Annotated in this window: 42 protein-coding genes; 24 read left to right on the plus strand and 18 right to left on the minus strand. The window is 70.8% G+C overall.

The genetic code is table 11. The annotated features are described in order from the left end of the window. Positions 1–110: 110 nt before the first annotated feature. Positions 111–1088: an SDR family oxidoreductase gene (locus ACFVH5_RS24650; protein WP_385835898.1), complete on the minus strand. Its 978-nt coding sequence runs from the start codon at positions 1086–1088 to the stop codon at positions 111–113. Between the two features lie 122 nt (positions 1089–1210). Here ACFVH5_RS24650 and ACFVH5_RS24655 point away from each other — a divergent pair, with 122 nt between their 5' ends. Further along, entirely contained in the window at positions 1211–1729 is a 519-nt protein-coding gene (locus ACFVH5_RS24655; protein ID WP_385835948.1) for a DUF4240 domain-containing protein, read from the plus strand. On the opposite strand, the gene ACFVH5_RS24660 is transcribed toward ACFVH5_RS24655, so the two are convergent. After that, positions 1679–1921 (minus strand): hypothetical protein, encoded by a 243-nt coding sequence (locus ACFVH5_RS24660; RefSeq protein WP_384811451.1) that lies wholly within the window; start codon positions 1919–1921, stop codon positions 1679–1681. The two genes, ACFVH5_RS24655 and ACFVH5_RS24660, sit on opposite strands and share 51 nt — an antisense overlap. 220 nt (positions 1922–2141) lie before the next feature. Beyond that, positions 2142–2960: a peptidoglycan recognition protein gene (locus tag ACFVH5_RS24665; RefSeq protein ID WP_385835899.1), complete on the minus strand. Its 819-nt coding sequence runs from the start codon at positions 2958–2960 to the stop codon at positions 2142–2144. A gap of 188 nt (positions 2961–3148) precedes the next feature. Between ACFVH5_RS24665 and ACFVH5_RS24670 the strand changes: the two genes are divergently transcribed. Next, positions 3149–4333 carry a MarP family serine protease gene (locus ACFVH5_RS24670; protein WP_385835900.1) on the plus strand — a complete coding sequence of 395 codons (1185 nt, stop codon included), beginning with the start codon at positions 3149–3151 and terminating at the stop codon, positions 4331–4333. 78 nt (positions 4334–4411) lie between these two features. Here ACFVH5_RS24670 and ACFVH5_RS24675 read toward each other — a convergent pair whose 3' ends face one another. Further along, on the minus strand, positions 4412–4900 hold the full coding sequence (locus tag ACFVH5_RS24675) for a GNAT family N-acetyltransferase (RefSeq protein WP_385835902.1): 489 nt from the start codon (positions 4898–4900) through the stop codon (positions 4412–4414). Positions 4901–4993: 93 nt separating this feature from the next. Here ACFVH5_RS24675 and ACFVH5_RS24680 point away from each other — a divergent pair, with 93 nt between their 5' ends. Both ACFVH5_RS24680 and ACFVH5_RS24685 read left to right on the plus strand, forming a co-directional pair. Next, positions 4994–5893, plus strand: a complete 900-nt coding sequence (locus ACFVH5_RS24680; protein ID WP_385835903.1) for a TIGR01777 family oxidoreductase — start codon at positions 4994–4996, stop codon at positions 5891–5893. 207 nt (positions 5894–6100) lie between these two features. Next, positions 6101–7474 (plus strand): NAD(P)/FAD-dependent oxidoreductase, encoded by a 1374-nt coding sequence (locus ACFVH5_RS24685; protein WP_385835906.1) that lies wholly within the window; start codon positions 6101–6103, stop codon positions 7472–7474. Positions 7475–7742: 268 nt separating this feature from the next. Here the strand turns inward: ACFVH5_RS24685 and ACFVH5_RS24690 are convergent, their stop codons facing one another. Continuing rightward, on the minus strand, positions 7743–9224 hold the full coding sequence (locus tag ACFVH5_RS24690) for a regulator (RefSeq protein ID WP_384811437.1): 1482 nt from the start codon (positions 9222–9224) through the stop codon (positions 7743–7745). Between the two features lie 282 nt (positions 9225–9506). Here ACFVH5_RS24690 and lipB point away from each other — a divergent pair, with 282 nt between their 5' ends. The 4 genes from lipB to ACFVH5_RS24710 all read left to right on the plus strand — a co-directional run bounded on the left by lipB (position 9507) and on the right by ACFVH5_RS24710 (position 12929). Beyond that, entirely contained in the window at positions 9507–10304 is a 798-nt protein-coding gene (gene lipB, locus ACFVH5_RS24695; RefSeq protein ID WP_385835908.1) for a lipoyl(octanoyl) transferase LipB, read from the plus strand. A 344-nt stretch (positions 10305–10648) separates the two neighbouring features. Further along, complete coding sequence (gene lipA / locus ACFVH5_RS24700) at positions 10649–11614, plus strand: lipoyl synthase (RefSeq protein ID WP_384811431.1); 966 nt, start codon at positions 10649–10651, stop codon at positions 11612–11614. A 289-nt stretch (positions 11615–11903) separates the two neighbouring features. Next, entirely contained in the window at positions 11904–12104 is a 201-nt protein-coding gene (locus tag ACFVH5_RS24705; RefSeq protein WP_384811428.1) for a hypothetical protein, read from the plus strand. A 126-nt stretch (positions 12105–12230) separates the two neighbouring features. After that, positions 12231–12929 (plus strand): DUF4191 domain-containing protein, encoded by a 699-nt coding sequence (locus ACFVH5_RS24710; RefSeq protein WP_189776609.1) that lies wholly within the window; start codon positions 12231–12233, stop codon positions 12927–12929. Positions 12930–13056: 127 nt separating this feature from the next. Here the strand turns inward: ACFVH5_RS24710 and ACFVH5_RS24715 are convergent, their stop codons facing one another. Then, a complete protein-coding gene (locus ACFVH5_RS24715; protein ID WP_385835910.1) occupies positions 13057–13524 on the minus strand; it encodes an RDD family protein in 468 nt (155 codons plus the stop codon). A gap of 199 nt (positions 13525–13723) precedes the next feature. On the opposite strand from ACFVH5_RS24715, the gene glnA reads away from it, so the two are divergent. Next, positions 13724–15133 (plus strand): type I glutamate--ammonia ligase, encoded by a 1410-nt coding sequence (gene glnA / locus ACFVH5_RS24720; RefSeq protein ID WP_107018291.1) that lies wholly within the window; start codon positions 13724–13726, stop codon positions 15131–15133. 82 nt (positions 15134–15215) lie between these two features. On the opposite strand, the gene ACFVH5_RS24725 is transcribed toward glnA, so the two are convergent. Continuing rightward, on the minus strand, positions 15216–15509 hold the full coding sequence (locus ACFVH5_RS24725) for a hypothetical protein (protein ID WP_385835913.1): 294 nt from the start codon (positions 15507–15509) through the stop codon (positions 15216–15218). 359 nt (positions 15510–15868) lie between these two features. Here ACFVH5_RS24725 and ACFVH5_RS24730 point away from each other — a divergent pair, with 359 nt between their 5' ends. Further along, positions 15869–17068, plus strand: a complete 1200-nt coding sequence (locus tag ACFVH5_RS24730) for a winged helix DNA-binding domain-containing protein (protein WP_385835915.1) — start codon at positions 15869–15871, stop codon at positions 17066–17068. Between the two features lie 92 nt (positions 17069–17160). On the opposite strand, the gene ACFVH5_RS24735 is transcribed toward ACFVH5_RS24730, so the two are convergent. Beyond that, positions 17161–17469, minus strand: a complete 309-nt coding sequence (locus tag ACFVH5_RS24735) for a hypothetical protein (RefSeq protein ID WP_384811382.1) — start codon at positions 17467–17469, stop codon at positions 17161–17163. 165 nt (positions 17470–17634) lie between these two features. Between ACFVH5_RS24735 and ACFVH5_RS24740 the strand changes: the two genes are divergently transcribed. From ACFVH5_RS24740 to ACFVH5_RS24775, 8 genes are all read left to right on the plus strand, one after another. Beyond that, entirely contained in the window at positions 17635–18003 is a 369-nt protein-coding gene (locus ACFVH5_RS24740; RefSeq protein ID WP_385835916.1) for an arsenate reductase family protein, read from the plus strand. A gap of 122 nt (positions 18004–18125) precedes the next feature. Beyond that, a complete protein-coding gene (locus tag ACFVH5_RS24745; RefSeq protein ID WP_385835917.1) occupies positions 18126–18839 on the plus strand; it encodes a hypothetical protein in 714 nt (237 codons plus the stop codon). A 274-nt stretch (positions 18840–19113) separates the two neighbouring features. Continuing rightward, the gene (gene glnII, locus ACFVH5_RS24750; RefSeq protein WP_384811374.1) at positions 19114–20142 is read left to right on the plus strand and encodes a glutamine synthetase; all 1029 of its coding nucleotides are present in this window, start codon (positions 19114–19116) and stop codon (positions 20140–20142) included. 541 nt (positions 20143–20683) lie between these two features. Next, positions 20684–21268 carry a winged helix-turn-helix domain-containing protein gene (locus ACFVH5_RS24755; RefSeq protein ID WP_385835918.1) on the plus strand — a complete coding sequence of 195 codons (585 nt, stop codon included), beginning with the start codon at positions 20684–20686 and terminating at the stop codon, positions 21266–21268. Between the two features lie 78 nt (positions 21269–21346). After that, entirely contained in the window at positions 21347–22360 is a 1014-nt protein-coding gene (locus ACFVH5_RS24760; RefSeq protein WP_385835921.1) for an NAD-dependent epimerase/dehydratase family protein, read from the plus strand. Between the two features lie 97 nt (positions 22361–22457). After that, on the plus strand, positions 22458–23768 hold the full coding sequence (locus ACFVH5_RS24765; RefSeq protein ID WP_385835923.1) for a sensor histidine kinase: 1311 nt from the start codon (positions 22458–22460) through the stop codon (positions 23766–23768). Beyond that, complete coding sequence (locus ACFVH5_RS24770; RefSeq protein WP_384811363.1) at positions 23753–24406, plus strand: LuxR C-terminal-related transcriptional regulator; 654 nt, start codon at positions 23753–23755, stop codon at positions 24404–24406. Before ACFVH5_RS24765 ends, ACFVH5_RS24770 begins: the two co-directional genes overlap by 16 nt. 260 nt (positions 24407–24666) lie before the next feature. After that, positions 24667–26238, plus strand: coding sequence for a DUF1996 domain-containing protein (locus ACFVH5_RS24775; RefSeq protein WP_385835925.1), 1572 nt, complete (start codon positions 24667–24669; stop codon positions 26236–26238). Between the two features lie 148 nt (positions 26239–26386). On the opposite strand, the gene ACFVH5_RS24780 is transcribed toward ACFVH5_RS24775, so the two are convergent. Continuing rightward, positions 26387–26842 carry a hypothetical protein gene (locus ACFVH5_RS24780; RefSeq protein ID WP_385835927.1) on the minus strand — a complete coding sequence of 152 codons (456 nt, stop codon included), beginning with the start codon at positions 26840–26842 and terminating at the stop codon, positions 26387–26389. A gap of 322 nt (positions 26843–27164) precedes the next feature. On the opposite strand from ACFVH5_RS24780, the gene ACFVH5_RS24785 reads away from it, so the two are divergent. The 3 genes from ACFVH5_RS24785 to ACFVH5_RS24795 all read left to right on the plus strand — a co-directional run bounded on the left by ACFVH5_RS24785 (position 27165) and on the right by ACFVH5_RS24795 (position 30464). After that, positions 27165–27641: a tetratricopeptide repeat protein gene (locus tag ACFVH5_RS24785; protein WP_385835951.1), complete on the plus strand. Its 477-nt coding sequence runs from the start codon at positions 27165–27167 to the stop codon at positions 27639–27641. A 73-nt stretch (positions 27642–27714) separates the two neighbouring features. Then, positions 27715–29688: a hypothetical protein gene (locus tag ACFVH5_RS24790; protein ID WP_385835930.1), complete on the plus strand. Its 1974-nt coding sequence runs from the start codon at positions 27715–27717 to the stop codon at positions 29686–29688. 86 nt (positions 29689–29774) lie between these two features. Next, on the plus strand, positions 29775–30464 hold the full coding sequence (locus tag ACFVH5_RS24795) for a TetR/AcrR family transcriptional regulator (protein WP_385835932.1): 690 nt from the start codon (positions 29775–29777) through the stop codon (positions 30462–30464). Between the two features lie 141 nt (positions 30465–30605). On the opposite strand, the gene ACFVH5_RS24800 is transcribed toward ACFVH5_RS24795, so the two are convergent. The 8 genes from ACFVH5_RS24800 to ACFVH5_RS24835 all read right to left on the minus strand — a co-directional run bounded on the left by ACFVH5_RS24800 (position 30606) and on the right by ACFVH5_RS24835 (position 45187). Next, positions 30606–30962: a 5-carboxymethyl-2-hydroxymuconate Delta-isomerase gene (locus ACFVH5_RS24800; RefSeq protein WP_384816508.1), complete on the minus strand. Its 357-nt coding sequence runs from the start codon at positions 30960–30962 to the stop codon at positions 30606–30608. 30 nt (positions 30963–30992) lie between these two features. Continuing rightward, the gene (locus tag ACFVH5_RS24805) at positions 30993–32612 is read right to left on the minus strand and encodes a SpoIIE family protein phosphatase (RefSeq protein WP_385835952.1); all 1620 of its coding nucleotides are present in this window, start codon (positions 32610–32612) and stop codon (positions 30993–30995) included. Positions 32613–32683: 71 nt separating this feature from the next. Beyond that, a complete protein-coding gene (gene pulA / locus ACFVH5_RS24810; protein WP_385835933.1) occupies positions 32684–38083 on the minus strand; it encodes a pullulanase-type alpha-1,6-glucosidase in 5400 nt (1799 codons plus the stop codon). 397 nt (positions 38084–38480) lie between these two features. Further along, complete coding sequence (locus ACFVH5_RS24815) at positions 38481–39863, minus strand: alpha-amylase family protein (protein WP_385835935.1); 1383 nt, start codon at positions 39861–39863, stop codon at positions 38481–38483. Between the two features lie 150 nt (positions 39864–40013). After that, complete coding sequence (locus ACFVH5_RS24820; protein WP_385835937.1) at positions 40014–41696, minus strand: glycoside hydrolase family 13 protein; 1683 nt, start codon at positions 41694–41696, stop codon at positions 40014–40016. Positions 41697–41840: 144 nt separating this feature from the next. Beyond that, positions 41841–42752: a sugar ABC transporter permease gene (locus tag ACFVH5_RS24825; RefSeq protein WP_385835938.1), complete on the minus strand. Its 912-nt coding sequence runs from the start codon at positions 42750–42752 to the stop codon at positions 41841–41843. A 13-nt stretch (positions 42753–42765) separates the two neighbouring features. Then, a complete protein-coding gene (locus ACFVH5_RS24830; RefSeq protein WP_385835941.1) occupies positions 42766–43770 on the minus strand; it encodes a carbohydrate ABC transporter permease in 1005 nt (334 codons plus the stop codon). A gap of 142 nt (positions 43771–43912) precedes the next feature. Next, positions 43913–45187, minus strand: a complete 1275-nt coding sequence (locus ACFVH5_RS24835) for an extracellular solute-binding protein (protein WP_385835943.1) — start codon at positions 45185–45187, stop codon at positions 43913–43915. Positions 45188–45683: 496 nt separating this feature from the next. On the opposite strand from ACFVH5_RS24835, the gene ACFVH5_RS24840 reads away from it, so the two are divergent. Beyond that, on the plus strand, positions 45684–46718 hold the full coding sequence (locus ACFVH5_RS24840) for a LacI family DNA-binding transcriptional regulator (RefSeq protein WP_384815146.1): 1035 nt from the start codon (positions 45684–45686) through the stop codon (positions 46716–46718). 189 nt (positions 46719–46907) lie between these two features. After that, the gene (locus ACFVH5_RS24845) at positions 46908–47762 is read left to right on the plus strand and encodes a phosphatase PAP2 family protein (RefSeq protein WP_385835945.1); all 855 of its coding nucleotides are present in this window, start codon (positions 46908–46910) and stop codon (positions 47760–47762) included. Positions 47763–47777: 15 nt separating this feature from the next. On the opposite strand, the gene ACFVH5_RS24850 is transcribed toward ACFVH5_RS24845, so the two are convergent. After that, entirely contained in the window at positions 47778–48680 is a 903-nt protein-coding gene (locus ACFVH5_RS24850) for a LysR family transcriptional regulator (RefSeq protein ID WP_385835946.1), read from the minus strand. Positions 48681–48751: 71 nt separating this feature from the next. Here ACFVH5_RS24850 and ACFVH5_RS24855 point away from each other — a divergent pair, with 71 nt between their 5' ends. Beyond that, on the plus strand, positions 48752–49681 hold the full coding sequence (locus ACFVH5_RS24855) for a DMT family transporter (protein WP_385835947.1): 930 nt from the start codon (positions 48752–48754) through the stop codon (positions 49679–49681). The last annotated feature ends 30 nt before the right edge of the window (positions 49682–49711 follow it).

Consider the following 49711-nt stretch of genomic DNA (forward strand, 5'->3'; position numbering starts at 1 on the left):
GGCCGGGGGGGGGCGGATGTGGCGCCGCCCCTCATATTAAACGTTTTCGGCGCCGCGGCGGCCGGGGGCGCCCCGTATTACATCGACGCGGCGACCCGGGCCGACAAGGACTAGCGGTAGCCCGTCACGTCCGCCGGCTTGCCCTGCGACTCCACCTCCAGCAGATAGCGCCACGCGTCGGGCGCCGAGCCGTCGACGTCGGTGAAGCCGTACTCCTGGGCGAGCCCGCCGCTGGACAGCGACTGCCCGTTCCACCGGGCCACGTCCGGGTCGGCGGCCAGGGCGACCAGGGCCCGCCCGACGTACGTGGGCGACTCGGAGATCGCGAAGTGCGGTACGTGCTCGCAGGCGTCCCGCCAGTTCTCCTCGGTGACCTTGAACGCGGTGTCGAGCATCGCCTCGGAGCGCAGCCAGCCCGGGGTGACGCAGACCGCCGTACAGCCGTACTCCTTCAGCTCCTCCCCCAGGTCGTACGCCATCCGGATCGGGGCCGTCTTGGCGAGGTCGTAGAACAGGGGCTTGCGGTAGCGGCGGTTGTACTCCTCGGTGCCGTCCGTGACCTCGACGAGCAGCCCGCCGGGGTTGCGGATGAGCAGGGGCGCCGCGATGTGGCTGGTCACGAGGTGCGACTCGATGCCCAGGCGCATGATCCGCAGCCCCTTGCCGAGATCCATGTCCCACATGTCGGGCTGCTTCTCGGCCGTGAAGTCGAGATGGACGTCACCGCCCCAGATGTCGTTGACGAGGATGTCGAGGCGGCCCTGCTCCCGGTCGATGCGCTCGACCAGCGTGCGTACCTGCTCCGGTTCCAGGTGGTCCGTGGGTACGGCGATCCCCCGGCCCGCGGTACCGGCGGCGCGGGCGGCCTCGTCGACCAGTTCGGCCGTCCCCTCGATCGTCTCGGTGGTCCGGCCGACCTCGCTGACCCGATCACGGGTCGTGCGTCCCGTCACGTACACCGTGGCCCCCGCGCGCCCCAGCTCGACCGCCATGGCCCGGCCGGCACCGCGCGTGGCACCCGCGACCAGCGCGATCCTGCCGTCGAGCGGTCCCGTGTTCTCCTGTAATGCCTGCTCTGCTCTCTCCATGTGCCGAGCATCGCGCCGAATGCCGACACCTGCTGTCGGATTTTCCGGCGGCATGTGCGCGCATAACGATCCGCCTGTCCCCGGGTGCGCGGGCCGGGTCCAGGCCCGATGCTTGTCCCGTGATGGACGAGACGGAGTTCTGGGAGCTGGTGGACGCGACCCGCGAGGCCGCCGAGGGCGACCCCGAGGAGCAGGCCGACCTGCTCGTCGAGCGGCTGCTCCGGCTGGACCCCGAGATGGTCCTCGACTTCGCCCGTCACTTCGAGGCCCGCTACAACCGCGCGTACACCTGGGATCTGTGGGGCGCGGCCTGGATCCTGCTCGACGGGGCCAGCGACGACGCCTTCGACTTCTTCCGCTGCTGGCTGATCGGCCAGGGCCGGGAGACGTACGAGGGTGCCGTGCACGATCCGGACAAACTGGCCGACCTCCTCACGGACTTCGACGACGAGGTCGACGGGGACGCCGAGGAGCTGGGTTACGCGGCGGACGAGGCGTACGAGCAGCTCACCGGCGCGGTCGCCCCCGACCTGGGGATCCCGGCGGCCCCGCCCGAGCCGCTGGGCACCCCGCTCGACCTGGAGAACAACTCACTCCTTGAGGAACGCCTGCCCCGCCTGTGGGACCGCTTCGCGGACTGACGCCCGCGGGGCGCTGTGCGGGGGCGCCGCGTTGGCCCGGTCCAGGGCGGACGCGGTGGCGGCGGAGGGACCCACCACGACCGCGGCCACCACGCAGGCGACGGTCCAGGGGCTGCGCGCGACCCGCCCCCACAGGGACGTACGTCCGGGCTGCTGCTGCTCGCGACCGCTCGTACTCGTGCGACTGTTCATGATCCCCACCTCCGGTCAGTGCGTACCCCGACGCTAGAAGGCGCAGCTCGGCGTGATCCATGCCTCCGCTGTGGCCCACCTGTGAGGCAGGGCTGCACACCGGCGCCCCGAAGAGGCACGCGGCACACCGGCGCCCTGAAGGGGCGCGGGGAACTGCGCGACCAGCCCCCACCGGGCCGCAGCCGAAGCACAACCTTTCCAGCCCGGCCCAGCCCAGCGCTCAGCGCCGCCCCTGCAACCGCGCGGCCTCCTGCCGGATCGAGGGCAGACGGGCCATGAGCGCCGCCCCCGGGCACGCGGTCCAGTACCCGTCGGTGTGCCCGGACACCGCCGTGAACGTGCCCCGCGTACCCGCCCGGTACTTGCTCAGGCTGTTGGTCGACACGAGCCGCACGGAGGCGCGCGGATCGGTGCCCGTGAGCCCCAGCTTCCACGCGGCCACGGCCGCGATCGCGTCGGTCATCGCCTTGGGAACGGGCACGCCCGCGGTGAACGTACCGAGTGCGGCGATGCCCGCCGTGCCCACGTTGAAGCCCTGGGTGTGGGCGCCGACGACGGCCCGCTCGACGCCGCCCGCCCGGCCCTCGTAGACGGTGCCGCAGCGGTCGACGAGGAAGTTGTAGCCGATGTCGTCCCAGTGCCGGACCCCGGCCTGCCCGGTGTACAGGTACTGGATGATGCGGGGCGCGTCGGCGCAGTCGTAGCCGTTGGGCGAGTCGGTGTGATGCACGAAGACGGCCGACACCCGGTCGGCGTACCGGGTCGGCGGCTGGGTGGACGCGGCGTCGCCCAGCCAGCGTTCCCTCGGCACGATGGGCGGTTTCGGGGCCCGGTGCCCGACGGCGGCGCGGGCCGCGACGGCCCGTTCGCCGTCACCCGGCGTCCGGTCGACGCCCACGGCGCAGAGCACCAGCGCGGCGACGGCCGCGAGGCCGGGTACGCAGGCCAGCGCGGCGCGCGCGGGCCGGGGCAGCCGGTCCGGCGCGAGGCGCGGGAGGCGGGGTATGCGGGCCGTGAGCGGGCTCCGGTGGGCGCACATGCGACCCACTCTCCGGGACGCCGGGAGGGTCCGCGATGTGTGGTGTGCCACCCGGTGGAACCAACGCCCCGGTCCGGGACGTTTCTACAGGTCCACGCACGTGTGCCGGCCGGCCGGTCCCCCACGCGCGTACCTGATCACTGGGCCCTCCCGGCGCGTACTAGGGGGCCCAAGAGAAAGGGAGCTCCGTGGACCTGCTCGACATCCTGCTGTTGCTGGTCATTCTCGGCTACGCGGCGTCCGGCTACCGGCGCGGACTGGTCGCGGGCTGTGTCTCGCTGGCCGGCTTCGTGGGCGGTGCCGTCATCGGCGTATGGGTGCTGCCCTGGGTGATGGACCTGGTGGAGGCGGGGACCACGGCCGCGACGGTCACGGCGGTGCTCACCGTGCTGCTGCCCGCCGCGGTGGGCCACGAGCTGGCGGGGCGGCTGGGGCTGAAGCTGCGCCGCGAGCTGGACCAGGGCCCCCTGCGCGTGGTCGACGGGGTGGGCGGCGCCGCGGCGAACACGGTCTCCGTGCTGCTCGTGGCCTGGGTGGCCGCGAGTGTCCTCGGCGCCTCGGCCTCGCCCGTCGTCACGTCCTCGATCCGGGACTCCGCGCTGCTCGGCGCGGTACAGGACACCATGCCGGAGACGACCCCGGCCTGGTTCTCCCGGGCCACCTCGGCACTCACGGAGGCCGGTTTCCCGCAGGTCTTCAACCCCTTCGAGAACGAGCCGACGGCGTCGGTGGCCAAGCCCTCCGGGGACAGCGTCACCGCTGCCGCCACGCGGGCCTCCCAGCGCTCCACGGTGAAGGTCGAGGGCGCCGTCGGCACCCAGGGCCGTGAGGGCAGCGGCTTCGTGTTCGCCCCGGAGCACGTGATGACCAACGCGCACGTGGTGGCGGGCATCGACGACCCGACCGTGCGGGTGGGCGGCACGGGCCGGGCGTACGAGGCGAAGGTCGTCCTCTTCGACCCGCAGAAGGACGTGGCCGTGCTGGACGTGCCGGGGCTCGAGGCACCCGTGCTGTCCTTCGACACGAGTGCGAAGCGCGACGACGCGGCCGTGGTCGCGGGCTACCCGCAGGACGGCGGGCTCGACCTCCAGGCGGCCACCGTCGCGAACAAGATCAACGCCCAGGGCCGGAACATCTACGGCTCCGCCCAGGTCACCCGCGAGATCTACTCGATCCGCTCCACGGTCCGCCCCGGCAACTCCGGCGGCCCCCTGCTGACCACCGACGGCAAGGTCTACGGCGTCGTCTTCGCCCGCTCCACGAGCGACGCCGAGACGGGTTACGTACTGACGGCCGACGAGGTCGCGGACGACGCGGCACGGGCGGCGAAGGCGACGACGCCGGTGGACACGGGGGATCTCGTCACGTCGTGACCGGCGTCCCGAGCGGGTGACCGTGCCGGCCGGGTCGCTGTCCCGCGGGCCGGCCGCGCGGGCCCCGCCGTCGGCCGGTCAGAGCCTGCGGCCCATGAGGACGTCGTCCACGTACTGGCCGGCCAGGCGGAACTCCTCCGGCTGGACGCCCTCGACCGCGAAGCCCTCCGACTCGTACAGCCTGCGTGCGGGCGTGTTGTGGCCCAGGACGCGCAGCGTGATCCGGCGTGCGCCCTGGCGGCGGGCCTCCTCGACGGCGGCGCGGATCAGTGAGCGGCCCACTCCGTTGCCGCGGACCGCGTCGGCGACGGCGAGGCCCTGGATCTGCCGTACGTGCGCGTTGGACGCGAGCGGGGTGGGGAATCCGAGCCGTACGTAGCCGACGAGCCGCCCGCCCAGTTCGGCGACCAGATGGTCGCGGGGCCCGAAGCGGTCGTTGAAGAACGGCTCGTACGGCGGCTGCTCCCGGGGTCTGACGGCGTGCTGGTAGGACCAGACCGCGCGGTCGAGACGGCCCAGCGCCTCTTCGTCCTCGGGCACGGCGGTGCGTACGTACGGCTCCGGCATGGACGTCACTGTAGAACGGGCGCGCCGGGCGCCATCCCCGGCCGTGGGCCCCTCGGCGCGGTGCTCGCCGGGAGACTGACGCAGGATGGGGGCATGGAAGCTTCGCGAATCGCCGTGGCCGGCGCGTCCGGCCTCATCGGTACGGCCCTGGTGCGCTCACTGACCGCCGACGGGCACGAGGTGGTGCGGCTGGTACGCCGTACGCCCCGGTCGGACGACGAGGTCGAGTGGGACCCCGAGCGGAGTTACGTGGACGCCGTGGGCCTCTCCGGCTGCGACGCCGTGGTGAACCTCGCGGGCGCCGGGATCGCCGACCGCCGCTGGTCCGACGCGTACAAGCGGACGATCCGCGACAGCCGGCTCCTCGGCACCGCCACGCTCGCGGAGGCCACCGCCTCCCTCGACCGGCCGCCGAGGGTCTTCCTCAACGGCAGCGCCATGGGCTTCTACGGCGACACCGGCACACGGGCCGTGGACGAGAGCGCGCCGCCCGGGGACGGGTTCCTGCCCTCGCTGTGCGTGGAGTGGGAGGAGGCTGCGGCGCCCGCGCAGGAGGCGGGCGTACGGACCGTCTTCGCCCGCACCGGACTGGTGGTGGCCCCCGAGGGCGGCGCCTGGGGGCGGCTGTTCCCGCTGTTCAAGGCGGGGCTCGGCGGGAAGATGGGCGACGGGCGGCAGTACTGGAGCTATATCGCGCTGCACGACCACGTGGCCGCGCTGCGGTTCCTGATCGATTCCGATTCGCTGTCAGGACCCTTCAACCTGACGGCTCCGGAGCCGCTCACCAACGGCGAGATCACGGCCGCCATGGGGCGCGTCCTGCACCGCCCCACACTGTTCTCGGTGCCCGCGCCCGTCCTGAAGGCAGCGCTCGGCGAGATGGCCCAGGAGGTGCTGGGCAGCCAACGCGTCCTTCCCACCCGGCTGCTGGAGTCGGGCTTCACCTTCGCGTTCCCGGGCATCGAGGAGACCATCAGGGCGGCTCAGAGCTAGGTACGCCCCCAGCGCAGGGGCCCGCTCCCCCAGGCGAGCACGCCGGTCGTACGCCGACCCCATGCGACCGGCGTGCGACCGTGCCCTGTTCATGCGCGAGTTCCTCCGGCCGGTCGCGGCCCTACGCTCGTCCCGAAGTCGGGTATTCCGGATACCCGTTGGGGGCGGGACGCCTCCAAGCAGCCGCGCGACCTCTAGGAGGGGCACGTGCTTGAGCCCGCTTGCCAGGCGGACGTCGTCATCGTGGGGGCCGGGGTCTCGGGACTCTCGGCCGCCCAACGGCTGAACAGCGCAGGTGTGTCGACCGTCGTCCTGGAGGCCGCCCCCCATGTGGGCGGCCGGATGGCGACCGAGAAGATCGACGGTTTCCGTCTGGACCACGTCGGACGGCTCCTCTCCACGTCGTACCCCGAACTGCGCCTGACGCCGGGCCTCGACGCCCTCGTCCTGCGCCCGTTCGCCGCCGGCGTCCTCGTCCACGCCGAGGGCCGTGTGCACCGGGCGGGTGAGCCCGCGAGCGCCGGGGGCGCAAGGGGCGCACTCGACGCGGCGCGCGCCTTTGTGAGCCCCCCTCGCAGGCTCCGGCAACTGCCCCCGGCCAGCGTGCCGCCCATGTCGCGGGCGTACCCCCCGCTCGGAGGCGCACTCGACCAGGCCCGGCTGGCCGCGGCCCTCGGCCGGATCGCGACGGTCCCCGTGGAACGGCTGCTGGCCCGGCCCGAGCGGCCCGCCGGGCAGGCACTCGCGGCCCGCGGCATGCCCGCGCGTACGGTCGAGGGTTTTCTGCGCCCCCTCCTGGCCGCGCTGCTCTGCGACCCGGACCTGACGACGTCCAGCCGGTGCGCCGACCTCGCGCTCCGGGCCTTCGCCTCCGGGCGGCTGTGCCTGCCGGAGGGCGGGGCCGACACCCTGCCGGAGCTGCTCGCCGGGACCCTGCCCCCGGGGACGGTCCGTACCGGGGTGCGGGCCACCTCCGTCTCGACGACGTCCGTGACGACGGCCGAGCACGGTGAACTCCGCTGCCGGGCCGTCCTGGTGGCGACCGGCGCCCGTGCCGCGGCGGAGCTGCTGCCCGGTCTGCGGGTGCCGCCGTGCCACCCCGTGACGGTGGTGCACCACACGGCGGACGAGCCGCCCCTGACGGACGCGGCGCTGCTCCTGGACGCGGACCGGCGCGGGCCCGTGGCCCACACGGCGGTCATCAGCCAGGTCGACCCGTCGCGGGCGCCCGTGGGCCGTGCCCTGATCTCGTCGACGGTGCTGGGCGCACCGCCCGCGGACACGGACCGGGTCGTACGCGCGCATCTGGCGGCCCTCTACGGCACCGCCACGCACCGCTGGGAGCTGCTGGCGGTCCGCCACACGCCCGACGCCGTGCCGGCGATGCCGGCGCCGCACGACCTGCGCCGTCCGGTGCGGCTGCTGGCGGGCCTGTACGTGTGCGGCGACCACCGGGACACGAGCACGGTGCAGGGTGCTCTGCACTCGGGGCGGCGGGTGGCGCGGGCCCTGCTGAAGGAACTGGGCGCCGCGCCCACGGCGGTGGCTGCGGCGCCGTTACCCACCACCACAGCCGCGTAGCCCCTCCGGGGGGTCGTGTTCCGGCTGCGGGTCCGTGGGGGCTGGCCGCGCAGTTCCCCGCGCCCCTAAAGACAACCCCCCTCGCCAAGCCGGAGTGGAGGCCCCGACGCGGGGCGGGACCTCCACTCCCACCAGCGACGAGGGCCCCTTTCAGGGGCGCTTTCAGGGGCGCGGGGAACGGCGCAGTCTTTCGCCTTTCAGGGGGCGCGGGGAACGGCGCGGCCAGCCACGGCCGGCCCGCAGCCGAACCGCGCCCCCGGAACCACGCTCAGCCAAGCGCAGCGACCTTGTCGCGGTACCCCCTCACCGGCGCAGCGTCCCGATACGGTTCCAGCCGCCGCTCGAAGTCCCGCACATACTCCAGCGCCCGAACGGACCGCATCTCGGACGCCTGCGTCGCCGCCTCGGCCCCCAGCTGGCACGCCTGGTCCAGTTCCCCCAGACCGAGCCGCGCGGAAGCCAGCACCACCCGGCAGAAGAGCCGGCTGCGCGCGTACCCGGGCGCGCGCAACTGCAGTGACCGCTCGGCGTGCTGAGCCGCCGCCCGGTACTGCTGCAGATCCCGGTGGCAGTGCCCGAACTCGTCCGCGAGCTGCGCTTCGTCGAAGAACCGTGCCCAGTAAGGGACTTCGTCCCCCGGCCGGGCGATCTCCAGCGCCCGCTCGGCCCGTACGAGCGAGGCCGTGGCCGCCCGCACCTCGCCGAGCACGCCGTGCCCGCGCGCCTCGACCGCGTACAGCAGCGCCTGGACGACGGGCGGCGCGGACGATCCCACGCCCTGCTGGGCGACCCGGGCCAGTTGCACGGCCTCGCGCCCGTGCCCGAGGTAGACGGCCTGCCGGCTCATCGTGACGAGCACGTAGGACCCGTACGCCCGGTCGGCCGCCGCCTGCGAGAGCCGCAGCGCCTGCACGAAGTACCGCTGCGCGAGCCCGTGCGCGGCGATGTCGTACGACGTCCAGCCCGCCAGCCGGGTCAGATCGGCCGCCGCGGCGAACAGCCGGCGCCCCGTCTGCTCGCCGTACGTGCCGCGGAGCATCGGTTCCAGTTCGTGCTCCAGGTACCGCACGAGGGCCTGCCGGGCGTGCCCTCCGCCGTACGCGTTGTCGAGCGAGCGGAAGAGTTCGCCGACCGAGCGCAGGGCCGCGATGTCCCCCGCGGTCACCCGCTGTCCGGGCCCGCGTTCGGTCCCCGCACGCTGCCGGAACGGCGGCCTGACCGGTTCCGGCACGGCCAGGGGCTTGGCGGAAACCGGACGGCCGCCCTGTACGGGGATGCGCGCGGCACCGGGGTCGCCGCGGCTCACCCGGTCGTCGGCCCGGCCGATCAGCCAGTCACGGCTGGGCACGACGAGTCCCGCCGGGGTGAACGCGATCTTGCGCAGCTCGGCATGGCTGCCCGAGTCCTTGCGCCAGAGCCCGCCGACGATGTCGACGGCCTCCTCCGGTGTGGCGGCGAACTCAAGCCCCGCGTAGACGGGTGCGCACGCGTCGAGTCCGAGGTCCTGTGCGCTGAGCCGGCGGCCGAGGCGGCGGGTGAACACCTCGGCGATCAGGGCCGGCGTGGTGCCCCGTGGCTGCTGCCCTCGCAGCCAGCGGGTCACTGATGTCTTGTCGTATCTCAGATCGAGACCGTGTTCGAGGCCGAGCTGGTCCACTCGACGGGCGAGCCCCGCGTTGGAGAACCCCGCTTCTGCGATAAGTGCGGCGAGCTGACGGTTGGGGGTGCGCTGCGCGGGTCGTTCCGTCATCTGCGGTGCGAACTCCTGCCTTCCGGGCTGGGGGCCTGCGCGGGCAGGCCCGGGGCGAGGTCGGCCGCCATGCCTTGAGCAGCCCTTATTTGCCTCGTGAACGGCGCGAATGTAGCGGTCTGTAAGCAACCGATCGCACATTTCGACGTTCATTCATCCGATCGTGTGAGGATTGCCCTCAGCGCTGACGCGCGCCGACCGGACGTACAGTGGCGTGGGGCGTTACAAGCCTTACGGGACCGTCCACCGGCCCCACGAACTCTTGCAAGGGAGGCGCTTGCCGTGAGTGAGCTGCGGTTCGTCCGCATGGGTTTCAGTGCGGACGCCGTCGAGTACCAGGAAGCCTGGGACGAGCAGCGCCGTGTCCACGCGGCCCGTTTCCAGGACGAGATCCCCGACACCTGTCTGCTCCTTGAGCACCCGCCGGTCTACACGGCCGGCCGCCGCACGGCGGACAGCGAGCGGCCCCTCGACGGCACGCCCGTCGTCGACGTGGACCGGGGCGGGAAGATCACCTGGCACGGTCCGGGACAGCTGGTCGGCTACCCGATCCAGAAACTGCCGCGTCCGGTGGACGTCGTCGCCCATCTCCGGCGCCTTGAGGACGCGATGATCCGGGTCTGCGCGGAGTTCGGCGTCGAGACCAGCCGGGTGGAGGGTCGGGCCGGTGTCTGGGTCCTCGGCGATCCGGTGGACCAGCGGCCGGCGCTCGGCGGGCTCTCCCTCGACTTCGATCCCCGGCTGGCGGACGAGGAGTTCGATCCGCGGCTGAACGGGCCCGAGTACGCGCCCTCCAACGCCGGGCAGCGGCGCGAGGACCGCAAGATCTGCGCGATGGGGATCCGGGTGGCCAAGGGGGTCACCATGCACGGCTTCGCCCTGAACGTGAACCCCGACGTGTCCAGCTTCGACAAGATCATTCCTTGTGGGATCCGGGATGCGGGGGTTACGTCGCTGGCGCACGAGTTGGGGCGGGACCTCGGCATCGCGGAGGTGCTGCCCGTGGCCGAGCGCCACCTGTCGGACGTCCTGGGGAACGCGGAGCTCCTGCCGCGGGCGGTGGAGGGGGCGGGGGTGTAGGGCTTTTCCTCGCCCCCGCCGCCCCTACCCGTTCCCGTCCACACATGGGGGCTCCGCCCCCTCGCCCCCTTCGTCCTCAAACGCCGGACGGGCTGAAAGGCAGCGGACGGGCCGAGACACCAAGGGGCGCGGGGAACTGCGCAATCCTTTGGGCCCGCCCCCACCGGACCCGCAGCCGAAGGTTCTCAGCCCGTCCGGCGCCTGAGGACCCGGGGGCCCGGGGGAAGCGCCCCCCGAACTTCGGGAATGCACCCCCCGTCCCGAAGGTTGCCCACCTCGGGGGCCACGCACCGAACGGGCGTACCCTGGTGTACGCCGAAGAATCGAAGCTACAGGGAGCCGATGTGTCCGCAGTCGCACCCGACGGACGCAAGATGCTGCGCCTGGAGGTCCGGAACGCCCAGACCCCCATCGAGCGCAAGCCCGAGTGGATCAAGACCCGGGCGAAAATGGGTCCCGAATACACCAAGATGCAGAACCTCGTGAAGAGCGAGGGCCTGCACACGGTCTGCCAGGAGGCGGGCTGTCCCAACATCTACGAGTGCTGGGAGGACCGCGAGGCCACGTTCCTCATCGGCGGCGACCAGTGCACGAGGCGTTGCGACTTCTGCCAGATCGACACGGGCAAGCCCGAGGCGCTGGACCGTGACGAGCCCCGCCGCGTGGGCGAGTCCGTGGTCACGATGGACCTCAACTACGCCACCATCACCGGCGTCGCCCGCGACGACCTGGAGGACGGCGGCGCCTGGCTGTACGCGGAGACGGTCCGCCAGATCCACCAGCAGACCGCGGACCGCGCCGAGGGCCGGACCAAGGTCGAGCTGCTGGCCCCGGACTTCAACGCCGAGCCGGCCCAGCTCGCCGAGGTCTTCTCCTCCCGCCCGGAGGTCTTCGCGCACAACGTGGAGACGGTCCCCCGCATCTTCAAGCGCATCCGTCCGGGCTTCCGGTACGACCGTTCGCTGAAGGTCATCACCGAGGCCCGTGACTACGGTCTGGTCACGAAGTCGAACCTGATCCTGGGCATGGGCGAGACCCGCGAAGAGGTCAGCGAGGCCCTGCGCCAGCTGCACGAGGCGGGCTGCGAGCTCATCACCATCACGCAGTACCTGCGGCCCACCGTGCGTCACCACCCCGTCGAGCGCTGGGTGAAGCCGCACGAGTTCGTGGAGCTGAAGGAGGAGGCCGAGCAGATCGGCTTCTCCGGAGTCATGTCGGGCCCGCTGGTCCGCTCCTCGTACCGGGCCGGCCGGCTCTACCAGATGGCCATCGAGAAGCGCGGTTCGTACGTCGCCTCGCAGGCCGTCTGAGCCGTTTCGGCCGCCATCGGCCACCCCACCGAATGGCACGCAGTGCCAGCCCAGCGTGTGAATCTGCGCACAAGTGGCTACTCACCAGTAATGGCCTGTACGACGCGGTCCTGAGCGTCCCCGCAGATGGGGGCCACCTCAGGGCCGCGTCAAGGTTTCGGGCCTGCGCATCAAGGCTTCACTGGCGTTTGACCGGTCGGTCACGCCCTGGTAACACCATTCAGTGACCCTGGTCCTACACCCCGTAGAGCCTTAGCCAGAGCCGCCGTCCCGAGGGGGGACCCCCATCATGCAGGCCGCGCCCGTACGCGCCACAGCGATTCCGTCGTTCACCGATGCACTCCGTGCCGTCGAGTCCCTGCTCCTGAGCAGTGGCCAGCGCACCGCCCGCCGCAACGCCTGGACGTCCGTCCTGGAGGACCGCCGCCGCGCCAAGGACCGCGTCGAGGCACAGCGTGCCGTGGAGCAGTCCTTCGTCACCCACCTCTGAGGCCGCCACCCGCCTCTGAGCCGCCACCCGTCTCCGGGCCGCCCCCGCCGCCGAGCGAGGGCCGTGACGAAGGCCGAGCAGGCACCGCCGTCGTCGGCGCTTCCCCCGACACGTAGACTTCACGGCATGGCGAGGAAGGAACCCGCAGCGGACGCTGCGAACCCCGGGCGACTCAAGCAGATCGCTCTGACTTACAAGATGACCCGCAAGGCCGACAAAAAGATCGGTCTTGTACTCGCGGCTGTCGGAATCGTCACCCTTGGTGTCTTCCTCGCGATCGGCTTCTGGATCGGTCACCCGATCTATCTCGGCATTCTCGGCCTCCTGCTCGCCTTCCTCGCGTCGGCGATCGTCTTCGGGCGCCGGGCCGAGCGGGCGGCCTTCGGCCAGATGGAGGGCCAGCCGGGCGCGGCGGCGGCGGTGCTCGACAATGTCGGGCGCGGCTGGACGACAACCCCGGCCGTGGCGATGAACCGAAGCCAGGACGTGGTCCACCGGGCCGTGGGCAAGGCCGGCATCGTGCTGGTGGCCGAGGGCAACCCGAACCGGGTGAAGAGCCTGCTGGCCGCCGAGAAGAAGAAGATGGCCCGCATCGTCGCGGACGTGCCGGTGCACGACATCCTCGTCGGCACGGGCGAGGGCCAGGTCGAGCTGAAGAAGCTCCGTACGACGATGGTGAAACTGCCGCGCGTACTGACCGGCCCGCAGGTCACCGCGACCAACGACCGGCTGCGCGCCCTCGGCGACCTGATGAGCAACATGCCGCTCCCCAAGGGCCCGATGCCCAAGGGAATGCGGATGCCGCGCGGCGGGAAGATGCGCTAGCGCCGCACCTGAGCTGCACTGGAACGGGGCGTTCCGGAATCACCGACGGTTCCGGGGCGCCCCTTTCTCATGCCCGAGCCCGGCTTCCGTGCGGAGCCGGGCTCGTCGCACGAAAAGGGTGGCGGATCTAGACCCGGACCTCGACCGTGCGGGCCAGGCGATCGTGCAGCCCGCGTCCGTCGCGGTCCCAGATCAGGGCCGGCAGCGCGAGGCACAGCAGGACCGTGCGCAGAAGGGCGCGCAGCGGGTTGACCGTGCCGGTCTCCAGGGCGAGGACCCGCAGGCCGAACAGCCGCTTGCCGGGCGTGAAGCCGAGAGTGCCCACGGTCAGCGCGCTCGCGGCGAAGAAGATGAGCAGTGCCCAGTTCCCGGTCGCCTGGCTGTAGCCGTCGGTGATCAGGCCGTATGCGATCAAGGTGCACAGGCCCCAGTCGACTACGAGGGCGCCCAGCCGCCTGCCGGGGCGCGCGATGGAGCCGGGGCCCGACTCGGGCAGGCCCAGCCGCTCTCCGCGGTATCCGAAGTCGACACCGGCGTCCTCCGCGGCGGCGCGGGGTCCGGACAGCCACGATCCGATTGCTTGCCTGTTGTCCACCCGTCCACGGTACTGCGGCCGTTTTGCGATGCGGACAGGTGGGGTACACCGGACTGCGTCCGGTTAACTTGGGCGAAACAAATGGGTCACGCTGGAGAAATCACCCGTCCTTAAGGTCGGGCTCAGCGTGTGCCACCGCACTGGCCGCACGAACGAACTACCACCCCGGTCCGAAGTGAGCGGGAGTAGGAGGAGCTGGATGTTCCAGAACGCCGACGAGGCCAAGAAGTTCATCAAGGACGAGGACGTCAAGTTCGTCGACGTCCGCTTCTGCGACCTGCCGGGTGTGATGCAGCACTTCACGATTCCGGCAGAGGCCTTCGACCCGACCGAGGAACTGGCCTTCGACGGCTCCTCCATCCGCGGCTTCCAGGCCATCCACGAGTCCGACATGGCGCTCCGCGCCGACCTGTCCACCGCGCGCGTCGACTCCTTCCGCCGCGACAAGACGGTCAACATCAACTTCTTCATCCACGACCCGATCACGGGCGAGCAGTACTCCCGTGACCCGCGCAACGTGGCGAAGAAGGCCGAGGCGTACCTCGCGTCGACCGGTATCGCCGACACGGCGTTCTTCGGCCCCGAGGCCGAGTTCTACGTGTTCGACAGCGTCCGCTTCGACACCAAGGCGAACGAGGCGTTTTACCACATCGACTCCGAGGCCGGCGCCTGGAACACCGGTGCGATCGAGGACAACCGCGGCTACAAGGTCCGCTACAAGGGCGGCTACTTCCCGACCCCGCCCGTCGACCACTTCGCCGACCTGCGTGCGGAGATCTCCCTGGAGCTGGCCAAGTCCGGCCTCCAGGTCGAGCGCCAGCACCACGAGGTGGGCACGGCCGGCCAGGCCGAGATCAACTACAAGTTCAACACGCTGCTCGCCGCGGCCGACGACCTCCAGCTCTTCAAGTACATCGTGAAGAACGTGTCGTGGCGCAACGGCAAGACCGCGACCTTCATGCCGAAGCCGATCTTCGGTGACAACGGCTCGGGCATGCACATCCACTCGTCGCTGTGGGCGAACGGCGACCCGCTGTTCTACGACGAGGCCGGCTACGCGGGCCTGTCGGACACCGCCCGCTTCTACATCGGCGGCATCCTCAAGCACGCCCCGTCGCTGCTGGCCTTCACCAACCCGACGGTGAACTCGTACCACCGTCTGGTCCCCGGCTTCGAGGCCCCGGTCAACCTGGTGTACTCGCAGCGCAACCGCTCCGCGGCCATGCGTATCCCGATCACCGGCTCGAACCCGAAGGCCAAGCGCGTCGAGTTCCGCGCGCCCGACTCCTCCGGCAACCCGTACCTCGCCTTCTCGGCGCTGCTCCTCGCGGGCCTCGACGGCATCAAGAACAAGATCGAGCCGGCCGAGCCGATCGACAAGGACCTCTACGAGCTGGCGCCCGAGGAGCACGCGGGCGTGGCGCAGGTCCCGACCTCGCTCCCGGCCGTCCTCGACCGCCTTGAGGCCGACCACGAGTTCCTGCTCGCGGGCGACGTCTTCACGTCCGACCTGATCGAGACGTGGATCGACTACAAGCGCACGAACGAGATCGCCCCGCTGCAGTTGCGTCCGCACCCGCACGAGTTCGAGCTCTACTACGACGTGTGATCGATCCGGTGTCCGCCCGGTGACCAGTCGTACGGTGTGACCGGAGCCCCGCCATCGCCCCTCGGGCAGTGGCGGGGCTCTGTCACTTCTTGACGTTCCAGGGGCGTTCGCGGCGGTAGCGGCGTTCCCACTTGGCCATCCGGTCGCGGCGCTGGCGGTACGAGTGGTAGTCGCTGTCCATCCGGGTCGTGGAGCTCGAACCGCCGCCGCCCCCGCCGCCACCTCCGCCGCCCGACGACGGGCCGGAGGCTCCTTGGCCCGCCCGGAAGAAGCGGACGTAGAGGTAGATCAGGGCGGCCGCGGTGAGCCACCAGACGGGACTGTTGAATCCCAGGACTACCAGGACGAGGATCGCCAAAATGATCAAGGTACCCATGGTGGGTCTCCTTGTACGTGGGTGGTGGGACCTTGAGCTGTCCGACGCCGTGCCGGACTGTGCGCCGGGCTGTCGGTGTCGTCGAGAGTAGCCCTCAGGATGCCCGGCGCTCCCTGTCCGACGGAAACGAATAACGGTCGGGTCCGCTTACGAGCAGTCACAAAACAGTCCGGGGTCAAGCGAAATCGTCACAGAGGGGAACAATGAGGGTGCTTCGGAGTGAGTAAATCTGCGTCCGGGGCCACCGCCCTCCTCGGCCCCCGTCACAGCCCCCATTGCCGCCCCCGGCTCCCGGCCGAGGGCGGATCCGGAAGGAATCCGGAAGAATCCGAGGACGGGAACCGGACAGGGGGAACGGTATGAGCGGGCAGCGGCGGCACATCGGGGTGGTTGAGCGGCGGGCTCGGCTGGCCGTCGGGCAACGGCTGGCCGGGGCCGCTCGGGCCGGCACCCCCGAGGAGGTCGCGGCCTCGCTGGTGGCGCTGCACGGGACGGATCCCGTCAGCGTCTACCTCGCCGTGGGGGCGCGGCTCGCGGACGCGGCAAGGGTCGTGCCGGAGATGGAGCGGGCCCTGTACGAGGACCGGACGCTGATCCGGATGCACGGCATGCGGCAGACCGTGTTCGTGTTCCCCACCGGGCTCGTTCCGGTAGTGCACGCGTCCACCGGACTCGCCGTGGCCGCCCGCGCGCGGGCCTCCCTGGTCAAGGACATGGCCCGCGTCGGCGCTCCCGACGCGAAGTGGCTCGCGGAGGTGGAGACGTCCACGCTGGCCGCGCTGACCCGGCGCGGCGAGGCGACGGCCGCCGAACTGGCCCGCGAGGAGCCGCGGTTGAGGGAGCGGTTCGCGTACGCGCCGGGTACGGGCTACGAGGGAGTGCACACCGTTTCGTCGCGGCTGCTGCGTGTCCTGGGGGCCGAGGGCCGGGTCGTACGGGGGCGTCCGCTGGGGTCGTGGACGTCCACGCAGTTCCGGTGGGCCGCGGCTCCCCCGTGCGCCGAACTGCCCGTCGCCGAGGCCCAGGCGGAGCTGATCCGGCGCTGGCTCGCCGCGTGCGGGCCGGCCACGGAAGCCGACCTGAAGTGGTGGACCGGGTGGAAGGTCAGCGACGTACGGCGGGCGCTGGGCGCGGTGGGAGCGGTGACCGTCTCGGTGGACGAGGGCACGGCGTACGTGCTCGCCGACGCGGTGGAGCCGGCCGACGCCGTCGAACCGTGGGCCGCGCTGCTGCCCGGCCTGGACCCGACGGCCATGGGCTGGCAGGAACGGGACTGGTACTGCCCGCCCGGTCTGCGGCCCGCGCTCTTCGACCGCAGCGGGAACATCGGGCCGACCGTCTGGTGGGACGGGCGGATCGTGGGCGGCTGGGCGCAGCGCCCCGACGGCGAGATCGCCTGGCGACTGCCGGCCGGCGAGGGCGCGGACACGACGAACGTCGGCGCCGAGGCCCTGGACGCGATCGGGGCCGAGGCAGACCGGCTGCGGTCGTGGATGGGGCCCACCCGGGTCACTCCCCGCTTCCGGACCCCGCTGGAACGGGAGTTGGCGTCCGGCTGAGAGCGGAGAACCCGCCGACGCGCCGCCCGGGACGCGGGCGGCGCACGGACACGGGCGGCGCTACGGGCGCGGGCGGCGCTACGGGCGCGGGTTCAGCGTGCGTACCTCATCAGGGCCCGGACCATGTGGCAGGTCGTGTCCGACGGGGGGTGTACGCCTATGAGTGCGGCCGTGCTGCGGATCGTGTCGTTGTGGGCTTGCCTGGGTACGTAGACGCCGGAGTCGAGGAGGGCGATGGCCAGCCGCATCGCCTTGAGGCGGCGGTTGTGCGTGACGTACCACTCGCGCGGGCGCCCCGGTGGCAGCGCGCGCTTCTCGACGGGCTGGTAGGGCAGGTCCAGCTGGACCGCCCTCTTGGCGGTGGACTGGGTGGGCAGCGGACTCAGTGCGGCAGCGGGCACAGGCATCCTCCTGTCGCGGTCGGGGCGCCGGTCGGCGTCTCCGGCGGCACCCTCGAACACTGCTTCTATTCTACTGCCGCCCACTGACAATCGCCCCTGGCCAGAGGCCTTTTGGGGGTGCCGTGACAAGTGAGTGGCACGGTGTTCCCGCGTACCTTGGACGGCATGGAGATCTGGATCAATCCGGCCTGTTCGAAGTGCCGCAGCGCCATCGGTCTGCTGGACGCGGAGGGGGCCGAGTACACGGTCAGGCGGTATCTGGAGGACGTGCCGAGCGAGGCCGAGATCCGGGCGGTCCTGGAGCGGCTCGGGCTTGAGCCGTGGGACATCACCCGCACCCAGGAGGCCGAGGCGAAGGAGCTGGGGCTGAAGGAGTGGGCCCGCGACGCCGGTTCGCGCGAGCGGTGGGTCACGGCGCTGGCCGAACATCCCCGGCTCATCCAGCGGCCCATCATCACCGCGGAGGACGGGACCGCCGTCGTCGCGCGGACGGACGAGGCGGTGCGGGACGCTCTGGGCCGACGGCAGCCCTGACAACACCCGTGTGATCCACGTTACTTGAGCAACTCCGGTCAACCACTGAGCAAGTTCGTTCGGTATCTCGTACATAACGGCGGACGGCCGCCGCCAGGGGCGGCCGGGGACAGGAGCCGTTCATGTCGCGCAGAAGAACTCTCGGGACGAAGAAGAAGATCGCCCTGCTGGTGAGCGCCGCCGCGGTGGCCGGTGGCGGGGCCTTCGCCCTGGCCGCCACGTCGAACGCGACGCCGGCCACCAACTCCGCCAAGTCCACCGCGCAGTCCTCCGTGGTGTGCGGCGGACTGGCCACCGCCCTCGGCAACAACGAGAAGTTCATCGAGGGACAGCGCACGGCACCGGACGCCCAGTCCGAGGCGCGGATCGCCAACCGTGAAGCGGTCATCGCGCAGATCAAGCTGCAGCAGGAGGCCTCCGGCTGCACGGTCGGCGAGTCCGACGCGACCGTGGGCGAAGGGGGCGGCGACGCCGGCACCGGGAACGGTACCGGGGCCGGGACCGAGGCACCGCCCGCCGAGTCCGCTCCCGCCGAGCAGCCGTCACAGGCCCCGTCCGTCCCGGCCGCCGGTGGCGGTGGCGCCGCCGGCGAGCAGGTCTGCAACGGGTCCACGGTCACCCTCTCGGGAGAGGCGGGCGCGCCCGCCGCGTCCAGCAACCAGTTCCCCGCCGGTACGAAGCTCAAGGTCACGAACCTGGACAACAACAAGTCCACGACCGTGGAGGTCACCTCGGTCTCCGGCAGCTGCGCGCTCCTGAACAACGAGGCGTTCGAGCAGGTCCGCGAGCCCGGGAAGTTCCTGATCCGCAAGGCTCTCATCGAGAAGGTGGGCTGACGGGCCCCTCCGAACCGCTCCGTTTCGCCCGCTCCGTTTCGTGTCGGGTGGCGGCCCCGGCCGCCACCTGTCCGAAACCCATCGCATACGAGTCAGGGACACTCTCCGTAGGTGACCCCTACCACATGGGCACCAGGTAACACGGGGTTCACATCCGGGCAATGATCGGGAAACTGCCTGTTGACAGGCTTCGGGCATCCTCCGCGGCGCCCCAGTGCCGCAGCGCCGCAGCTACCGCACTGCGCTTAGAGACCCACCCCGAAGGATGTGGCCCGTGACCTTCAAGGCTGAGTACATCTGGATCGACGGCACCGAGCCGACGGCCAAGCTCCGTTCGAAGACGAAGATACTCGGCGACGACGCGAAGGGTGCGGAGCTGCCGATCTGGGGCTTCGACGGCTCGTCCACGAACCAGGCCGAGGGTCACGCATCGGACCGTGTGCTCAAGCCGGTCGCGACCTTCCCGGACCCGATCCGCGGCGGTGACGACATCCTCGTCATGTGCGAGGTCCTCAACATCGACATGACGCCGCACGAGTCCAACACGCGTGCCGCGCTCAGCGAGGTCTCCGAGAAGTTCGCCGCCCAGGAGTCGATCTTCGGCATCGAGCAGGAGTACACCTTCTTCGACGGCGAGCGCCCGCTCGGCTTCCCCGTGGGCGGCTTCCCGGCCCCCCAGGGCGGCTACTACTGCGGCGTCGGCGCGGACGAGATCTTCGGCCGCAAGATCGTCGAGGCGCACCTGGACAACTGCCTCAAGGCAGGGCTCGCCATCTCCGGCATCAACGCCGAGGTCATGCCCGGACAGTGGGAGTTCCAGGTCGGACCGGTCTCGCCGCTGGAGGTCTCCGACCACCTGTGGGTGGCCCGCTGGCTGCTCTACCGCACCGCCGAGGACTTCAACGTCTCCGCGACGCTGGACCCCAAGCCCGTGAAGGGTGACTGGAACGGGGCCGGTGCGCACACCAACTTCTCCACGAAGGCGATGCGCGAGGGGTACGACGCGATCATCACCGCGTGCGAGTCGCTGGGCGAGGGCTCGAAGCCGCTCGACCACGTCAAGAACTACGGCGCGGGCATCGACGACCGGCTGACCGGGCTGCACGAGACGGCGCCGTGGAACGAGTACTCGTACGGGGTGTCCAACCGTGGGGCCTCCGTGCGTATCCCCTGGCAGGTCGAGAAGGACGGCAAGGGGTACATCGAGGACCGGCGTCCGAACGCGAACGTCGACCCGTACGTGGTGACTCGGCTGATCGTCGACACGTGCTGCTCCGCGCTGGAGAAGGCCGGGCAGGTCTGAACCGGCTGTTCTGCTTGAACGTGAAGGGGCGCTCACCGGGATCGGTGGGCGCCCCTTCGCGTCCGCTCGGGGGGATGGGGAGCGGGGGTTGTGGGCATGTGCGGGCCGGTGGGGGCTGGTCGCGCCGTTCCCCGCGCCCCTAGAAGCGACAAGCCTGCGCCGTTCCCCGCGCCCCTAGAAGCGACAGGATTGCGCCGTTCCCCGCGCCCCTCAAGACGACAAGACTGCGCCGTTCCCCGCGCCCCTGACGGGGCGCACCTGTGCGGGCCTCGTGCTGTCGTGGGTGTCCGGACAGTGAGAGGAGGCTGATGTTGCGGGGCTGTGTCTGCTTCAATGGGGGCATGGCCAGCTTCCAGGAGTGCATCGCTACGGGTCGGCACGACCTTGAGCCCTTCTGGCCTTCCCGTCAGCACCACGACTTCGACCGGGTGTGTTGTCGCGCGACGAACGCGCAGGCCCTCTAAAGCCGTACACCGGCCTTCGGCCAGCGCGCACGACGTACGTCCTCGACGACCTCTCGCGCGAAAAGAGCTGACCTCTCATGGCGAACACCCGTTCCTTCTCCTCCGTGGCCACCGCCACCTCCCCGGCCCCGTCCACCGGCTCCGCACGTCATCGGCTGCGGGCCGTCGACCGGGACGAGGTGGTCGACGTCACCGACTTCCTGCCGCCGGGCGCCACCTGGCTGCCCGCTCCCCCGCACACCCTGCCCACGCTGCCGGGCCATCCGCCGATGATCGGGTACCTGGTCCTCGTACCCGCCGACCAGCCCTCCCTGCTGCCGGTCGCCGTGCCCGAGACGGAGACCGGGGCGGAGGCGGAGGCCGGGCACGACCTGCCCGTGCGGGTCGACACCGTCCAGCGCACCGCAGAGGTCGACGGGCGCCCGCTCGACCTCACGTACCTGGAGTTCGAGCTGCTCGCGCACCTGGTGGCGCATCCGCACCGGGTGCACACCCGCGACCAGCTGGTCACCACGGTGTGGGGCTACGGACACGTGGGCGACGGCCGGACCGTCGACGTCCACATCGCCCGGCTGCGCCGCAAGCTCGGCGTGGAGCACCGCGACACCATCAGGACCGTGCGGCGCGTCGGCTACAAGTACGCGCCCGTCACGGGCAGTTGATCCATCCGGCGGCGGGACGGTTTGCCTGTGGGCAGAATTACGTTCCGCCGCACGGCTGAGCGGGGCAGAGTCCCCTCCATGAGACTTCTGATGCTCGGCGGTACGGAGTTCGTGGGGCGGGCGGTCGTGGAGGCGGCGCTGCGGCGCGGCTGGGACGTGACCGTCTTCCACCGAGGCCGCCACGACCCGCCCGCGGGCGTACGTTCCCTGCACGGCGACCGCACCGCGCCCGACGGACTCGCGGCCCTCGCCGCGGACGGACAGGGCCCCGGGGGCGGCTCGTGGGACCTCGTGGTCGATACGTGGTCGGGCGCTCCCCACGTGGTGCGGGACTCCGCGCGGCTGTTGAAGGACCGCGTCCGGCGGTACGTCTACGTGTCGAGCTGCTCCGTGTACGCGTGGCCGCAGCCGGCCGGTTACGACGAGAGCGGCCCGCCGGTCGAGGGCGCGTCCCCCGACGCCGGACGGACCGACTACGCCCGCGACAAGCGCGGTGGCGAGCTGGCCGTGCTCGACGCCTTCGGCGAGGAGCGGGCGCTCCTGGTACGGGCCGGGCTGATCCTCGGCCCGTACGAGAACATCGGCCGGCTGCCGTGGTGGCTCACCCGTGCGGCCCGCGGCGGCCCCGTGCTCGCGCCCGGCCCCCGTGAGCTGCCGCTCCAGTACATCGACGTCCGCGACCTCGCCGAGTGGACGCTGGGGGCCGTGGAGGGCGCGGCCGGTGGGGCGTACAACCTCATCAGCCCTTCGGGGCACGCGACCACGCAGACCCTGCTCGACGCGTGTGCGCGGGTCACCGGCGGGCGGGCGGAACTGCGGTGGACCGAGCCCGAGGCGATCCTGGCGGCCGGTGTCGAGCCCTGGACACAACTGCCCGTGTGGGTGCCGCCGGACTCCGACATGCACGCCATGCTGCACCGCGTCGACGTGTCGAAGGCGGTGGGGGCGGGGCTGCGCTGCCGTCCCGTCTCCGAGACGGTGGCCGACACCTGGAGCTGGCTCCAGGACATCGGCGGTACCCCGCCCCAGCGCCCCGACCGTCCCGTCGTCGGACTCGATCCCGCCGTGGAGGACAAGCTCCTGCGCGGCTGAGATCCGGGGAGCGGTAAAAGGGGGTGGTGCCAGCACCACCCCCTTTCAGGTGGTTCGGCCCCCTGACCACCGTCGCGGGGTGGGCGAGACTGGGGGCATGGACACCAACGGGGACCGTCCGGACCACCGGGATCACGGGGACGACAGGGCCGGCGGCCGGGCGCGTACGGCCGCGGTCGCCGGAGTGCGGGCTCTGCTGCTGGCTGTCGTGGCGTCGGCCGGGTCGATCGTCCTCTTCGTGTTCTCCGTCGTGTCGATCGTGCTCGTGCCGCTGGGCATCGGCATCATGACGACGCCCTGGGTCCTGGCCGCCGTACGCGGCTTCGCGAACTGGCGGCGGCTGCTGGCGGTCCGGTGGAGCGGGGTGCGGATCCCGCCCACGTACCGGCCCGTCCCGCAGGGCGCCAATCCGTGGGAGCGGTGTTTCCGTCTGCTCGGCGATCCGGCCGTCCGGCGGGATCTGCTGTGGCTCCCGGTGGACATGACCGCGGGTTTCGTCACCGCGCTGCTGCCCGCCGTGCTGATCCTCTACCCCTTCGAGGGGTTCGCGCTGGCCGCCGGGCTGTGGCGGGTCTTCACCGACGGCACGTACGTCGGCTGGTGGTACGGGTTCGTGCCGGTCGGCGGGCAGCCCAGCGCGCTCGCCGCGGGAGCCCTGGGCGCCGCCCTGCTCGTCGTCGGCGTGTACACGAGCCCCTTCCTGCTGCGCGTCCACTTCCTGCTGACCCGGTCCGTCCTGGCGTCCGGGCAGGGCGAACTCGCCCAGCGGGTCCGCGTACTGACCGAGACGCGGCGCGACGCCGTGGACACCTCCGCGGCCGAACTGCGCCGGATCGAGCGGGATCTGCACGACGGGGCCCAGGCCCGGCTGGTCGCGATGGGCATGGACCTCGGCACGATCGAGGCCCTGATCGAGAAGGACCCGGCGAAGGCCAGGGAGCTCGTCGCGCAGGCCCGCCGGTCCTCCGCGGAGGCCCTCACCGAACTCCGGGACCTCGTACGCGGCATCCACCCCCCGGTGCTCGCCGAACGCGGACTCGGCGACGCCGTAAGGGCGTTGACCCTGCGGCTGCCGATCGCCACGGAGGTCGACGTGGACCTGCCCGGCCGCCTCGGGGAACCGGTGGAGGCGGCGGCGTACTTCGCCGTCAGCGAGGTCCTCACCAACGCCGTCAAGCACTCGGGCGCCGAACGGATCTGGGTGGACCTGCACCACAGCCCGGAGCACGGCGGCACGCTGCGGATCGCGGTCACCGACGACGGCGGGGGCGGCGCCGTGATCGGTTCGGGGTCGGGGCTCTCCGGAGTCGAGCGGCGACTCGGTACATTCGACGGCATCCTGGCCGTCAGCAGTCCCGCGGGCGGTCCCACGATGGTGACCATGGAGATCCCTTGCGAGTTGTCCTAGCCGAAGACCTGTTCCTGCTGCGCGACGGTCTGGTCCGGATGCTGGAGGCGTTCGACTTCGAGATCGCCGCCGCCGTCGAGAGCGGGCCCGAACTGACGCGGGCCCTGGCCGAGTTGCAGCCGGACATCGCCGTGGTCGACGTACGCCTGCCGCCCTCGCACACCGACGAGGGGCTGCAGTGCGCGCTCGCGGCGCGCCGGGCCAGACCCGGGCTGCCGGTCCTCGTCCTGTCCCAGCACGTCGAGCAGTTGTACGCGCGTGAGCTGCTCGCCGACGGGACCGGCGGGGTCGGCTACCTGCTGAAGGACCGGGTGTTCGACGCCGAGCAGTTCATCGACGCGGTACGGCGGGTGGCCGCGGGCGGCACGGTGATGGATCCGCAGGTCATCCAGCAGTTGCTGGCGCGGCGGCAGGGCGACGGCCGGCCGCTGGGACGGCTGACACCTCGTGAGCTGGAGGTTTTGGAACTGATGGCGCAGGGCAGGTCGAATGCGGCGATCGCGGGCCAACTCGTGGTCACGGAGCGGGCGATCGCCAAGCACACGTCCAACATCTTCCAGAAGCTCGATCTCGATGTCTCGGACGACGACAACCGTCGCGTCCTGGCCGTTCTCGCCTATTTGGACCAGGGCCGCTGAAAGGGTTCATAAGCGAGGGGGACAAGGGCGGGACCGAACCGTTCCCGAGTTTCAGATCCGCTGAATGATATTCAGTAATTCCCCCTCGACTGCCGTTGTTTCAGGGGCTTCTGCGCCCCTTGCGACAGGATTGCGCCACGGAACTCTCATCAATTTCTGAGGCCTCTGAACGCCCCAGGAACCTCCTCCGTATTGAACGGAGCCGCTTCACCTCCTGCCGGGCGCCTCGATGCCCCCGCAAGGAAGCCAGAGGGAGTTCCATGGGACGCACGAACCGAAAACGCCGCTCCACGCTCGCCAACCGGGCGATAGCCGCATCGGCGGCTCTCGCGCTGGGTGGCGGCGGTCTGCTTGCGGCCAACATCTACGCTTCCGCGGGCGAGAGCAAGAACTCGACGCGAAACGCGCAGACGACCGCCGCCTCGGTGGCCACGATCAAATGCCCGGACGTCGGCCAGAAGCTGACCTCCGTGCCCAAGGGCGCCCGCGCCGGTGTCGACAAGGAGCTGGCCCAGCTCGACCAGCAGGTCACGGAGGCCTATAAGCGTCTTGCGGACACTCGCCAGGCCCAGGCGGGGGACCCCGGCTACGTCAACAACGCCATCCTCGGTCCACTGAAGTCCAAGCGTGTTGCGACGATCGACAGGATCAGCAACAACATCAAGCGCGCGGGCGGCAAGGGTCCGAGAGGAGGCGGCAAGCTCGCCGGGTGCCAGGGTGTGCCCGCTGAGAATCCCACCGGCGGGGGCCAGGGCAACAACGGTGGCCAGGCCGGTAACAACGGCGGCCAGGGCAACAACGGTGGCCAGGGCAACAATGGCGGCCAGGCCGGTAACGGTGGCCAGGCCGGCAACGGCGGCGGCCAGGGTGGCGACGGCGGTAACGGCGGTCAGGCCGACAACGGGCCCGTGGCAGCCGACTTCCAGGACATCACCCAGGTCCAGCCGAACGGCGGCCCCAAGGGTGTGGGCGCCAACGGGCTCCCCGCGAACGGGGACACCGGTTCCACCGGCACCTTCACCACGAGCTGCGGCACCAACGAGAACGAGCTCCGCAACTCGGACAACGTGATCGTCGCCCCGGGTGTCAGCAACGGCGCCCAGCACCAGCACGACTACGTCGGCAACCAGTCCAACGACGCTTTCGCGAGCGACCAGGACCTGGCGAACGCCGACACCACCTGCCAGAACCAGGGCGACAAGTCCTCGTACTTCTGGCCGGTACTGCGTGTGCAGGACGGCAAGGACGACATCGACGCGGGTGCCGCCGGTGGCGGTCAGGACGGCAACGTCGGCACGATCCAGCAGGCCAAGGAGGCCCAGCTGAAGTTCGTGGGCAACAAGAAGGGCGATGTCGTCGCGATGCCGACGGCCCTGCGCATCATCACCGGTGATGCCAAGGCCTTCGTCAACGGCCTCAACAACGCCAACACGAACTGGAGCTGCACCGGCTTCGAGGACCGCCAGCTGACGGACAAGTTCCCGATCTGCCCCGAGGGCAGCTCCGTGGTGCGCACGTCCAACTTCCAGAGCTGCTGGGACGGCCAGAACATCGACAGCGCCAACCACCGCACGCACGTGTCCTTCGTCCAGGCGGACGGCACCTGCGGCAACGGTTTCCAGGCCATCCCCCAGCTGCAGGTCCGGCTCGTCTACGACGTGGCGGCCCCGCAGATCCAGGGAGACCAGATCACCAACGCGTTCGCGGTGGACTCCTTCCCGGACCAGCTGCACAAGCCGATCACCGACCACAACGACTTCATCAACTTCTTCGACGAGAACGAGATGAACGAGGTCGTGAACTGCATCAACAGCGGCCAGAACTGCACGTGATCCTTACGTGAGCGCTGAACGCCGGGCATGACGAAGAAGCCGGCGGTGGGAATTCCCACCGCCGGCTTCTTCGTGTCCTGCGCCCTTGTGGCCCGAGTCCTCCTGGCCGGTCCGCGGTCGTTCGGCGGGCCCGGCCCCTCCGGCGGGGTCAGCCCTCGTGGCTGCCGCCGCTGTGCGTGCCGCTGTTGTGGCTGCCGCCCGGGTTCATGTGCTCGGAGCCTTCCTCCATGGTCCCGCCGAGCCGGCCGCGCAGGGCCGTGACCGTCTTCTTCTCGCCGACGGCGACCCACTTGCGGCCCACGAGGTAGTAGCCGCCGTAGTCCTTCGCCCCGGTCAGCCACTCGGCCTGGCCGCGGTCGGTGGCGAACGTCGCGAGGACGTACTTCTCACCGGAGCTCTTGCAGATGGCCTGCCGGATCGTGTCCGCGTCCGTCTGCATGTTCGGCTTGCAGCCCGCCTCGCTCGCGATGTGCTCCAGGCTCCCGGTCGCGGTCTCGGGAACCTTCTTCCCGTCGCCGCCGTCGGAACCGCAGCCGGTCACCGCGAGGAGTGCCACGACCGCCCCGGCCGTGCCGACCGCGAGCCTCTTGCCCGTAAAACTCATTACGTCCGTACCTCCGGGTCCATTCCGGCGACATGCCTCGCCGGGGCCGTGCGCCCACGCCTCCGAAAGCCCGCACAGGGGCCCCGGTCTTCGATACGGCTCCCGCACGCTCCACGCTCAAACGACGGCGGCACGAGTGACCGATTCCGTCATACAGGCACCACGGGACACGTGACAGTGACCTGCGCCACAGAAGCGTTGCTTTTGATTGGCGCACGTGTGCGAAGGTGAGCCAGTGACGACAGAGGACAGTGCGACCAACAGGGCAGCGGACCGTACGGCCGGTAACGAGGCCGCGGGCGCGGCGGACTGGGACGAGCGGGTGGCCGCCGCCTGGGCGGGTTTCGAGGCCGATCCGCGGACGGACGCGGTGGAGTTCCGGGCGCTGATCGACACGCTCGCCGCCGAGTTGCCCGCCGACAGCCCGGTCGCCCCCTTCGAGCGGGCGTGCGCCTGGGACTCGACGGGCCACTCCGGCAACGCCGTTCCGCTGTACCGGGAGGCCCTGGACCTCGGCCTCGACGGCTACCGCGGCCGGCGCGCGAAGATCCAGCTGTCCAGCTCGCTGCGGAACATCGGGCAGCCGGAGGAGGGCGTCAAGCTCCTGTCGCCCGAACTCGTCGGTGTGTCCGACGAGTTGGACGACGCCGTACGGGCGACTCTCGCCCTGTGCCTGGCGAGCCTGGGCCGTGAGCGCGAAGGCCTCTCGCTCGTCCTGGGCGCCCTCGCCCCCCATCTGCCGCGCTACCAGCGGTCCATGGCGAACTACGCGCGCCTGCTCGTCGAGCCGGAGGCATAGCACACGGCGGCCGAGTCCCGGTGGTACCGGGCGGTCCAGGTGACCATCCACCGATTCGCTCGTTCTGCTGAACGTGCAGTCACAGGATGTCGCCCCGCGCCCCCGCCCCGCATCAGCCGCCGCCCCCGGGCCGGTGGTCGACATCGAGCAGGCCGAGGCCGCGCTCGTCGAGCACTACCCGCGGCTCGTCCGGCTCGCCTATCTGGTGCTGCCGCCGAGCCTCGGCCGCAACCGCCGGGTGCTCACCGCGCACGCGCTCACCCAGCGCACCCTGCCCCGCGGCCGGGCCTCCGGCGACACCTCCGTGCTCCCGGCCCAGAAGACCGCCACCGAGGGACGTGACGCGGACCCCGGGTACGCGTACGTGCGTCTGCGCGTCCTGCGGACGGCACTGGAGGCGGCCCGGCCGCTGACCTTCCGCGCCTGGCCCACCCGGGCCCAACTGCCGCCGCTGCTCCCGCAGGTGTGGGGCCTGCGGCTCTTCCCGCGCTCCGGCGGAGCCGACGAACTCGCCCTGGACCAGCGGCTGTCGGCCCTGTCCGCCCCGGCCCGCGCCGCGTTCGTCCTGCGCGGCCTGGAGCGGATGACCGACGCGGACGTGCGCAAGGTGCTGGCCGCGGCCGGTGAGGAGGCCCCGGCCGCCGCCCTCGCGGAGGCGGACGCGATGAACACGGCCGAGGGCGCCGACGCGCTGCTGACCTCCCCCGAGTTCGACCCGTGCTCGCTGCACGCCCGGCCCACCGATCTGGTGCGCCGCCGCCAGCACATCAAGGCGGCGATCGCCGCGGCCGCCGCGGTGGCCGTGTGCGGGGCGCTCCTCGGCATGCCCGGGGACGGCTGGGGCCCCGAGGGCGCCGCCGCTCCCCCGTACGCGCAGAACCCGGCGGCCCAGGCCGCCCTGGACCCCGGCAGGCTCACGCTGGTCCCGGCGGGGGCGTGGGAGTCGTCCGCGCGCACCGACTTCTCCGTGTGGCCCGCGCGCGGCGCGCTCACCGGCGACAAGGGCCTGCTGCGCCGCGCGCTCGCCGTATGGGCGCGGCCCGGCGGGTCCGTACAGGTCTCGGCGACCCCCGGCACCCCCTCGGGCGCCCCGCCGGGACCGCCCCAGCTGCTGTACGCGGGCGAGGTCGACCAGAGCCGCGTGGTGCTGCTGTACGACGGACTGCGGATCGCGCGGTACGCCGAGGCGAAGGACGGCGGCACCCAGGGCGCCGCCCTCGACTTCGCCCGGGTCGACGGCGCCTCGGGGGCCGACGCCGACGCGGTGGTCCTGGGCCGCACCGACGGCAACGTCCGCTATCTGACGGCACCCTGGGTGCGTACGGCCGTCGTGCGCGACCTGCTGAAGTCCGCCGCGGGTGCGACCGGTGCAACCGGTACGTCCGGTACGACGCCGCTGGCGCGCTCGGCGGACGGGGTGACCGAGCCGTTCGCGAGCCCGGCCCTGCAGACCGGCGAGTGCCGTTCCTGGAACGTGCTGGAGCTGACGGACCGGACGGGCACCCGGCTGTCGACCGACCTCGGGGAGCTGACGCCCGCCCGGCTCACCTCGGGCCGTCCCGGGCGGCCCGGCGACGCCTCGGCGGCGGACTGGTCCCCGCTGGCCTGCTCCCTCGCGGACGCCCGCGGCCAGGGCGTGCGCTCGGTCAACTCCTGGAGCTACGCCCGTCAGCCCCTCCCCGACGGGAGCGGCACCGCGGAGTGGCTGTGCACCCGCGCGGAGACCTGGCGGGGCGGGGGTCCGCGGGTGCTCGCCCAGTTCCACGCGCCGGGGCAGCGGTTCGGCGCGGTCGCGGCGAAGGCGGAGAACGCGTCCGCGTGCGGCTCGAAGGACCCCCATGTCCTGGCGGGTGTGCTGTGGAAGTCCGTCAAGGGCGACTGGTACCTCCTCGCCGCCGGCAGCAAGGACACGGCGTCGATCCGTGCGACGGGCGGCGTCAGCGGGGCGGCGGGGAGCAATCTCCTCGCCGTGCGGGCCGAACAGGGCGCTCAGGCGGTCCTGAAGGGCACGCTGAGCAGCGGGAGGGAGATCGGCGGGCTCCGCTGAACGGTCCTGGTGCCGCCCCGGTACCGGCCCCGGACGGCGGTCTGTTCGAGGCCGGTTCCGATCGGTTCGATCGGTAAGGTGTTCATATGACTACCGGGGTGCGACGCAGAATGGGCGTCGAGGAGCGACGGCAGCAGTTGATCGGCGTCGCCCTCGACCTGTTCAGCCGGCGCTCGCCGGACGAGGTGTCCATCGACGAGATAGCCTCCGCCGCGGGCATCTCACGACCGCTGGTCTACCACTACTTCCCGGGCAAACTCAGCCTGTACGAGGCCGCGTTGAAGCGTGCCTCGGACGATCTGGCGGAACGTTTCGTTGAGCCGCGGGAAGGTCCGCTGGGGGCGCGGCTGCTGCGCGTGATGCGGCGGTACTTCGACTTCGTCGACGAGCACGGGCCCGGCTTCTCGGCGTTGATGCGGGGCGGTCCCTCGGTCGGGTCCACCACGACGAACGCGCTCGTCGACGGGGTGCGGCAGGCGGCGTATCTGCAGATCCTGTCCCACCTGCGGGTGGAGCGGCCGTCGGCCCGGCTCGAACTCGTCGTCCGCTCCTGGATATCGCTGGCGGAGGCGACCGCGCTGATCTGGCTGGACGGCCGCCGGATTCCGCGGGCGGAGCTCGAGGTTCAGCTGGTGCATGACTTTGCCGCGCTGGCGGCGGTCAGTGCGGCGTCGGATGCGGAGATGGCGGCGGTTCTGCGGGCGGCTCTGTCCCAGGAACCGTCCGAGAGCCCGTTCGCGGACCTGGTCACCCGCCTGCTCGCCCTCGCCGGCTGACCTGTCGCCCAGGCCGAGTTCACGGTGCCGGCCGGTGGGGGCGGGCCCAAAGGATTGCGCAGTTCCCCGCGCCCCTGAAGGGCGCCCCGTCAGGGGCGCGGGGAACTGCGCGGGTGACCCCCACCGGGCCGCACTGTGACGTCAGTCCACGTACTTCTGGTACGACGGCTCAAGGTCGCGGACCTCCGCGGACGCGTGGAGCGCGAGCCCGTCGACCGGCTTCACATGCCCCCGTACAAGCTCCAACGCCCCCGAAGTCAGCGCCGACTTCACCTCGGCGGAGCGCCCCGGCAGCAGCGCCACCCCGACATGCACCAGCGCGTGCCCCGCCACATCGGTCCCGACGACGACGTCGTGCACGACCCGGAACCGGCACTTGCACGCCTCGATCTTCGCGGCGGCCGTCTCCACCACCATGGCGTGCAGCGCGGCAGCGAACCCCTGCCGGTCGAAGGCGTCGCCGAGCGACGCGGAGTAGTCGACGGTGATCTGCGGCATGGGCACTCCTGTTCGGGGGGAAAACAACTCTCACCCTAGCCTCAGGGCGAGCAGCGCGATGTCGTCCTCCCGCTCATGGCCGAAGCAGTCCAGGAGCGTGTCGCACAGGGCGTCCAGACCGGGCAGCGCTCCGACGGCGGCGGCCCGGAGGTGTTCCATCGACATCGCCAGATCCGTACCCCGGGTCTCGATCAGCCCGTCGGTCACCATCAGGAGCCGGTCGCCCGCTTCGAGGAACAGCTCGGTCGGCGCCGGATGGGGCAGCCCCACCCCGAGCAGTGGTCCGGCGGCCTTCGCGTAGTCGGCCGTACCGGTGTCGCGGATGATCAGCGGCGGGATGTGGCCGGCGTTCGCGATCCGGGTGCGCCCGGTGGCGGGGTCGATGAGGGCCAGGCAGACCGTGGTGGTGATCCCGGGGTGGTAGTACCGCAGCATCTTGTCGAGGCGCTCGGCCAGCACGGCCGGGTCGCTCTCGTCGACGCAGTAGGCACGCAGGGCGTGCCGGATCTCGACCATGACGGTGGCCGCGTCCAGCGAGTGCCCCACGACGTCGCCCACCGCGACGAGCACCCCGTCGTCGGTGCGCAGGGCCGCGTAGAAGTCGCCGCCGATCTCGGTCTGCTGCGAGGCGGGCACGTAACGGACCGCGACGTCGATGCCCGGCAGTTCGGGGAGCCTGTGCGGCTGGGGCAGGAAGCTGTGCTGGAAGGTGAGGGCGACGTGCCGTTCGACCTGGTACATGAGCAGCGGCTCGGCGGCGTACGCCGTGGCCTGGGCGAGCCGGGCCACCAGGGTCTCCTCCTCGGGGTTCACCCTGCGCACCCCGCGGGTGGGCGTGGCCAGGCACACCGCGGCCTTGCCCTCCTGCGTGAGGATGAGCGCCAGCCGGGCGTCGTGCTGCATGCCGGGCCGGAAGAACCCGCCGGGCCACAGCGGCGCGGGCACCGTGGTGATCCGCACCCCGGACTGCCCGCGGGTGAGCCGCCGGAGCAGCCCGGCCACCGCCCGGTGGGCGCCCTCGTCGGGCAGCGCGAGCGAGGTGCGGTCCTTGGAGAGGGCGCGGTACAGCTCGTCGTCCGGGCCGAGGAAGAAGACGGCGGCGGGGCCACCGGTGAGCCGTGCGGTGCCGTTGGCGGCGGCGTCGGCGAGTTCCTGGAGGTTGCGGGCCGCCTGGATGGTGACGATCGTCTCCGACAGCAGCGTCAGCCGCCGGGCCAGTGCCTGGTCGTCGGCCCGCAGCCGCGCGGTGCGCACCGCGGCCCGGACCACCGCGTCGATCTCCTCGGGCTCGGCCGGCACCGCCAGATACGCCTCGCCACCCGCTTCAAGACCCCGGCGCCGGTCGCCGGGGCTCACGGTGGACACCGAGAAGTGCACGACGGGCAGGCCGGCCATGTGCGCGCGGGCCTTGATCCTGCGGCAGAGTTCGAAGCCGTTCATGTCGGAGAGTTCCACGTCGACGAGGGCCACGTCGGGGAGGGTTCCCCTGCGCAGCCGTGCGTCGAGTTCGACGAGGGCCTCGTTGCCGCTGGTGGCCGCCACGACCTGGTGTCCGGCCCGGCGCAGCAGGGCGCCCATGGCGTAGCGGCCTGCCGCCGTGTCGTCCACGAGCAGCACGGTCGCGTCTGTTCGCTTGCCGTTGACGTCCATCTGCCAGCCCTCGGACATGCCGGTGGGGCGGCCCGGGGTCCCAGGGCCGCCCCACCAACGGTAATGCCCAGTCAGGAGGTACGGGAGAACACCGCCACGGTCCGTCCGGGGACGGTGAACGTGCCCGAGTCCGCCGCGTAGGAGGCGGACTTGACGACGGTGTCCCCGCCCTTGGCCTGTACGGGGTGCAGCGCGTACGCCGTGCCCTTCAGATCCGCCACTTTCTGCTCCTGCGCCCCGGGGGTCGCGTTGAGGACGACGACGAGGTCGCCGAGTTCCATCGTGATCACGCCGGGGGTCTCGTCCGTGCCGGACAGCGGGAAGGACAGCTTCGACTGCACCTGTCCCGCGGTGCCGAGCCCGAAGTCGGCTTCACCCGTACGGATGCGCAGCAGATCACGGTACGCGGCGGACGCGCCCTCGATCTGCGGGCAGCCCACCTCGACGGACGTCAACAGGGGCTTGGCGTAGGACCATTTGGCCTCGTTGTCGGTGGCCGGCGGCAGCCCGCGCCCGAATCCGTTGCCGCTGCCACCGCCACTGCTCTCGCGGCACTCCCAGTGGATGGCGTTGAACCAGTCGCCGCTGTCGTAGGAGTTGCGGTCCAGGGACTTGGAGCGCAGCAGGTCGGTGCCCGCCTGGGAGAGCGCGGGGCCCTGCGACAGGGTGGCCGTGGCCATCGCGAGGACCTGCATCCGTGCGCGCTCGGCCGCCGAGGTGCCCTGGGGCAGTTTGAAGGCGAGCGCGTCGAACAGCGACTCGTTGTCGTGGGCGTCCGCGTACGCGAGGGCGTCGCCGGGCGCGTCCGCGTATCCGGCGGGCGCCCCGTTGTAGTCGACCTGGGAGCCCTTGACCTGCTTGCCCGCGGTGTCGGTGAAGGTGTAGTCGGCGAGGTTGCCCGAAAGGCCGACCTTGATCAGGTCCTGGTAGTGCAGCAGGCGCGCCTTCTGTTCGGCCGTACTCCCGTTGTTGTCGCTGTCGTTGGGGTCGGTGTAGAGGCCGGACGCGAAGCCCTGGACGCCGGGGTCCTCGTCGAAGGGTCCGCCGCCGCGCACGGCGTCGCGGGCCCGGTCGGAGAACGTGGCGATACCGGTCCCGGCCATGTTCTTCTGGGTGGCCTGGACGAACCGGGCGTCGTCCGCGACCTCGCCGAAGTTCCAGCCCTCTCCGTAGAGGACGATCTTCTTGCCGTCGACGCCGTCCTTGGCGACGGTCAGCGCGTCGAGGGCCTTGCGGACCGCCAGGATGTTGGCCTTCGGGTGGTGGCCCATCAGGTCGAAGCGGAACCCGTCGACCTTGTACTCCCTGGCCCAGGTGACGATCGAGTCGACGACCAGCTTGCCCATCATGGCGTTCTCGGGGGCCGTGTTGGCGCAGCAGGTGGAGGTGGCCACCGAGCCGTCGGCGAGGAGCCGCTGGTAGTAGCCGGGGACCACCTTGTCGAGCACGCTCGTGTCGGCCTGCCCGCTGGCGGGCGTGTGGTTGTAGACCACGTCCATGACGACCCGCAGACCGTCCTCGTTGAGCGACTTCACCATCTGCCGGTACTCGACCGTGCGGCGCGTCCCGTCGGGATCACTGGCGTACGAGCCCTCCGGCACCGTGTAGTGGTACGGGTCGTACCCCCAGTTGTACGCGTCCTTCGCGGCGCTCTTCGCCACGCACTCCTGCTGCTTGTCGGAGTCGGCCGCGTAGGAGGCGAGATCGCAGTCGGGGACCGCCTGGTCCGCCTTCTTCTCGGGAATCGTGGCGATGTCGAAGGCGGGCAGGAGATGGACGTACGACGTCCCGGCCCCGGCGAGCTTCTTGAGGTGCCGGGAGCCCGTGCTGTCCTTGTCGGTGAAGGCGCGGTAGGTGCCCTTGTCCTTCGCCGGGACGGTTCCGTCCTCGACGGAGAAGTCACGGATGTGCAGTTCCTGGATCTGCGCGTCCTTCAGCGGTACGGCCCTGGGCTTCTTCAGGCCCGACCAGCCGCCGGGGGCGAGGGACTTGTCGTCCAGGTCGACGACGAGGCTGCGCCCGGAGTTCGCGGTGAGGGCGACCGAGTACGGGTCGGTGACCTTGTTGGTGACGAGTCGGCGGACGCTGGGCGCCCACACCTTCACGACGTACCGGTAGGGCTTGTTCTTCCAGGATCCCGGCCCGGTGACGGACCAGACCCCGGAGGCGGAGTCCCGCTTCATGGGGGCGGTCGTGCCGCCGATCTCCAGCGAGACGTCCTGGGCGGTCGGCGCCCAGACGGCCAGCGTGGGCCGGCCGCCGCGGAACGTCGGACCGAGGTCCGCCTTCGTCGCGGCCGTCCCGTACACGTCGTCGAGCACGCCCGCGATCTGTACGCCCGTCGCGGCGAGCACGGCCCCGTTGGCGGCCCGCTGGGAGGCGACGAGCTGGCCGCGCAGGGCCTCGCGCACCCGGTCGCGGTCGCGCGGGTCGACGGACCAGGCGCTGTAGTCCTTGAGATGCGGGAAGGCGGCCTTCTGGGCGTCGGTCAGGGAGGTCTTCCCCAGCCGCAGCCACCGTTCGTCGCTGCTGGTGAGCGTGCCGTTCTCCGCCTCGATGCTGCCCTTGCGGGAGTACAGCAACTGGGTCGACGCGGCGCTCTCGTCGCCGTTCCAGGCGACGGTGTTCCGGTCGATCCAGACCGCCTTGGAGGTGGCCAGGTCGAGTGCGGCGGCGCTGCCCGCGGGCTGCGGCAGGAGGTACTTCTCCCGGCCGCCCAGCATCCACACCTCGTGGCCGTTCGCCGTGAGGTCGAGCGACTGGTCGGTGGGGAGGTCCTTCTCGTCGCCCTTGTGGAGGATGTAGCTGAGGCTCGTGGCGCCCTCGGTGAGCGGCACCTCGTAGACGGCCCCGAACGCGTCGGTCCGCACCGGCTCCAGGGGCTTCGACCAGTCCGTGGGGTTCGCGGCGCCGGTCCAGGTGTGCAGACCCCAGCCGTCGTACGTGCCGTCGGCCCGGTGGTAGTGCAGGACCGCCTTGGTCCTGTCCGGTGCCGGGTGGTCGGCGGCGGGCTTCTCGGTTCGTACGGCCTCCTTGCCCTGCTCGACCCAGACCTCTCCCGTCTTCGTGACGTCGATCGTGCGGTCGGCGGAGACGTCCTTGGTGCCGTCCTTGTCGATGACGAGGAAGTTCACGGCCGAGGCGCCCGGCTTGAGCTTGACGTACGCGAAGGCCCCGTAGGCGTCCCGGCCGACGAAGTCATGACCCGCCGGCCACGTGGTGGCCTCCCCCTCGGCGATGTCGCCCCAGGCATAGAGGCGCCAGTCGGTGTAGTCCCCGTCCGCGCGCTTGTAGTGGACGATCACGTCCTCGCGCGAAGAAGCGGTCGGCACCTCCTCGGCGGGCGGGGTGCCGGTGATGGAGGCGGCCGTCGCACGCGCGGTGCGCCCGGCCGAGTCGACGACAACGGCCTTGTAGCGCAGGGCGGTTCCGGCCGGCACGTCCTCCCCGACGACCTGGGTGACCTTGTACGGCGCGTGGTCGGCGGAGCCGAGCGTGCGCCACTTCCCGTTGCCCACCTGCGCGGCGAAGGCGACCCGGTTGAGCTGTCCCCCGTCGACGTCGGCGGCGATCTCGACGGTGCCGGTGGCACCGGCGGCGGGCGCCTTGAGCGTGACGGTCGGCTTGACGGCGGGCGGGGCGAGCCGCCCGGCAGCCTTGTAGACGACGGAGGACCCGGCCGGAACGGTCACGGCGACTCGCCGGTCGGACCCGCTCTTCAGCGACTTCTCCGTGCCGTGGATCCCACGGAAGGTCATGCCCGCGGACCCGGTCGCGAAGGTGGCGCTCTTCGCCTCGTCCGCGTTGTTCACGGCGACGACGTACTCGACACCGCTCTTCGCGTCGGTGCGGGAGAAGGCGTAGACGCCGGCGCCGTCGGCCGCGTACCGCTCGGTCTGCACACCGTCCGCGAGGGCGGGCTCGGCCTTGCGGAGCTTGGCGAGCGCGGCGATCTGCCGGTACAGGGGCGCGCTCGTGTCGTACGCGTCCTCGGCGTGCGTACGGTCCGTGCCGAGCTGGTCGTCGTCCAGGTAGTCGGCGGTCTTCGACGCGAACATGCTCTGGCGGGCGTCCTTGTCGCCGCCCGCGCCGGTGAAGCCCTGCTCGTCGCCGTAGTAGACGACGGGGTTGCCGCGGCCGAGGAACATCAGCTCGTTGGCCAGCTCGGCCTTCCTCACCAGCTCGGCGTCGGACGCGCCGGGGTCGTCCTGCTTGAGGAACGTGCCGATGCGGCCCATGTCGTGGTTGCCGAGGAAGGTGACCTGCTCGTACGCGTTGGCCTTGTCCGTCGTGTACTTGTAGTCGTCGCCGAACACCGAGGCCAGCCGCTGCGCGCTGCCGCCCTGGGAGGCGTACGCCCGTGCCGCGTCCTGGAAGGGGAAGTCCAGCGTGGAGTCGAGGCGGCCCTCGGTGACGTACGGGGAGGTGATCGACGTGTCCGCCGAGTACACCTCACCGAACATGAAGAAGTCGTCGCGCCCCTGCTTGGCCGCGTACGCGTCGAGCGCGGTCGCCCACTGCGTCCAGAACTCCATGTTCACGTGCTTCACGGTGTCGATCCGGAAGCCGTCGATGCCGAAGTCCCGCACCCAGCGCTGGTAGATCTTCTCCATGCCGGTGACGACCTCGGGACGCTCGGTCCACAGGTCGTCGAGCCCGGAGAAGTCACCCTGCTCCGAACTCTCACCGGCGAAGGTCGAGTCGCCGCGGTTGTGGTACATCGACGGGTCGTTGAGCCACGACGGCACCTTGGCGTTCTTCTTCGCGGGAGCCACGACGGGGGTACGCGGGAAGGAGTCAGGTTCGACGGAGGGGAACCGGCCGGCCCCGTCGGCGTAATCGGCGTCGTCGAAGGGCTCGCCGTCCTTCGTCAGATACGGGAACGCGCCCTTGGAGAGGTAGGAGTACGACTTCTCCTCGTAGTCGACGACGTCGGCCGTGTGATTGGTGATGACGTCGAAGAAGACCTTCATGCCCTTGCCGTGGGCCTTGTCGATCAGCCGCTCCAGGTCCGCGTTCGTGCCGAAGTGCGGGTCGACCTGCGTGAAGTCGGTGATCCAGTAACCGTGGTAGCCGGCCGAGGTGTTCTCACCGGTGCCCTGCACGGGCTGGTTCTTGAAGATCGGCGCCAGCCAGATGGCCGTCGTGCCGAGGTCCTTGATGTAGTCGAGCTTCTTCGTCAGGCCCTTGAGGTCGCCACCCTGGTAGAAACCCTTGTCGGTGGGGTCGTAACCGGTGGCGAGCCGGGAGCCGGTGAGGCCGCCCCTGTCGTTGGCGGTGTCCCCGTTGGCGAACCGGTCCGGCAGGACGAAGTAGAACTGCTCGCGGGTGAGGTCGTTACGGGCGGGCGTCTTCGCCAGGGCCGCGTCCGAGGGGGGCGCGGGTGGGGTTGCCGCGCGGGCGGCGAGGGGCTGGACGAGCACGGCGGCGAGGGCTGCGGCGGCGAGGGCCGCGGTCCGTCTCGGTATCACAGGCCTGACTCCTTGCGATGGGATCGGCGCGACGCTATCCCCGCCGAAACACTTTCTGCAAGAGCCTTGCAAGCGTAAGAAAGAGTTTTCAACGACGGCCGCGGTCGCCCCGGTTCAAGAAAAAAGACTGCGCAGTTCCCCGCGCCCCTAGGTGGGACGGGGCGCAGCCCCTCCCCAAGGGGCGCGGGGAACGGCGCGAGCACCCCCCACCGAACCCGCACGTCCAGGGGCGCGGGGAACTGCGCGGCCAGCCCCCACCGGGCCGCACGTTCAGGGGCGCGGGGAACTGCGCGATCGTTTGGGCCCGCCCCCAGCGGCCCGCAGACGGGCGGGGGTTTTCAGGGGCGCGGGGAACTGCGCGATCGTTGAGGCCCGCCCCCACCGGCCTCCAGGCGGATCAGCAGGCGGACTTGCCCGCGTACACCGCCAGCGCCGTGTTCGCGGCGAGCGTCGCCGTCAGCTGGCCGGACCCGTTCACCGTCACCGTGGACCCCGCCTGCACATTGCAGTACGTGCCCGCAGCGAGCGACGTCTGGTACGTGCGCGAAAGCGACGACGACTCGTGGTTGATCGCCACGAAGCCCTTGCCGCCGCGCCCGAAGGCGATCGCGTCACCCCCGTTGTCCCACCAGTTGGAGACCGACTCCCCCCGGACGGCGTTACGGAAGCCCACCATCGACTGGATCTCCGGCCACGCGTGCTGGCACTTCCACCCGTCCTGCCAACAGGCGTTCACGGACCCCCCGTTGGGCGGTCCCGCGTCCGTGGACGAGAACTCGTACCCCGAGTTGATGTCGGGCGCCCCGTACGGGTACGCCAGCATGAACACGTTCGCGAGCGTGTAGTTCGCGTTGTCCTTGTAGCTGAGCGTCGACCCGTTGCGCTCGGTGTCGTGGTTGTCGACGAAGACGCCCGAGACACCACTGCTCATGTACCCCCAGCCCTCCCCGTAGTTCTTCAGGTAGGCGAGGTTCTCGTTGTTGAAGACCCGCTTGAGGTCGAACGCGTACCGGAACTCCTGCACATCCCCCGTGCCGGTGTACTCGGTCGGCTGGACCGCCTCCCCGGCCCCGTAGATGGCCTCCTGCTTCCAGTACGCGGACGTGTTGCTCAGCCGGCCCTTGATGTTCGCGAGGTCGGCGGCCGGTATGTGCTTGGCCGCGTCGATGCGGAAGCCGTCGACGCCGAGCGACAGCAGGTCGTTCATGTACTTGGCGATGGCCCCGCGGACGTACTCCTCGCCGGTGTCGAGGTCGGCGAGTCCGACGAGTTCGCAGTTCTGGACGTTCGCGCGGTCCTGGTAGTTGCTGATCTGCGAGGTGCAGTTGTCGAAGTCGTACGACGAGTACAGGCCCGGGTAGTCGTACTTCGTGTAGGACGAGCCGCCCGTACCCGTGCCGCTGCCGGCCGACATGTGGTTGATCACGGTGTCGGCGACGACCTTCACGCCCGCCGAGTGACACGTGCTGACCATGTTCTGGAAGGCCGTACGGTCACCGAGGCGCCCGGCGATCTTGTAGCTGACGGGCTGGTACGAGGTCCACCACTGCGAGCCCTGTATGTGCTCGGCGGGCGGGGAGACCTGGACGTATCCGTAACCGGCCGGGCCCAGCCGGTTGGTGCACTCCTTGGCCACGGACGCGAAGTTCCACTCGAAGAGGACGGCGGTGACGTCCTTGGTGCCCGGTGGGGAGGCGTGGGCGGTACCGGCGGTGCTCGCGGGGACGACGAACGCGGCGGCCGCCACGGCGAGCGCGCAGGACAGAGCTCTCTTGGCCATGTGTGGGGGTCCCTTCTCCGTTGAAGGTTCTTGCTGCAAAATTCAACAGCAGTGCGGTGCCGCAGATCGTAGAAGCCCGCCTCCCAAAGCGGAAGACGGGCTTCTGAAAATTCCTGAAACTTCTTACAGGACGCGCCGGTTGGTGAACGGTCAGTCGGCGATCCACCACACGGTGGCGTCGGCGGGCACCTTCGCCTCGCCGTCGTCGGTGACGGTCACCTCGCCGCTCGCGAGCAGCACCCGCCCGTACGCGCGGACGGTCGCCGCCTCTCCCCCGGTGTTGGCGGTGCACACGAACGCCCCGCGCCGGAAGGCGAGCACGCCTTCGGCCGCCTTCAGCCACTCGACCCGGTCGCCCGCGCCGAGGTCGGCCTGCTCACTGCGCGCGGCGAGCGCGGCCCGGTACAGCTCAAGGGTCGAACCGGCGACCCCGGTCTGCGCCTCGACGCTCAGCTCGCCCCACCCGGCGGGCTGCGGAAGCCAGCTGCCCCCGCCGCCGAAGCCGTACGAGGAGCCCTCCCGGTCCCACGGGATCGGCACCCGGCAGCCGTCACGGAACCCGTCCTGGCCGGCGCCCCGGAAGTACGCGGGGTCCTGGCGGACCTCGTCCGGCAGGTCGACGACGTCCGGCAGGCCCAGTTCCTCGCCCTGGTACAGGTACGCGGACCCGGGCAGCGCGAGCATCAGCAGGGTGGCGGCGCGGGCCCTGCGCAGACCCAGTTCACGGTCTCCGGCGAGCCGGATCTGGGTGCCGAGCCCGGCCGGGTTGGCGAACCGGGTCGCGTGCCGGGTCACGTCGTGGTTGGACAGCACCCAGGTGGCGGGGGCGCCCACGGGCCGCATCGCGTCGAGCGTCCGGTCGATGCAGGCGCGCAGTTCCTCGGCGTCCCAATGGGTGCTCAGGTACTGGAAGTTGAAGGCCTGGTGCAGTTCGTCGGGGCGCACGTAGTTGGCGGTGCGCTCGATGGTCGGCGTCCATGCCTCGGCGACGAAGATGCGGTCGCCGGAGTACTCGTCGAGCACGAGCCGCCACTGGCGGTAGATCTCGTGCACACCGTCCTGGTCGAAGAACGGCATGACATCGTTGCCCAGGAGCTTCAACTGCTCGTGGGATCCCAGGTCGGGCAGCCCTTCCGCCTTCACAAGGCCGTGGGCCACGTCGATCCGGAAGCCGTCGACGCCCATGTCGAGCCAGAACCGCAGCACCGAGCGGAACTCGTCGCCGACCGCCGGGTGGTCCCAGTCGAAGTCGGGCTGCTCGGGCGCGAAGAGGTGGAGGTACCACTCGCCCGGGGTGCCGTCCGGCTCGGTGACCCGCGTCCAGGCGGGGCCGCCGAAGATGGACTCCCAGTCGTTGGGCGGCAGTTCACCGTTCTCGCCCTGGCCGGCGCGGAAGTGGTAGCGCTCCCGGGTCGGCGAACCGGGCCCCTCCGCGAGGGCGCGCTTGAACCACTCGTGCTGGTCGGAGGAGTGGTTGGGGACGAGGTCGACGATGATCCTCAGGCCCAGTTCATGGGCGTCGCGGATCAGCGCGTCGGCGTCGAGCAGATTGCCGAACATGGGGTCCACGGCCCGGTAGTCCGCCACGTCGTAGCCCGCGTCGGCCTGCGGCGAGGCGTAGAACGGGCTGAGCCACACGGCGTCGACGCCGAGGTCGCGCAGATACGGGAGTCGGGAACGTACGCCCTCCAGGTCGCCCATGCCGTCACCGTTGCTGTCGGCGAAGCTGCGCGGATAGACCTGGTAGATCACCGCGTCACGCCACCAGTCGCGGCGGTCGGCGACGGTCACAAGAGCGGAGTTCGGCGCCGGGTCGGCGGAGTGCTGGCTCATAACATCCTTGATACGTGACGGAGTTCATCGGGCAGCGCCCCGAAGGGGCGCGGGGCTGTATCGATATGCGGCTTCCGCCGCGTGGGCGCGACCAGCCACAGCGAGTCCGCAGACGACGGACAACCCGCAGCGCGCCGCGTACGGCTAACCCTTGGTGCCACCCGCGGTCAACCCGGTCACCAGATTCTTCTGCACGAGGTAGAAGAACGCGGACACCGGAATGGCCACGAGCACAGCCGTCGCGGCCATCAGATTGCGCTGGGCGTCGTGCTCACTGACGAAGCTCTGCAGCCCCACCGCGAACGTGTACTTCGTGTCGGACAGCATGAACGTCGAGGCGAACGCGACCTCACCGAACGCGGTGATGAAGCTGTAGAACGCGGCGACGGCGAGCCCCGGCTTGGCGAGCGGCAGGATCAGCCGCGCGAACGTACCGAAGGGCGAGAGCCCGTCGACGCGTCCGGCCTCGTCGATCTCGAAGGGGATCGTGTCGAAGTACCCCTTGAGCAGCCACGCGCAGTACGGCACGGCCGTCGAGCAGTAGACGAGGATCAGGCCGAAGTAGTTGTCGATCAGCTGGAGTTCGCTGAGGATCTCGTACATCGGGACCATCAGTACCGCGACCGGGAACATCTGGGTCACCAGGAGCACCCACATGAACTTCTTGTAGCCGGGGAAGCGCATGCGCGAGACCGCGTAGCCGGTGGTGGCGGCGACCAGGACGCCGATGACGGTCGTGCCCAGCGACACGACGAGCGTGCTCCACAGCCAGTCGAAGAACGGCGTGTGCCGCAACACGAACGTGTAGTTGTCGAACGTCATCTTGCCGAGGATGCCCCCGGGGTGCAGATAGTCGTCCTTGTCCGGGCCGAGCGACAGATAGATCAGCCAGGCGATCGGGAACAGGGCTATCAGGCTGGCGACGACGAGGATGCCGTGCGAGGTCAGGGCCCCGGCGCGACTGCGCTCGCCGCGCCGCGGCCCCTTGCCGGCCGGTGCGGTGCCCGCGGGCGTCCCGTCCACCGGGGGCGGGGTCTTGACGGTCGTGGTGCTCATGGGGGCTCCTGCCTCAGATCGCGAGCTGCTGCTCGTTGCGGGCCAGCCAGCGGCGGTAGACGGAGGTGAAGACGATCAGGATGGACAGCAACAGGACGCCGTACGCGGCGGACTGCGCGTAGTCGCGCGGCTGTTGGCCGAAGCCCAGGTAGTAGGCCCAGGTGACGAGGATCTGCGCGTCCGGCGCGGTGTCGCCGAAGAGCAGGAAGATGATGGCGAACTGGTTGAACGTCCAGATGACGCCCAGCAGGACGACGGTGGAGCTGACCGACTGCAGACCCGGCAGGGTCACGTTCCTGAAGCGCTGCCAGGCGTTGGCGCCGTCCATCTCCGCGGCCTCGTACAGGACGGGGTCGATGGACTGCAGTCCGCCGAGCAGCGAGACCATCATGAACGGCACACCGCACCAGGTGTTGACCATGATCGCGGCGGTCCGCTGCCAGAAGGTGTCCTCGAGCCAGAGCGGCGAGGGCAGATGGACCGCGTCGAGCATGGAGTTGATGATGCCGCCGTCGGCGAGCATGAACCGCCAGCCGAAGACGGTGACGAAGGTCGGCACGGCCCACGGCAGCACGAGGATGAGCCGGTAGAAGGTGCGGCCCTTGAGTTTCTGGTTGAGCAGCAGCGCCAGCCCGAGCCCGATGACGTAGTGGAGCAGCACGCACAGCGCCGTCCACACGATCGTCCAGATGAAGTGCGACCAGAACCGGTCGTACGCGGTGGGGCCCCACAGGATGTCGGCGTAGTTGTCCAGGCCGATGAACTCGTACGTGGCGTCGATGTGGTTGACGCCGATCGTGCGGGCCGAGTTGAGGCTGGTGGCGTCGGTGAACGTCAGGTAGATGCCGCGCACCAGCGGATAGAGCACCAGCACACCGAGCACGACGACCACCGGGGCGGTCATCGCGTACGCGTACCAGTACTTCTGGTACGAACGCTTCATGCGCTGGAGCAGGCCGGGGCGCGGGGCCCGGCTCCCCCGGCGCTTGCCGGTCGCGCGGTCGATGACGACTGTCATGATTCGACACCTTCTGGAAAATCAGGGGCTGCTCAGCAGGCCGGTGGGTCTGCGGGCCTGAGCCTGTGGGCCGGTCGTGGGCCGGTGGCCGCCGGACGCGCCCCCCGTTCTGGACGGGGACGGATCCGGCGGCCACCCGGTGTCACTTGCTGAAGTCCGGGACCAGCTTGGCGATCGCGGTCTCCGCGTTGCCCAGGCCCTTGTCGAGGGACTCCTTGCCACCGGCGATCTTCGGCAGCTCGGTGTCGAGCGGACCCCACAGCGAGCTGTACTCCGGCAGCGCCGGACGCGGCTGGGCGGCGGCGAGCACACCCTGGTAGCCGGCGATCCCCGGGTCGGACTTGACCTCGGTGGTGTAGGCGTCCTCGCGGGTCGGCAGCGTGGAGTTCTTGAGGGCGATGGTCTCCTGCGACTTCGCCGACGTCATGAACTTCAGGAACGTGAGCGAGGCCTCCTGGTGGGCCTTGTCCGAACCCGCGTACACGGAGAGGTTGTGGCCGCCGGTCGGGGCGCCCGCCTTGCCGCTGGAGCCGGCCGGGACGGTGGCGATACCGAGGTTGCCCTTGTCCTTGAAGGCCGAGCCCTTGTAGAAGTTCGTGATCTCCCACGGGCCCTGGATGATCGAGGCGACCTTGCCGTTGACGAAGGCGTCCTGGATGTGGGCGTACGCGTCGGCGGTGGTGTCGGCCTTGTGCAGGCCCTTGCCGCTGAACAGGCCCTGCCAGGTCTTGTAGCCCTTGACCGCCTCGGGCGAGTTGACGGTGATCTTCTTGGCGTCGGCGTCGACCGTGTCGGTGCCCTCGCCGTGCAGGAACGACTGCGCGTAGTAGGCCTGGGTGGAGCCCCAGTAGCCGTCGACGCCCGTCTTCTCCTTGACCGTGCCGGCGTCCGTCTTGAGGTCGGCCCAGGTGGTGGGCGCCGCGTCGATGCCGGCCTTCGCGAAGAGTTCCTTGTTGTAGACCAGCGCGAGGGTGTCGGTGACCAGCGGCACACCGTACGTCTTGCCCTCGTACTTGGCCTGCTCGATCAGGCTGGCCTGGAACTTGTCCTGCTCCGCGAGGGCCTCGGTGCCGTCGAGCGGCAGGAAGAAGCCCTTCTTGGCGAAGGCGGGGGTCCAGCCGACCTCGGAACGCAGGATGTCCGGGGCGCCCTTGGAACCGGCGGCGGTGTCGAACTTGTTCTGCGCCTGGTCGAAGGGCACGTTGACGTACTTGACCTTGATGTCCGGGTTGGCCTTCTCGAATTCCTTCACGAGGGCCTTGTACGTCGGTGCCTCGTTGGTGGCGTTGGACGTGTCCCACCACGTGAGGGTGACCGGGCCGTCCGCCTTGCCACTGTCGTCGCTGTCTCCGCCGCAGGCCGTCGCCGCGAGGGCGAGGGACGCCACCAGTGCGGTGGCCGCTATGCCACGCCGCATGAGTTCTCCTTGAGGGTGAAAGCCCGTGTGCTTGAGGGAGCGGCCCCGTCCGCCGTCCCTGCCGACTCGCCGACCGCACCGTTGCCGCCGTCGGGCGACGTGAACGTAACAGCGATGTAAGCGGCGCGAAAGGCCTTGCAGCAAAAAAGTGCAAGACCCGCGGACAGTTACCCCGCCGTGACCTCTTCGGAACCGTCCCGATCTGCCGCTATGCCTTGCCACAGCGGCATTCATGGGGTGCGGGGCCGCCGTGCAAGACTCTGCAAGCTCTTGCCATACTCGTCCGTCACGAGGATCATCGGCGCTCGGCGCCTTGCAGGAAACACCCCGTCCGCACGGGCGCACGCGGCGGACGACGACCACCCCGCCACGACACTGCCGACCAGAATCACGAGGGAACGCGATGACGCAGCAGCCCGGAGCGGGCCGTCCAAGTGCCCGCGCACGGCGTTCGTTCAGTGGGCAACGCGATCCCCGGCCGGTACAGTCCAATCCCGTGACCACACGGCTTGCCGACATCGCAGCGCAGGCGGGGGTGAGCGAAGCGACCGTCAGCCGGGTCCTGAACGGGAAGCCGGGCGTCGCCGCCACCACCCGCCAGTCCGTACTGGCCGCGCTCGACGTGCTCGGCTACGAGCGGCCCGTACGGCTGCGCCAGCGCAGCGAGGGGCTCGTCGGGCTGATAACCCCGGAGCTGGAGAACCCGATATTCCCGGCCCTGGCCCAGGTCATCGGCCAGGCGCTGACGCGGCAGGGCTACACGCCGGTGCTCGCGACGCAGACCCCGGGCGGCTCCACCGAGGACGAACTGACCGAGATGCTGGTCGACCGGGGGGTCGCCGGCATCATCTTCGTCTCCGGACTGCACGCGGACACCTCCGCGGACATGCAGCGCTACGAGCAACTGCGCGGGCGGGGAGTGCCGTTCGTCCTCATCGACGGTTTCTCGCCAAAGGTGCAGGCGCCCTTCATCTCCCCGGACGACCGGGCGGCGATGGCCCTCGCGGTCACGCACCTCGTCTCGCTCGGCCACACCCGGATCGGCCTGGCGCTGGGACCCAAGCGGTTCGTGCCGGTGCAGCGCAAGATCGAGGGCTTCGTCCGCACGATGCAGGACCTGCTGGGTCTGGCCACGGCGGACATCGAGGAGCGCCTGGTCCAGCACTCGCTGTACACGCTGGAGGGCGGACAGGCCGCCACCGCGGCCCTCATCGACCGCGACTGCACGGCGATCGTCTGCGCGAGCGACATGATGGCGCTGGGTGCCATACGCACGGCCCGCCAGCGCGGGCTCGAAGTCCCGGACGACATCTCCGTCGTCGGCTTCGACGACTCCCCGCTGATCGCGTTCACCGACCCGCCCCTGACCACGGTCCGCAAGCCGGTCCCGGCGATGGGCCAGGCCGCGGTGCGGACGCTGCTGGAGGAGATCGGCGGGACCCCGGCCCCCCACAGCGAGTTCGTGTTCATGCCCGAACTGGTGGTGCGGGGCTCGACGGCCTCGTCCCCCGGGGACCGCAACCGCGCCTAGCGATACCGGCGGCACCAGCCGTACCGGCCATATCTGCGATACCACCTAGGGGTACCTCTCAGGGGTGCGGGGCGGGCGTTCTCGTGCGCAGGAAGTAGTGCCTCACCTACTTCAGGTGTAGAACGTGCGGCCAGGACCCACCCAAGGGATGATCGGTCGGGAAAGGCTCATCTGGCAGACTCTGTCCCTATGGGTGAGAGCACCGTGACGACACTGGAAGGCCAGGAGCAGGCCCCTCCACAGCCCGTCGCGGACGAGGCGCACGGCAGCGCGGGACACCGTCTCCTGCGAAGGCTGCGTACGCCTCGCCGCCCCAGGCTCTGGTTCGAGATCCTGCTCATCGGAGTGAGTTACTGGACGTACTCGCTGATCCGCAACGCCGTTCCGGAGCAGCGGACCCAGGCGCTGGAGAACGCCGACTGGCTCTGGAGGATGGAGCACCACCTCGGCATCGCCGTCGAGGAATCGGTCAACCATGCCGTGAACTCGGTGACTTGGCTGATCGTCGGCATGAACTACTACTACGCGACCCTGCACTTCGTGGTCACCATCGGCGTCCTGGTGTGGCTCTACCGCAGCCATCCGGGCCGGTACGCGGCCACGCGCACGGTCGTCTTCGCCACCACGGGTGTGGCCCTGGTCGGCTACTACCTGTATCCGCTGGCCCCGCCGCGCCTGATGACCGGCAACGACTTCATCGACACGGTCGTGGTCCACCAGACCTGGGGCTCGATGGCCTCCGGCGACCTGAAGAGCATGTCGAACCAGTACGCCGCGATGCCGTCCATGCACATCGGCTGGTCCCTGTGGTGCGGCCTCACGATCTTCGCCCTGGCCTCGGTCCCCTGGGTCCGGGTCCTCGGCCTGCTCTACCCGGTGGCGACCCTCGTGGTCATCGTCGCGACGGCCAACCACTTCTGGCTGGACGCGGTGGGCGGCATGGCGTGCCTGGCGTTCGGCTACACGGTGGCGAGGCTCTGGTACGGATCGCTGCCGTACGCGCTCCCGCAACAGGTCCCACAGCCCGTGCCGCCCAAAACCTGAGAGGCCGGGGCGGGGTCACTCCCCGCCTCCCCCGGCCTCCCGCAGCGCCGCCAGGAAACTCCGGAGCGCCGGTGTCGGCTCCGCGGCCTCCCGCACGGCGGCGAAGATCGCCCGCACCGGCTCCGGCCGCCTGACCTCCCGTACGACCACTCCGGGGTGCCGGCTGCCCAGGCCCAGGCGCGGGACCAGACTGACGCCGAGGCCCGCCGCGACGAACCCCTGCGCGGTCACGTAGTCCTCGCTCTCCACCACGAACCGGGGCCGGAAGCCGGTGGCCTCGCACGCCGCGAGCTGTGCGTCCAGACAGGGCCCCGGCCACTCGCTGCCGACCCACGGCTCCTCGGCGAGGTCGGCCAGCGCCACGGTCCGCCGCCCCGCCAGCGGGTGCCCCTTCGGGAGCACGGCGCGATACGGATCGTCGAGCAGCCGCACCAGCCGCACGCCGTCGGCCCCCTCCGTCTCCCCTTCCGGCCGCACCACGAGGGCCAGGTCCGCCCGCCCCTCCCGTACGTCCGGCAGCGGATCCTCGGGGTCGATGAGCTTCAACTCGATCTGTACGCCGGGGTGTTCGATCCGGACCCGGGCCACCGCCGGGGCGACCAGCGCGGCCCCCGCCGTCGCGAAGTACCGCACCGCGAGCCGCCCGGTCCGGCCCGCCCGCAGGTCGTCGAGCGCGGTCTCGGCCTCGGCGACCTGGCGGCCGATGGCGTCCGCGTACCCGGTGAGCAGCAGGCCGGCCTCGGTGGGCCGTACGCCCCGGCCGACCCGTTCGAGCAGGGGCGTACGGGCCTCCTTCTCCAGCACCGCGATCTGCTGGCTGACCGCGGAGGGCGTGTAGCCGAGGCGGGTCGCCGCCGCCGTCACGGACCCGCTGGTGACCACGGCTCTCAGCATCTGCATGCGTCGCACATCAAGCATGTAGGTGAGGTTAACAGTGCATGCAACATCTTTCACTTGTCCTTACGTCATACGTGACTCACCGTGGACGCATGCCGCTCACCTCCACGCTCCGCATGGCCGCCCTGGCGCTCCTCTGGGGTTCGGGTTTCCTGTGGATCAAACTCGCCCTGAACCACGGGCTGTCCCCGGCCCAGATCACCATCACGCGCTGCGCGCTCGGCACGGCCGTGCTCCTGCTCCTGGCCCGTTCGGCGGGCCGGCGCCTGCCGCGCGACCGCGGGACGTGGGGCCACCTCGTCGTCGCGGCCCTCTTCTGCAACGCCGTCCCGTTCGCGTTGTTCAGCGTCGGCGAGCAGACGGTCGACTCGGGCGTCGCGGGCGTGCTGAACGCGACGACTCCCCTGTGGTCGCTGCTGATCGGCGTCGCCCTGGGCACGGACCGCGGACTCGGCCGCGTCCGGCTGGCCGGCCTGTTCCTGGGCTTCGCCGGTACGCTCCTGATCTTCGCCCCGTGGCATCGTTCGGGCCTGCTGACGTGGGGCGCGCCGGCCCTGCTGGGCGCGGCGGCGAGCTACGCGGTGGCCTTCGCGTACATGGCGCGCACGCTTACGGGGCGGGGGGCGCCGTTGGCTGTGTCCGCGGCGCAGCTGCTGACGGCCACGGCGTGGACGTGCGTGGCGCTTCCGGCGGCCGGGCCCGTCCGCACCGACGCCACGGGTCTCCTGGCGGTGACCGCGCTCGGTGTCCTCGGGACGGGGGTCACGTTCTACCTCAACTACCGCCTGATCGCGGACGAGGGCCCGACGAGCGCGGCGACGGTCGGGTACCTGTTGCCGGTGGTGTCGGTGGGGATGGGGGCGGTGGTGCTGGGCGAGGAGATCGGACTGCGGGTGGTGGTGGGGATGGGCGTGGTGCTGGCGGGGGTGGCATTCTCCCGCCCCCGCCGCCCCTACCCGTCCCGTACCTGCCTCGGGGGCGCTGCCCCCGAACCCCCGGTCCTCAAACGCCGGACGGGCTGAGATGTCCCCGGGCGGCCGAAGGTCTCCAGC

The sequence above is a fragment of the Streptomyces sp. NPDC127119 genome (assembly GCF_042677425.1).
Lineage (GTDB): Bacteria > Actinomycetota > Actinomycetes > Streptomycetales > Streptomycetaceae > Streptomyces.

Coding starts and splice junctions, on each gene's coding strand:
- ACFVH5_RS24650 (WP_385835898.1), bottom strand. CDS start 1,088: ATGGAGAGAGCAGAGCAGGCATTACAGGAGAACACGGGACCGCTCGAC.
- ACFVH5_RS24655 (WP_385835948.1), top strand. CDS start 1,211: ATGGACGAGACGGAGTTCTGGGAGCTGGTGGACGCGACCCGCGAGGCC.
- ACFVH5_RS24660 (WP_384811451.1), bottom strand. CDS start 1,921: ATGAACAGTCGCACGAGTACGAGCGGTCGCGAGCAGCAGCAGCCCGGA.
- ACFVH5_RS24665 (WP_385835899.1), bottom strand. CDS start 2,960: ATGTGCGCCCACCGGAGCCCGCTCACGGCCCGCATACCCCGCCTCCCG.
- ACFVH5_RS24675 (WP_385835902.1), bottom strand. CDS start 4,900: ATGCCGGAGCCGTACGTACGCACCGCCGTGCCCGAGGACGAAGAGGCG.
- ACFVH5_RS24680 (WP_385835903.1), top strand. CDS start 4,994: ATGGAAGCTTCGCGAATCGCCGTGGCCGGCGCGTCCGGCCTCATCGGT.
- ACFVH5_RS24690 (WP_384811437.1), bottom strand. CDS start 9,224: ATGACGGAACGACCCGCGCAGCGCACCCCCAACCGTCAGCTCGCCGCA.
- ACFVH5_RS24705 (WP_384811428.1), top strand. CDS start 11,904: ATGCAGGCCGCGCCCGTACGCGCCACAGCGATTCCGTCGTTCACCGAT.
- ACFVH5_RS24710 (WP_189776609.1), top strand. CDS start 12,231: ATGGCGAGGAAGGAACCCGCAGCGGACGCTGCGAACCCCGGGCGACTC.
- glnA (WP_107018291.1), top strand. CDS start 13,724: ATGTTCCAGAACGCCGACGAGGCCAAGAAGTTCATCAAGGACGAGGAC.
- ACFVH5_RS24725 (WP_385835913.1), bottom strand. CDS start 15,509: ATGGGTACCTTGATCATTTTGGCGATCCTCGTCCTGGTAGTCCTGGGA.
- ACFVH5_RS24730 (WP_385835915.1), top strand. CDS start 15,869: ATGAGCGGGCAGCGGCGGCACATCGGGGTGGTTGAGCGGCGGGCTCGG.
- ACFVH5_RS24740 (WP_385835916.1), top strand. CDS start 17,635: ATGGAGATCTGGATCAATCCGGCCTGTTCGAAGTGCCGCAGCGCCATC.
- ACFVH5_RS24745 (WP_385835917.1), top strand. CDS start 18,126: ATGTCGCGCAGAAGAACTCTCGGGACGAAGAAGAAGATCGCCCTGCTG.
- ACFVH5_RS24755 (WP_385835918.1), top strand. CDS start 20,684: ATGGCGAACACCCGTTCCTTCTCCTCCGTGGCCACCGCCACCTCCCCG.
- ACFVH5_RS24760 (WP_385835921.1), top strand. CDS start 21,347: ATGAGACTTCTGATGCTCGGCGGTACGGAGTTCGTGGGGCGGGCGGTC.
- ACFVH5_RS24765 (WP_385835923.1), top strand. CDS start 22,458: ATGGACACCAACGGGGACCGTCCGGACCACCGGGATCACGGGGACGAC.
- ACFVH5_RS24775 (WP_385835925.1), top strand. CDS start 24,667: ATGGGACGCACGAACCGAAAACGCCGCTCCACGCTCGCCAACCGGGCG.
- ACFVH5_RS24780 (WP_385835927.1), bottom strand. CDS start 26,842: ATGAGTTTTACGGGCAAGAGGCTCGCGGTCGGCACGGCCGGGGCGGTC.
- ACFVH5_RS24795 (WP_385835932.1), top strand. CDS start 29,775: ATGACTACCGGGGTGCGACGCAGAATGGGCGTCGAGGAGCGACGGCAG.
- ACFVH5_RS24800 (WP_384816508.1), bottom strand. CDS start 30,962: ATGCCGCAGATCACCGTCGACTACTCCGCGTCGCTCGGCGACGCCTTC.
- ACFVH5_RS24805 (WP_385835952.1), bottom strand. CDS start 32,612: ATGGACGTCAACGGCAAGCGAACAGACGCGACCGTGCTGCTCGTGGAC.
- ACFVH5_RS24815 (WP_385835935.1), bottom strand. CDS start 39,863: ATGGCCAAGAGAGCTCTGTCCTGCGCGCTCGCCGTGGCGGCCGCCGCG.
- ACFVH5_RS24820 (WP_385835937.1), bottom strand. CDS start 41,696: ATGAGCCAGCACTCCGCCGACCCGGCGCCGAACTCCGCTCTTGTGACC.
- ACFVH5_RS24825 (WP_385835938.1), bottom strand. CDS start 42,752: ATGAGCACCACGACCGTCAAGACCCCGCCCCCGGTGGACGGGACGCCC.
- ACFVH5_RS24830 (WP_385835941.1), bottom strand. CDS start 43,770: ATGACAGTCGTCATCGACCGCGCGACCGGCAAGCGCCGGGGGAGCCGG.
- ACFVH5_RS24835 (WP_385835943.1), bottom strand. CDS start 45,187: ATGCGGCGTGGCATAGCGGCCACCGCACTGGTGGCGTCCCTCGCCCTC.
- ACFVH5_RS24845 (WP_385835945.1), top strand. CDS start 46,908: ATGGGTGAGAGCACCGTGACGACACTGGAAGGCCAGGAGCAGGCCCCT.
- ACFVH5_RS24850 (WP_385835946.1), bottom strand. CDS start 48,680: ATGCTTGATGTGCGACGCATGCAGATGCTGAGAGCCGTGGTCACCAGC.
- ACFVH5_RS24855 (WP_385835947.1), top strand. CDS start 48,752: ATGCCGCTCACCTCCACGCTCCGCATGGCCGCCCTGGCGCTCCTCTGG.